The organism is Demequina maris (genome assembly GCF_000971155.1).
Lineage (GTDB): Bacteria > Actinomycetota > Actinomycetes > Actinomycetales > Demequinaceae > Demequina > Demequina maris.
This window is the reverse complement of the sequence record NZ_BBLX01000003.1, coordinates 282,198-336,336: the sequence shown is the minus strand read 5'-3', so window position 1 is coordinate 336,336 and position 54,139 is coordinate 282,198. Positions and strand designations below refer to the sequence as shown.

Here is a 54,139-nt window from a genome sequence, read left to right as displayed (position 1 = left end):
ACCGCCAAGTCGATCGTCGGGTTGCTGCCGCGCGGCTTCCGCGCGACCGGCGCCGTGACGGTGGCCGGGCAGGAGCTGCCCGTGGGCCTGCGGGGGGACGATGCGGCGTGGCGGCGGGCGCGCGGACGTTCCGTGTCGCTGCTGCTCCAGGACCCGTTCACCTCGCTCACGCCGGTGCACCGATGCGGCGACCAGATCGCCTGGACCCTTGAGGCCGCGCACGGCCACCGCATCCCGCGGGCGGCCAAGCGCGCGCAGGTTGAGGAACGGCTCGCGGAGGTCAACCTCCCGGCACGCGTCGCGGACGCGTTCCCGCACGAGCTCTCCGGCGGCATGCGCCAGCGCGTCGCGATCGCGGCGGCGCTGGCCTCCGACCCGCAGCTGCTCATCGCCGACGAGCCCACCACCGCGCTCGACGCGTCCAACCAGGCCGAGATCCTCGACCTGCTGCGCCGCATCCAGCTCGAGCGACGGCTGTCGGTCATCCTCATCTCGCACGACCTGGGCGTCGTGCGCGGCCGCACCGACGACGTGCTCGTGATGCGCGACGGCCAGGTGGTCGAGCGCGGCGCGACCGCCGAGGTGCTCGCCGCTCCGGAGCACCCGTACACGCGGGCGCTCATCGAGGCCGACCCGGTGGTCGCCGCCCGCTCGGGCGCGCGCATCTCCGCAGAGGAGGCCGCGGATGTCGCCGAGGCCGAGGCGCTGCTGGTGTGCGAGGGCGTGACCAAGGCCTTCGGCGTGCGGACGGTGCTCTCCGACGTGGACCTCACGATCGCGCCCGGCGCGATCGTCGGCATCGTCGGCGAGTCCGGGTCCGGCAAGTCCACCCTGGCCCGCTGCATCGCCGGCCTCGAGAGGGAGGATGCGGGGCGCATCGTCCTGTCGGGGGAGGCGCTGGCCCCCGGGCGGGGCTCGCGCACGCCCGACCAGATGCAGATCGTCTTCCAGGACCCGTACTCGTCGCTCAACCCGATGATGAGCATCGGCGCGATCCTCGCGGAGGCGCTCGGGGTGGCCGGGCGCGCCTCGTCCGAGGTGCCGGCGATGCTGGAGATGGTGGGCCTGCCGGCGGAGTTCGCCAAGAAGCGGCCGGCGGAGCTGTCGGGCGGTCAGCGTCAGCGCGTCGCGATCGCGCGGGCGCTCGCGCCGGAGCCGCGGCTGCTGATCTGCGACGAGTCGGTGTCCGCGCTCGACGTGTCGGTCCAGGCGGACATCCTGGCGCTGCTCGCGCGGCTGCGCGACGAGCTGGGCATCGCGATCCTGTTCATCTCGCACGACCTCGCGGTGGTGCGGATGATCGCCGACACCGTGACGGTCATGTGGGACGGCCGCGTGGTCGAGTCCGGGCCGTGCCACGAGGTGCTGGAGCAGCCGGCGCACGAGTACACGAGGCTGCTGGTAGCGGCCGCGATGCGGGAGAACGCCGTGCCCGCCGATGGGAAGGACTGACGTGTCGGGATTCGGGACGCCCGCGGTGGGCGAGGCCCCCGCGGTGTTCGAGGAGTTCGGTGCCGAGCTCGTGGAGGTGCTGGGTGAGGAGCGGGCCGCCTGGTGGCGCAAGCCGCGCTCGCCGTACCGGCCCGCGCTCGCGGTCCGGCGCTCCGAGGGCGGCGAGCCGCTCGCCGCGCTGCTCACCAGCGGCCGACCCGCGACCGCCGCGGTGAAGATCGTGGACCTGTGGTGCGCTGCTACGGCGGCCGGGCTCGCTGCGGCGGAGTCGCTCGTGGACGCGCTGCTCGAGGAGCGGGCGCTCGCGGGCGACGCGGCCGTGAAGTGGGAGGTCGCGCCGGGGGTGTCGCTGCCGCCGTTCGCGATCGCGCGGGGCTTCGCGCCGATGCGCGCGCCGTGGGGCGCCAAGGGCACCGAGCGCTTCGCGGGCTTCGTCACGTGGCTGCGCGAGGTCCCGCACGAGGAGCTCGGCTACTACGCGCAGACCACGCTCTACACGTGCGGCGCGGTCGCCGGGCTGATGGCGGTCGAGGCGCGCGGGGTCGTGGGGTTTGCCGGCTCGGGTGCTGGGGATCGCGATCGTGAGATCGGGTTCTGGCGCGAGGCGACCAACCACCCGGCCTGCGAGCCGATCGGGCTGGCGGTGCGGCTGCGCGAGGAGGTCGGGTCCGTTGCGGGCGGCGACGCGGCGGACGATGCGCCGGTCGAGGTCGCGCTCGACCGCACCGGGCCGGTGCTGCTCGAGGACTACCAGGGCTTCGAGTTCGACTACCGCGCGGAGCTGCAGGCGCACTCGACCGCGCGAGCGGAGGCGCTGGGCGTGCCGATCGCGCGCGAGCGGGTGTCCATGGAGGAGCTCGAGGCGCGGCTTAACGACGGTTGGGTGGCGCTGCTGCTCGTCGACGAGGAGCCGATGCACGGGGTCACGGGCGCGCACTGGATCGTGGCGCACGCGGCCCGCGACGGGATGTTCCTTCTCGAGGACCCGTGGGTCGAGGACCCGGCGGGGGAGTCGTGGGTGGACACGCACGACATGCCCGTCGCCGCCGCCGACCTCGACCGCATGGTGCGGTGGGGCGCGGACGGCTACCGCGGCATCGTCTGGCTGCGCCGGGCGTAGCTAGAGGACGTGGCCGCCGCGCGCCCACTCGGAGGCGTGGCGGGCGCAGAGGATCGCCACGGAGCCGAGGTCGGACGAGGTGCGGTCGTGCACGATCCACAGCGCGTCCGTGCGCACGGCGTGCCCGGCGGGGCCGCACGCAACGCATCGTCCGGTGGCTCGGACGATGTCGGCGAGCGCCAGCACGTCCGCGTAGTTGTCGAGGCTCAGGTGGGTCCGGGTCTCAAGGATGTCGGTCACGGGCGACTCCCGGGTGTGCATCGTTCCTGGTAGTGGTAGTTCCACCGTAGGCAGGGCGATCGCGGGGTCGCGCGGGGCCAACGTCCCGGCTTGTGGACGCATCAACTCGCCGAGACGAAGTGCCCGACGTGGACCCAGTCGGAGGCGTGGTGGGCGCAGAGCAGGGTGAGGCCGCTGGTGTCCTCGCCGGACTGGTCGTGGACCAGCCAGAGGGAGTCCGTGCGGTACGGCAGCGAGTCGGGCCCGCAGGCGTTGCACGTGCCGGTCGCGCGGACGATGCCGGCGAGGGCGAGGAGGTCGGCGTAGTTGTCGAGGCTCAGGTTCTGGCGCTCGGGTGCGTGGATCATGTAGCAGTCCCAGGTCTGTACGTCTTTGTCTTCGTGGGCGCAGAAGACTCTACCGGCTCCCGGGAGTGGGCCGTGGGGCCTTGGTCCCTGGCCTGTCACTCGCAATTCGGGCAGGCGCCAGTGAGCGGCATCTGCATGAAGCAGGTATGGCAGATCTGATGCGCGGGCGCCTCCGCGCCGCGGCGGCCGGGACGCCTGCTCGCCGTCGCATCGTCCCTCCAGGCGGCGAGGTGGACCTCGCAGTAGAGGCGGCTCGAGCCCTTGTCGCTGCCCGTCTGGCGGTACTTGATGAGCGAGAGCGCGTGCGGCGGGAGGGGGTCGGACTCGAGGCCGCAGAGGGTGCAATGCGCGGTGTCGCGGGCGCTGCCGGCGCGCGCGAGGAGCTCGGCGTAGTTGTGCGGGGTGTCGTAGTCGATGAGGTCGCGGACGTCGGTCATGGACGCTCTGCTTTCCTGCGGGGCCCTGAGGGGGGACGGGCCTCTGGGGGCAGCGTAAGTCGGGCGCTGGCCGGGGCGGAAGAGTGGTCGACAGATGTTCATCTGGGGGTGGGCGCGGCGGCGATGCAGCGGCGGCGTGTCGCGCTCCGGCGTGTCGGTGCGGGCGCGGTGGTGCCTACGGGCTGTGTTCAGGATTACTGAAATGTGGCGGTGCGGTCACCGCGCGGGCGCGCGCAGCGTCGGGGGTTCAGGAGGCGAGGGCGATGTGGCCGTTCTCGGCCCAGTCGGCGGCATGGCGGATGCAGAGCAGCGAGGCGCCGCTGAACTCCTCGCCGTTGGCGTCGTGGGCGAGCCACAGGGCCTCGGGCCGGAGCGGGGCGCTGTCGGGGCCGCAGGCGGAGCAGAGGGCCGTGTCGCGGGCGATGCCGCCGAGGGCGAGGAGGTCGGCGTAGTTGTCGAGGCTCAGCTGCGGCTGCTCTGCGGCGGCGATCATCGGGGTCTCAGCTCCGTAGGTTGCTGCCGCGGCGCGGGTGCCGCGGCGATGTGCCCAACCTCGGGGAGAGGGCCGCTATTCCCAAGTCGTGGCAAAGGGAGGTGAAAACGTTGTGATGCGGGCTCGCGGGCATTGGGGGAACTCGGCGCCGAGTGACTTGAGCGGCCGGGCGTCACCCGATCGCCTTAATCCCGTCCCACAAGACCTGGAAGCCCATGCCGAGCGACTCGTGCCAGCGCAGGCCACGGGCCCACCCTCTGCCGATGCCCGCGGCCAGAAGGGTGACGAGCGCAGCGGCCATGGCCGCGATCGCTGGCCACACGAGCCCGCCCGGCAGGTCGACGAACTCGCTCACCACGGCGACGGATCCGGCTGCCACGCCCGCCCCGAGAGCTGCGAGGGTCACGATGCGCCAACGCCGTGCTGCGCGCTCGCGGCCGGGAAGCGGGGGCGGAAGCGTGCGAGCCATGCCTGGAAGGTAGCGCGGCCGCCGAGTGCCCGCCGGGACCGGCGCAGGGGGTGTTGGTCGTGTTGGCGTGTGTCGGCCAAAGCTGAAATGGGCCCTCGGCAACCGCACCTCCGCCGCATCGTCCGGCCTGTCGCACCCCGCACCTAGACTCGTGCGCATGGCTGAGCAGGTGGACGACGGCGCGCTCGCGCACCTCAACCCCGCCCAGCGGGAGGCCGCGCTGACCGAGGCGCGCCACAACCTCATCCTGGCCGGCGCCGGCACAGGCAAGACCACGACGATCGTCGCCCGCATCCGCCACCTCGTCCGCAACGGAACCCCGCCTGACCGGATCCTCGCGATCACCTTCACGCGTCGCGCGGCCGCGGAGATCAGGAGCCGCGTCCAGGGCGACGCCGCCGGCGCATCGTCCACCCCGGGCGTCGCCGCCATGACCTTCCACGGCTGGGCCATGCGCGAGGTGCGGGGCGCGCCGGACGTGTTCGGCTACGAGGGCTGGAGCGTCCTCGACCAGGAGGACCAGCAGCAGGTGATGCGCGGCGTGCTCGGCCGCGGCAAGCGGGTCGAGGGGCTCAAGGCGGCGCAGATCGTCGACGTGCTGTCGTTCGCGCACAACACGCGCCGCACGCTCGCCGACGCCATCCGGGTCAAGTTCCCCGACGACGCCATCGACGCCAAGGCCATCGGCGCCGCCGTGCGCGCCTACGAGCAGCGCAAGCAGGAGCGGCGCTACCTCACGTACGACGACATCCTGCGGGTCTTCGCCGCACGCCTCGCGGACGAGGCGGTGGCGGAGTGGGTGGGCTCGCACTACGACGAGATCCTCATCGACGAGATGCAGGACACCAACCCGCTGCAGTGGATGATCATCGACCCGCTGGTCCCGCACACCCGCTTCTACTGCGTGGGCGACGACGCGCAGTCGATCTACGGCTTCCGCGGCGCCGACTTCGCCTCGATCCACTCGTTCCGCGACCGCGTGCCCGGCGCGCGGGTGCTCAAGCTCGAGGACAACTATCGGTCCACGCAGGAGATCCTCGACCTGTCGAACTGGCTGCTCGAGCAGTCCCCGCTCGGGTACGACAAGAAGCTGCGCGCCGTCCGCGGCAAGGGCGCGAAGCCCGAGCTGCACTCCTTCGAGACGCCGCAGGACGAGGCCGGCTACATCTGCGCGGAGATGCTGCGCGCCCGCCGCGACGAGCTGCCGTGGGCGACCCACCTGATCCTGGTGCGCACCAACTACTCGGGGCGCGCGATCGAGGCGCGGCTGGTCGAGAACGACATCCCCTACGTGTTCTTCGGGGGAGTGAAGCTCCTGGAATCGGCGCACGTCCGGGACGTGCTGTCCGCGCTGCGCGTGGTCGCCAACCCCGACGACGAGGTCGCCTGGATGCGCCTCCTCACGCTCATGCCACGCGTGGGGGACGTGACGGCGGCGCGCGCCTTCGACACGTTCCTGTCGGCGCGCTCGGGCGGCGCGTCCGCCCGGGAGGCCCGCGCATCGGCCCTCGCGGGGATGCCCGCATGGCTGGCGGCCGGGCTCGACGCGATCGAGGAGGCGGCCAAGCGGGTGGACGATGCGGTGGGCAGGGCCGCGGCGATGCTGCAGCCGGTGCTCGCGCACAAGTACCGCAACGAGAACTGGGAGGCGCGCGCCCGCGACCTCGTGCACGTCGAGCGGCTCGCGGCCTCGCGCCGGTCGATCCTCGAGTTCCTCGAGGAGTACATCCTGTCGCCGGTGTTCACCTCGGAGATGGAGCCCGAGTCGCAGCAGGACCATGTCATCGTGTCGACGGTGCACTCGGCGAAGGGCCTCGAGCGGGACTGGGCGTTCGTGGCGGGGGCGTCGGCGGGGTCGTACCCCTCGGCGCGGTCGCTCGGCGACCTCGACGAGGTCGAGGAGGAGCGGCGCGTCCTCTACGTGGCGCTGACCCGCGCGCGCGACCGGCTGGTGGTGACGCGGACCGTGTCGCACACGCCGGTGCGGGCGTGGATGGGGTCCGCCGGCATGGACGTCCTCGAGGACGCCTACTTCCTCAACACGCTGCCCGAGCGGCTGGTCGAGGAGGTGCCGCACGTGGTCGCCCGGCCGGCGCGTCCGGCGCCGCCTCCGGGGCTGTCCGCGCCCACCGAGGTGGACCTGTCGATCGACCTCGGGGACCTCGAGTAGCGGTCCCGGTCAACGGTCCCGGTCGTCACGTGCGACCCTAAGGGGTGAACACCCCCACGCTGATCTCGCTTGAAGCGGCCATGGAGCAGCTCAAGATCGCCGACGAATCCCGGCCACTGGTGCGACAGATCGCCCGCAGAGCAGGGGTGATCGGCTGCGAGGTCAAGTCCAGCTACATCAAGGCGATGCGCGAGGACGGGCTGCACCCGCTGCACATCGGCAAGCGGTCGACAGAGTGGTTCGGGTCGCGGCGCGAGGCGATCGCCGCCTCCGATCTGCCCGACCGGGTCCGCGACAAGACCCACGGCAACGGCATGGTCAACTGGGCCGTCGACTTCCCGGTCACCAAGCGCACGATGAGCCCGGGCGTGCGCAAGAAGATCACGCCCGCGACCGACGCCGAGCAGAAGAGCTACGGCGTGTGCGAGGTCTGCTGGCAGGCACGGACGCCGTCCGGCTCCTGCGGGTGCGACGAGTAGGTCCGCCTCTTCTAGGGTCGGCTCGGGGGAGGAGCGACGATGCCCGATGCGCCGGTGCCGTTCGAGGTGTACGGCGACGGGTCCACGTTCCTGCACGGCACCAAGGCCGCGCTCGCGGTCGGCGACGTGCTCGAGCCCGGCTTCGAGTCCAACTTCCGTCCGGGCGCACCGCCGCGGCACGTGTACGTCACGCAGACCCTGGACGCCGCGACGTGGGGCGCCGAGCTCGCCGTCGGCGAGGGGCGTGGGCGCATCTACGTGGTCGAGCCGCTGGGTGAGCTCGAGGACGACCCGAACGTCACCGACAAGCGCTTCCCCGGCAACCCGACTCGCTCGTACCGGACGTTGTCCGGGATGCGGGTGGTGGGGGAGCTGACGGACTGGGGCGGGCACTCGGCCGAGCAGGTCCGGACGATGCGCGACGGCCTGGCCGCGCTCCAGGCACGCGGCGAGGCGGTCATCGAGGACTGACGGCGGCCCTGCCGGTGTACGCGATCACGAGCCTGAACGCCGCCCACACGACGCCGCCTACGGCCGTCGCGGTCATCGCCAGCGCCATGTCAGGCTGGAAGACCCGCACCGTCGACAGCGGGGCGCCCATGAGGTTCGGGATGAGGAGCAGCAGCACCCACGCCGCGACGCCTGTGGTGAGGAGCGGGAACCACAGGCTGAAGAGCCCCGCGAAGCCCGCGCGCGTCTTCGCGCGGACGGCGTCGCGCTTGGCCCACGCCCAGATCATGGCCGCGAGGTACACGAGCGGAGCGAGCGCCAGGCCGAGGAACAGGGCCTTCTGGGTCCAGCGCGATCCCTCGCCGTCGTAGTCGAGGCCCAGCGCGATCGCGGTGATCCCGTAGCGCAGCTGCGTGGTCTCCCCGAAGCCCACCCCGCTGCCGCCGTTGACCAGGACCACCACCGCATCGTCCCGCGCGGGGACCATCGTGGCCTGCGTCTCGACGCCGGGGACGGAGCCGGTGTGCCCGACCGTGCCGTCGGACGTGTCGACGTACCAGCCGAGGCCGTAGAACGGGGAGGAGGCGCTGGCGGGCCGCATCATCTCGGCCTTGCCCTCGGCGCTCAGGACGTCGTCCTCGCCGTTCATCATGGTCGCGAGGTAGAGCGCCACGTCGTTGGCGCTGGCGACGATGCCGCCCTGGGGTGCGGTGACGCGGTCGGTGGGGCTCTCCGCGAGTGGCCGCTTGGTCCAGAACCACGGCGTGTGCCCGGTGGCGATCTCGGGGTGGACGTCGCCGTCGGCGACGAAGCTGTGGTTCATCCCAACGGGGTCGAGGATGTGCTCGGCCACGTAGGCCTGGAACTCGGTGGCCGCGACCTCCTCGATCAGCCGGCCGAGGATCTGGTAGTTGGTGTTCGAGTACTCCCAGGTGGTGCCAGGCGGGTATGCGGGTGGCTCGTCGGCGAGCGCAGCGACGGCGTTCGCGAGGTCGTCGGCGCCGCCCGTGGAGCTCACGCGCGTGGTGTTGCCCTGCAGCGTCGAGAAGCCGCTGGTGTGGCTCAGCAGCTCGCGCACAGTCGGGGCACCGGCAGGGGTGTCGGCGAGGGCGTCGACGTAGTCGCCCGCGGGGGCGTCCAGATCCACCTCGCCGGCCTCGACGAGCTGCATGACGGCGAGCGCGGTGAAGCTCTTGGAGATCGAGCCGATGACGAACGGCGTGTCGGGGGTGACGGTCGTGTCCGATCCGGCGCGCGTCACGCCGTGGGCGCCTGCCTCGATCACCTCCCCGTCGGTCACCACGGCGTAGGCGATGCCGGGCGCGCCCGAGGAGGGCATCTCCGCGGCGATGTAGTCGTCAATCGAGCCGCTCGGGACGGCGGCGCCGAGCGCGGCCGTGAGGCCCAGGGCCGTGATGGCAAGCAGATGCCGCACGGAGGCACCCCCAGTAGTCGTGCGTGCGGATTTCCCACGACCCTAGCGAGGCACTTTGTGCCTGGCAACGGCGACGTTCCCCGGGCGCCGCGCATCGTCCTCCTGTCCCGTCCTTCATGTCCGCACGTGGTTCCCGCTGCACCGGCGCGTGGCCGGCGATGTCGGCAGCGGCGGAGGTGCGGGCATCTCCTCGGGGGCGAGGCGCCGTCTCCCGCCCAGGATCGCCACGCGGTCCGGGTCGACGGCCGTGGGCGGCCGGAACCACACGACGCCGCTGTGGAGTTCGACCTCCCAGCCTGTGTCGTGCAGGCGGAGGTGGCAGCTGCGACAAAGCAGGACGCCGTCGCAGAGGTCGGTACAACCGCCGTCCCGCCCCCAGTGAGCGATGTGGTGCGTCTCCGCCCAGGAGATCGGAGCGCTGCACCAGGCGCACCCTCCGTCGCGCAGGGAGAGGGCGCGCCGCTGCGCACGGGTGAAGAGGCGCCGCGCGCGTCCCAGGTCCAGCACCTCGGACTCGCCGCCGCACACTGCGGGCAGGATCTCGGCGTCGACGGCCAGCTGGCGCGCGGTCGCTCCGGTGATGGGCACGCCGATCCCGTCGCAGGAGCCGAGTCCCAGCTCGCTGGTCAGCGCATCGCGGTCGATCGTCACCATCAGGGTGGTCTTGACGCCCGAGCCCGGCGCGGCGCAGTCCAGGCCGTGGGAGGCGAGCGCAGCCAGGGCGTCGACGCGGATCTGAGCAGCGTTGCGTTGCTCCGTGACGCCGGCGTCACGCGCGGACCGGAACGCCTCGGTGGTCTGCGCGTCGAGCCACGCGCGCAGGGGAGCGGCGGACAGCGGGTCGAGCCGCGCCGTGAGCGTCACCATCCCCTCGGCGTCCTCTCCCAGCATGAGCGAGCGGCGGGCCCGGATCCGCTTCTCGCGTTCGCGCCATCCCGCGGGGTCGGCGGTAGCGCGCTCGCGCCAGCAGGCCGTGCGCAGGTCGTACAAGGACAGCCGGGCCGCCTTCGCCACGAGCCGCTTCTCGATCTCCCACAGCGTCGCGCGATCCACCACGTCGAGCAGTTCCGCGAGGGTCGCGCGGATGGGGGCGGCGGCGTCGACCGCGATGGTGCCGTTGCCGAGCGCCTCGGCCAGCGATCCGGGAACCGGCGGGCGGGGCTTGGGCCGCGCGGGCTTCGGATTGGGGTCGGGCGGATTCGGATCGTCCTCGCCACCTCCTCCCGAGCCAGAGCCCTCGCCGCCGTTCTCACCCTCGTCCGGGTCGTCGGGATCCTCCGGCTCGTCCGGGTCCATCGCGAGGCCCGCGCCGATGAGGGTGCGCGCCTCCGCCACCGTGCCACCGAGCAGAGTCGCGATGAAGTACTCCGGGCTGCGGTGCCCGGCCTGGCGCGTGATCCCGCCGCGCAATCCCTGTCCGCCCGCGTCGCGCGCAACCGCGGCGGCGATGGGTGCGGCCAGGCGTCGCGCCTCGGACAGCACCTCGCACGCGGCGACGATCGCGGCATGGAGGCCCTCGCCTCGAAGCTCCCTGGTCTCGGCGCCGTCGAGCGCGCGCACGCGGGCTGCTGCCCGGTCGAGTGCGGCGGTCGTGACGTCCATGGAACAAGTTCATCACGAGGGTCTGACAGCGATGTCGGGCATCGTTCCTGGTAGATGTGGAAAAGGGATGCGGAGGTCGGGCTGTGGACATCAGCCAACGGCGGGAGTCGCGCGGCGCCGGACATGCGTCGGGGCCCCCGCTTGCGGCGGAGGCCCCGACTGTCAGGTGTCCGGGATCAGCGGACGGCGTGGGTGCCGAGGAACTCGGCGTCCTTGAAGTGGCCCTTCGCCTTGCCCTTGGCGGTGCCGCTGATCGCCGACGTGGTGTCGGCGAACGTCAGCGTCGCGTGCGCGATCGCGTCCGACATGATGTCGAGAGTGTCGGTGTCGATGTTCGCGATCGTGTCGCATGCGGAGTGGTAGCAGGGGTCGTAGGCCACGCCGGCGGTTCCGCCGTAGAGCTCCGCCTCCTCTTCGGTCTTGATCCCCTCGGCGCCGGAGAACAGGCCGCCTGCCGGGATGCCCGCCTCGATGAAGCCGAGGTAGTCGGAACGCCCGTCGAACGCCGTGGGCTCCGTGTACGCGCCCTGCGACTCGAAGAAGCTGGTGAAGACCTCCTCGACCACGTCCGAGCCGGTCGGGCCGGACTGGCCGTACGCGTCGCCGTCGCCGTCGTAGACGAAGTTCACGGCGTTGGGCGAGCCGACCATGTCGAAGTTGAGGTTCACCGCGATGTCCTTGAGCTCCGACTTCGACAGCTGGGAGACGTAGTACTCGGAGCCGAGCAGGCCGTCCTCCTCGCCGCTCCAGAACGCGAAGCGGACGCGGTTCTCCGGCTCGATGCCGAGCTCCGCCATCTGCAGGGCGGTCTCGAGGATCGTGGCGGTGCCGGAGCCGTTGTCGTTGACGCCGGGGCCCTCGCCGACGGAGTCGAGGTGGCCGCCGACGACAACCGTGCGGTCGGCGCGGCCGGTCGGGGTGTCCGCGATGAGGTTCATCGTGTCGACCTGCTCGGTGAGCATGTCGACGGCGAGGTGCATCTCGAGGCCGTCCGTGCCGGCGAGCGCCATGCCGATGTCGTAAGTGGTGCTGATGACGGGGATGTCCGCGACGGTCTCGCCGAGGGTGCCGTAGAACATGCCAGTGCGGTCGACGCCGCCGTTGCCCTGGTTGAAGATGATGACGCCGGAGGCGCCGTACTCGATCGCGTTCAGGACCTTCTGTTCGAACGAGCAGGCACCGCGCTGGACGAGGGCGATGTTGCCTGCGGTGAAGCCGCCGAAGTCCTCGGGCTCACACCCGCTCGTGGAGGCGGCGGGGTCGCCCAGCGACAGGTCCACCGCGGTGACCGGGGCGTCGGCGGTGCCGTCGCCCTCCATCGGGTAGTAGTCGGTGTCGAGCTCGTAGGTGGCGGAGCCAGGGGCGGTCTCCGCCCACTCCGCGGAGACGAGCGTCTGACGCTCGTAGTTGAACTCCTGGATGGTGGTGAGGTAGCCGGCCGCGTCCAGCAGGTCCTTCATGTAGTAGACCGAGTCCTCGTGGCCCGCAGTTCCCGCCTGGCGGTTGCCTCCGTTGGCGTCGGCGATGTCCTGCAGGGCCTGCAGGTGCGCCATCACGCCGTCGGCGGTGACGGCGTCGCGCAGCGCGGTGGTGTCGGTCGGGGTGGCGGCCTGGGCGCCGGCCGCGATCGCGACGCTGGCGGCGAGGCCGGTGGTGGCGGTGAAGGCGAGGGTTCGCATTCGGATGCCGGATCGTTGGTGCACGGTTACTTCCCTTCGATCGTTGTGAGCGGGACACCGGGTTTGTCCCACTCGCAGTATTCGCGACCTTAGTGAGGGTTTGTCAGGTATTTCAATGGATGAACACACCGTGTGGGATGTTGCACACCGACCCGCCGCGCGCTGCCGCGCTGGTGTATGACAAGGCGGCGGCCGGGGGTGAACCCGGCCGCCGCATCGTCCCTTCGTCAGGGCTTGAGCATGACCTTCCCGGAGCGTCCCGGGGTGAAGTGGGCGCGCACGGCGTCCGCGATCTGGTCGAAGGAGAAGGTCGCTTCGACGGGCAGGGTGATGGTGCCGTCGGACAGGCGGGCGAACAGCTCGCGCATCAGCCGGCCGCGGTCCTCGGCGGGCATGGCGGCGCTGACCTTCGAGCCCCAGAAGCCGCGGATGGTGGCCTGCTTGAAGATGACGTCGCCTGAGCCGATCTCCATGGTCGGCGACGCCATCGCGCCGAACACCACGAGCGTGCCGTTCTCGGCGAGCTGCGACATCACGTCGCCGGCCGCCGGGCCGCCGACCGACTCGACGCCGACCTTGAGCGGCGCGCCGCCGGTGGTCTCGAGGACGCGCTCCTGCCAGCCGTCGGTGTCGGTGGCGACGATGCGCCCGATGCCCTGGGCCTCGAGCTCGCCGATGCCGTCGGTGCGGCGGACCAGACCGACCACGTTGATGCCGCGGGCGGCGGCCAGCTGCGCGACGAGGCGGCCGACGGCGCCGTTGGCGGCGTTCTGGATCATCCAGTCGCCCTCGGCGAGGTCGAGCGAGTCGAGCAGGCTGATGGCGGAGAACGGCATGGCGACCAGCTGGGCGGCGACGTCGTCGGGGATGCCGTCCGGCACGGGGATGAGGGCGGCGTCCTTGGCGACGAACTGCTCGGCCCACACGCCGAACGTGCCGCCCGTGGCGACGCGCGTACCCGGCTGGAGGTTCTCGACGCCCTCGCCGACGGCCTCGACGATGCCGACGGCCTCGGTGCCGGAGCGGGCGGGCATCTCGGGCTTGAAGCCGTAGTTGCCGGTCACGGTCCACAGGTCGTGGTTGTGGATGGGGGAGACGATGAGGCGGACGCGTGCCTCGCCCGGGCCTGGCTCCGGGGTGGGGACGTCCTCGACGGTGAGGATCTCGGCCGGATTGCCGAACGCGTGGTGGATCAGTGCCTTCATGAGGGGGCCTTCCTTGTGGGAGTGAGGCGCGGCGCTCTCTCGCTAGTGGTGGGAGGCGCGCGTGCGGTGCCGAAAGTGGCAACGCGAGGGGCCTCGGCGTTATTTCGCGCCTAAGCGCCAATAACTCACCGCGCCGGGTGCGCAGCGATTCTCCAAAGGGAGCAACTCGTTAATACACCCACGATCGGGGCGGCACGCTCAACTCACTGAGCAGGCGGAAGGAATCCTTCCGAGCCGATGACGTGAACTCCGCATCGTTCACGTACGAGAGCGACTCGCGAGGGATCAAGGTGCTTGGCCTCGTGGGTGACGTACGCTCCACCGACCCGTGCAGCAACGCCCACGTATGCACGGTCTGACGGGTCGAATCCGTCACTGTCGAGACAGGCTTCGCACGCTGCGTTGAGGCGTCCGCTGTGGAAACCAATGCGATGCGCTGACATCAAGTGTGTCAGGATCTTGCGGCCAATCGTGTGTGGGCCCAAGTAGCGTTCGTACTCGCCGAGAATATGGCCTTCGACGTCCACCAACAGATTTGCCTCGTCTTCGCACATCGCGGCAACGGCGCTGAGAATGCTGTGGATGGTTAACATGTCCGCGTCGTCCTGCTCGATAAGCCAGCCGACGTCAATCGCGAAGCCGTCGAACGTCACTCCGCGACCTTTGCAGCCTCGGCGGTGAGCTTCAGCAGGTCCTGCCAGTCCTCCTCGAAGAACCCGTCGGGAACCGCTGACCGGTCGAGGCGTCCACGGCGGTCGATATTCGCTCGGCGCACACTTCCGGCATCGACGAAGTACGTCGTGAGGTACTCGGGGTCGATCGTGGCGTCTGCGACCCTGCGCTGCAGCCGAAGCAGGAAGTGTTCGCTGTGAGTTTCGATCACCAGGCCTATATTGCGCGACCGCGCGAGGTCCAAGAGGACGTCGGCGAAGTTCCCCTGCGCCTCAGGGTGGAGGTGGAGTTCAGGCTGCTCCACGAGCACGGTCGAGCCGGGCTCTGTGGTCACCAACGTAGTGATGATGGGCAGCACCTGCGAAACCCCAAACCCAACGTCCGCGAGGTTCTCCATCCGCCCCGTGCGGACTTCCTTCAGCAAGATTGCGGAGTACCCCGGGGCGAGCTTGTCGATCTTGATGCCGTCGGCCATCTTCAAGAGCTTCAGCGCGGACACGACGTCCCTCGCCGCCTTGCCACCGCCCCGGAGGACGTCGATGGTGTCGCGCGCGCCTGCCACGCCCACCTGGTCGGTGCGATACGCGCGAGACGGTTGGTCCCGTAGGGGCCCAACGTGCACCAGTCGCGTGACTGCGAGCTCAAGCGCGATGCCCAACGAGAACATCGCGTAGTCCCACTGTCGGTCAAGTTGGTCCCCACTGCGCCGCAGGCCCGAGAACCGCAAGGTCTGTGGGAGCAGTTCGCCGTTGACTTTGCGGGCCCGGCCGCCCCCAATGGCGATGCTGTGACGGTCGAGCCCGGTACGCGTCAATGCCACCGCGGCTTCAGCTCGCGGGTCGGCGCGAAAGTTCATTTCCGAGATCACGGTTCGCGAGTTGCGCATGTTCCAGTGGAGCGCCATATCCAGTGCAAACTGTCCGAGGCGTGTCTTGCGATCGAGACCAAAGGCATCGTTCAGGTCCTCGGGAACGCCGATGCCTATGTCCTGGATGTCCAGTTCGGCGGCAATGCCGATATCACGGGAGCGGTCGCCTGCGTGTACGGTCTCGGCGAAGGACCCGAAGTCCACCGCGCTTCCCGAGAATCCGGGCTCGGTGCCGGGCGGCTGCTCGATGAACTGCTTGAGAAGAAGCGGCGCGCGAAGAATCGACGTCTTGCCGGAACTGTTTCGTCCGAACAGCAACGTGATCGGCGCGTACTCGATGCTCCCGGTGTCTTCGAAGGCGCGGAAGTTCTTGAGCTGGACGGACTTCCAGACCTGATCAGCGGCCATCGCGAATTCGCTCCCCAAACTGTGGTTGGTGTCGCCCAACGGTAGCGGAACCAGCACTCACTTAACTTGAACTAGCAACATAACTCGGGGGCTCGACCTAGCCTCCTACGGCGCTGTCCCGCCTGCCCACGGGACTCGCGCCATGCTCCGGCTTCGATCCGATACCGGAGGGCTCTGCGGTGGAGCGCGCCCGGTCCACCCGCACCGACGCGCGGGCTTGGCCCGCGCTGGTGCGGGAGCACCTTCCCCATCACAGCACCAGCAAGCGAGTTGACGGGGCGCGTGGAGCCGCGATGCTGGAGGTCTCAGGTCGATGCCACGCCATGGATGCCTTTCGGGCGAGGCGGTGGCGTGGGGTGACGCGCGCAGCACCTCAGCGCGGCGCGACACCCCTCAGAGCCGCCAGCGCCGGTGGGTACATTGACGAGCCACTGCCAACCGAGTGCCCATGTGCACCGCGGCGGAACTCACTCCTTCAATGGAGCCGTTCCGTGGAAGTCCTCCGGTCGGAATCTCTCGCGAGAATGGTCGAGCTTCGCGTTCGCGGCGCTCGCCAGATCCACGCCAAGCACGTCGCTGAGGCGCAGCAGGTAGGTGAGCACATCGCTCAACTCCTCGCCAACGCGCTGTTGCCGCTCGGGGTCCCTGAAATGTTCCGCCGCCTCGGATGCAGGCACCCACTGGAACAACTCCGCGAGCTCTCCGACCTCGCCTACCAAGGCCAGCACAAGCGACTTCGGGTCGTGGAATTGCTCCCAATCTCGCTCTCGGGCGAACTCTCGGAGCTCGGCGGTCAAGGCTCGTAGGGAATCGTCATTCGCCATGTGTCAGACCCTACGGGCTCGCGCAGCCGTGCCAGCGGAGAAGAAGGGCCGCAGGTGCTCACGAAGTGCCTCGTCGCAGACGTACACGTAGGTGCCGAGCATGCCGCGGGTGAGCAGCACGGAGTAGATGTTCTTCACCATGCCGAGGATGTCGTCGTCCGAATATGAAAGACCGCGCAGGTTGTTGTTCGCGCGACCCTTCTTGTCGAAGTAGTGCGCGCGATCGAATCGGATCCGTTGGGACTTGACGTCGAAGTACATGTCGCGGCCGATAACGACGCCGACGTAGTTGAGGTCGTAGCCCTGCACAGTATGGATGGAGCCGACTTCTTCCACTGAGGTGCGGCTGTTGATCCAGTCGGTGGCTTCACGATTCCAGCAGAGCCGGATTCCGTCGATCTCCATGTCGAAGATCTCGTCGTCCGCCTTGCTGCCTTTCGAATTCCACGGCCAGGCGTAGCCCGCGGCGAGCCGTGCGAGGCCGTGCTCGCGATTGCGCGAAAGGATCGCGTCCCGCATGCTCCCGAGGTCGTCGAAGAATCGGAGGTCGTAGCCTTCGAAGGTTCGCGGCGCTTCAGGTGCGTAGTCGCTCAACATCTCTCGCACGTATCCGATGTAGTCGTCGCCGGCTTTGACGCGCATCTGGGTCATCAACGGGTACCTGCGATCTTCTGCGGCTCCGCGCAGGCCGCGAAGCGCCGACGCTGGCACGTCGATGGGGCGCACGCCCTGGCCCTCGTCTAGCAGGAAGACCTGGTGGCGACTACGGCGCACGATCCAGTCGATCTGAGTGAGGTTCTGCCAGTCCTCGCCCGGCGCGGCGAGACGTTGGCTCGTCTCGCGGTACGCCTTCGTCAATGTCCCCATCGCCTGCGCGCCGTACTGCGTGAGCCTGTGGGTCTCGTCGACAACGAGAAGATCGAAGTCGGCATCCGAGTTCGCGACGTCGTACGGCGTCAGCACCATCGACTTGTGCAGTCCGGGTGTGCGGGCGAACACCTTCTTGATCGATGCGCGAAGCGACTGCTGAGGAACGACCAGGCCAATCCGAGCCCCTTCTAGCAGCGCTCGGCGGTCATGCTCGAAGAATTCAGAGAACACTGATTCGGCGTCGGGATTGTCGTGGTCGTTGCCGTTCTGAATGTCGACCAAGAGCTTGATCAGGTAGATCGCGACGATTGTCTTGCCGGTCCCGGGGCCGCCCTCGACCACCGCGGTACTGTCCTTGCCCGCCGCCCGATCTGCGAGCAGGCCCTGAATGATGTCCTCGACGACGATCTCTTGGTCCTTGTTGAGGGCTTTGAACGGCGAGAGTTTGAACAGGTCGCTGTTGACGATCTCGGGGAGGCGCTTCTCGAAAAGCCCGCTCGCGCGCAGCTGGTCGAAGATGTCGGTGAACACGTCCTGATAGGCGTGGCGGTCGAAGTACTCGGCATTCGTGACGCCGTCGTTTCGATTGAGCACCTGGAAACGACCGTCGCCCGAGAACATCCGGATGAGAAACGACTCGAGGTCGAGGCACACCGACTTGTTGAAGGTGTCATCCACGACGATCCGCACCGAGCGCAGCCCCTGCTTCTCCTTCGCGTCCAGGTGCTGACGCATCCGTGACACAGCATTCAGGGACTCGCCGACGTAGACGTGGCGGTCGTTGTTGAGCGTGTAGACGACGGGCCAGTTTCGGTGGCGCCCCTGGGGATCGGTCCACGCGTCGACCGAGCGTCGCGTGAAGTCGAGGCGTTCGATGCGGGTGCCGGCGCGCGACGAGGCCACCTGCTTCGCGGGATCCATGAACTCAATCTATGGGTTGTAGCGCCTGTCCCAGGTGCTTTGCGGCTGTGGCGGGGCAACCGGGGAGGCAGCGAGGCCTGCCCGCGAGGCCCCTGCATCGTCCTGGCGGAGGACCAAAGTCCCTCGCGCCACCACCTGACGCGCCTAACGTCGCAAGAGGAGGCGTGTCATGGACGACATCCGAATCCTCGAGCCCCAGGGCCTCGACGCACTGATCGCAGAGTTGCGCCAACGCGGCTACCGCGTCGTCGGGCCGACCGTCCGGGGCGATGCGATCGTCACCGGTGACCTCTGCGCGGCTTCGGACCTGCCGCAGGGCGTCGGCGACACGCAGGAAGCAGGCAAGTACAGGCTCCGGAAACGCGACGACGACGCCTACTTCGGTTTCGCCGACCCCGCCCAGTCCACCAAGCCTGTGTTCTTCCCGGCCGAGGAGGTCGTCTGGCGCGGCCGCCGCGAGGAGGGCCACTTCACCGTCGAGCGCGACAGTCCGGAACAGCAACCCGTCGCACTGCTAGGCGTCAGAAGCTGCGACCTCCGCGCCGTCCAGATCCACGACGCCGTCCTCGCCGACCGACCCTTCCACGACGCCCACTACATCGCCCGCCGCGACGGCACCTTCACCGTCGCCGTCGCCTGCGGCGAGCCCGCCGCCACCTGCTTCTGCGCCTCGATGGGCACCGGCCCACGCCCCGCCGCGACCAACCCACAAACAGGAGAGCCCGCCTACGACCTCCTCCTCACCGAGGTCATGGAGCCGGAGCACCGCTTCGTCCTGGAGGTCGGCACCGAGGCCGGCAGGGACGTGGCCGACGCGATCGAGACCGCCCCAGCCAACGAAGAGGCACAGCAGGAGGCGATCGCCGTTACCGACGCAGCCGCCGCCTGCCAGACAAGAAGCATCAACACCGACGCCATCCACGACGTCCTCCAGGCCTCTGCCGAGTCCCCGCGCTGGGACGACGTCGCCTCCCGTTGCCTCGCCTGCACCAACTGCACCCTCGTGTGCCCCACCTGCTTCTGCACCACCATCCAGGACACCAGCGACCTCGCCGGCGACAACGCCGAGCGCCACCGCGTCTGGGACTCCTGCTTCTCCGAGAACTTCAGCTACATCCACGGCGGCCCCCTCCGCGGCGACGTCAAGGCCCGCTACCGCCAATGGATCACCCACAAGCTGTCCAGTTGGGAGGACCAGTTCGGGATGCTCGGCTGCGTCGGCTGCGGCCGCTGCATCGCCTGGTGCCCCGTCGGCATCGACATCACGGAAGAAGCAGCCGCCCTGGGAAGGATGGCGACCGCCGCCGGCCCGGCGCCCGCGTAGACGACGCCACCCGCGCATCGTCCCGCCACAACTACGGGACGATGCGCGACGCACCTACGCCGCGGCGCCCCGGGGCAGCGCCACGCGGCTGACGTCCGTCGCGCCCAGCGACACGACGGTGAGGAGCTCCTCGCGGCCGGGCGGCAGCAGCCGTGCGGTCACCGTGCCATCGGCCGCGGCGTCGAGCGCGTCTTCGACCGCCCGCACCACCGCATCGGTCTCGCCAGGGGACAGCGGCACGCCCAGGTCGTCGAGCAGCGTGACATTCACCCCGCGCGAGCGGGCCCGCGTCGCGGCGGCGACGATCGGCGGCAGCGCCAACCCGTGGCCGCGTACCGAGTCGCGCAACTGGGCCTCGACGCGCATGATCTCGGCGCGCGTCGCATCGTCCAGCGGTTCCCCGGTGGCGAGCACGGTGAGGACGGGCACGACGACCTCGGCGAGCTCGTCGGCGCGCTGGTCCTGGACCTCCCGCGCCGCCGCGACCGCGCCGGCGGCGGCCGCCGCGTCCACCGACCGTCGGGCTAGTGCGTTGATGCGCCACGTCGCCCTCCGCAGCGCCCCGCCGAACAGCGTCGCGATCGCGAGCAGCAGCACCTGCGGGCTCGCCAGCACCAGACCGTCGAGGGCGCCCCGGCCCGCGTACTGGGCCCAGACGATCGTCTCCACGAGCATCGCGATCCCACCCGCCCAGGCGAGCAGGATGCGGCGGCGCAGGATGAGGAACCAGAGCAGCCACGTGTTCGCGCCCAGGTACCAGGTCGCGCGGCCGAGCGCGCCGCTGTCGGGCAGCGCGTAGAGCACCAGGGCGCTCGACGCGACGACGATGCCGAGCACGGCGAACGTGAGGACGCGCGGGAACGGGTCGGGGTGCGGGCGCGTCACGACGAAGCCGCCCACCGTGACGAGCGCGACCGCGAGGTACGCCGGCCACACGTGGTCGAGCCGGTTGGCGGTAGCGGTGACGAACATGACGTTGGAGACGACGTAGACCGCGAGGATCAACTGCGCGCCACGGGTGTGAAGCCCCAGCAGCTCGCTGATGTCGGTGCCGCGCTCCTCGGCCGCGGTCGCCGCCGCGGTCATCGGGCCGCCTCCGCGCGCCACCACAGCTCGACGGTGGTGCCCTGGCCCGGCGCCGACGCCACGCGCGAGCCGCCGCCCGCGAGCGCCTCCATGCGCCCGCGGATGCTCACCTGCAGCCCGAGCCGCCGCGCCGAGACGGCGCGCGGGGCGAAGCCGCGGCCGTCGTCCCGCACCGTCACGCGGACCTCGCCGTCGGCGACGCCGACCGTCAGCACCCGCGTCACGTCGCGGCCGTCGACGTCGCCGTGGATCACGCTGTTGCGCAGCGCCTCGCCGGCGGCCTCCGCCATCGCGGTCACCACCGAGGCGGGGATCCTGTCGGACGCCGTGATGCTCGAGCTCACGAAGATGTCCTCGCTGATGTCGGCCGCCGTCGCGCGCAGCGCGGCCACCAGCTGCTCCGGCGGGTACTCCGACTCGCCGGTCCTCGCCTCGCGGATCGCCGCGATCGAGCCCAGCGCCCGCTGGGCCCGCTCGGGCACCGCCGCAGGAGTGGGGGTGCGCACGGCGGCGAGCAGCACGGAGATGATCTCGTCGTGCACCAGCGCGTTGATGCGGGCCTGCTCCCGCTCGCCGGTGCGGGCCGAGGCCTCGAGCGCCGCGTCCGCGCGGGCGCGCTCCGCCTCCTCGTCCTGCCGGGCCGCCGCCGTGACCACGCCGGCACCGGCGCCCGTGAGGATCAGGGACGTCACCAGCGCGCCGACGCCGTCGAGCGCCGACTGCTCGAGGTCGCCGCCGCTCGCGAGGTACTCGACGACGGCGACGAGCGGACCCTGCGCGATCGGGTACAGCCACACCCACGGCCGGTTCCACGCCACCGCGAGCAGCGTCGCGTGGATCGCCCCGAAGCCCTGCAGCCAGGGCGCGGCGCCGTCGGCGAGCACGTCGGACGTCATCATCGGCACCCACAGCAGCTGGGACAGCACGAAGCCGACGGCCGAGACCGTCACCAGCGCGCGCAGGACGCGGATGCTCACGAGGAAGGCGATGAGGGAGTAGCTCGCGGGGATCGCGATGCCGACCAGCACGGTGAACGCGCCGAACGGCGCGTGCAGCTGGTCCATCTGGTTGAGGAAGCCGTTCGCGCCGCGCGCGAGCAGCGCGGCGAACAGCGCGGTCGCGAGGCCGGTGGCGAAGTACGTGGTGCGCTGCATGCGCTCGAGCGCGCTGCGCGGACCTCGCGTCTCCGCGGCCGTCATCGGCCGTGCCCGCTCGGCTCCATGCATGTCCTCCCGCCGGCGCGCACGGGATCCGGGGTGATGTCGCGCGCGCCGCCCTCCGCCCATGATGCCTGCAAAGCGGCGGTTTCGCGCGGGGGAGAGCGCATTGTCGCGGCGGGCGATGGGCCGCCCCACCTGGACCAAGGTCCCTTCCGCCTCGCCCACAGCGTCCTAGCGTCGCTAGAGGAGGCGTCTCATGACCACCACCGCAACCCGCGCATCGTCGCCCGGCCCGCAGCCCGCGGACCCCATGGTCCCGCGCCGCTACGTCATCACCCACGTGCGCCAGGACACCCGCGACACCTTCACGCTCCTGCTCGACCCCGCCGACGGCACCGCGCCGCTCACCTTCAGGGCCGGCCAGTTCACCATGCTCCACGCGTTCGGCGTCGGCGAGGTGCCCATCTCCATCTCGGGCGACCCCGCCCACCCGGCACCGCTTGAGCACACCATCCGCAACGTCGGCGCCGTCACCCGCGCCCTCGTCGAGGCCGCGCCCGGCACCGAGATCGGCGTGCGCGGCCCCTTCGGCACGTCCTGGGATGTGGACGATGCGGCGGGCCACGACGTCGTCTTCGTCACCGGCGGCATCGGCCTGGCCCCGCTGCGCCCCGCCATCCTCGACGTCCTCCGCCACCGCGACGCCTACGGCAAGGTGCTCCTGCTGTACGGCTCCAGGACGCCCGACGACATCCTCTACGGCCACGAGATGCACCGGTGGGCCGACCTCAACGGCGTCAACCTGCAGATGACGGTCGACAACGCGCCCTACGGATACAAGGGCAAGGTCGGCTTCGTGACGGAGCTGGTGGCACGGGCCGGATTCGACCCCCGCAACGCCTTCGCCTTCGTGTGCGGGCCCGAGGTCATGATGCGGTCCGCGGCAAGCGCGCTCAACGCCCGCGGTGTCCCCAAGCCCAAGGTCCGCCTGTCGATGGAGCGCAGCATGAAGTGCGGCGTCGGCCTGTGCGGCCACTGCCAGCTGCGCGAACTGTTCGTCTGCCTCGACGGGCCCGTGCTCGACTTCGCGCGCCTCGAGCCGCTCATGAACGTCCGGGAGCTCTGAGCGCGCCCGAAGCGCAGGGGAGTGACCGCTGTCCGTCGCGGCGGATAGGGTCGAAGACCTGCCCCCGACGCGAAGGAGACCCGCTGCGCATGCGGTACGCACTCGACAACCGCCTGGTCGTGGGCGTCGCCTCGTCCGCGCTGTTCGACCTCGCCGAGTCCGACGCCTACTTCCGCGAGCACGGCGAGACCGCGTACCGGCACTACCAGGACGAGCGCATCGACGCGACGCTCGAGCCCGGCGCCGCCTTCCCCTTCGTCCAGCGCCTCCTCGCGCTCAACGACCTGCGCGCCGACGACCCCCTGGTCGAGATCATCGTCCTCTCGCAGAACGACCCCAGCACCGGCCTGCGCGTGATGCGCTCCATCGAGGCGCACGGCCTCACCATGACCCGCGCCGTCTTCACGCAGGGCCAGGCGCCGTACGCGTACATCGGCGCCCTCGAGATGTCGCTCTTCCTCTCGGGTAACCGCGAGGACGTGGACGATGCGATCGCCGCGGGCTTCCCCGCGGGTCACGTCCTCCCGTCGGCGGCCGCGTACGACCCCGCCGACCCGGGCCTGCGCATCGCCTTCGACTTCGACGGCGTCCTCGCAGACGACGGCTCCGAGCGCATCTTCAAGACCGGCGGCATCGACGCCTTCCGCGACCACGAGGTCGACCGCCGCGACCACGCCCTCCGCCCGGGCCTCCTGCAGCCGCTCCTCAAGGACCTCAACCGCATCCAGGCCCTCGAGCGTGCTCGCAAGGACTCCGACCCGGCCTACGAGGAGCGGCTCCGCATCGCCCTCGTCACCGCCCGCGCGGCCCCGGCCCACGAGCGTGCCGTGCGCTCGCTGCGCGACTGGGGCGTCGAGGTCAACGACGCCTTCTTCCTCGGGGGCGTCGCGAAGTCCCAGGTGCTCGAGGTGATGAAGCCGCACATCTTCTTCGACGACCAGGCCACCCACCTCGAGGACGCCACCGACTTCATCATGGGCGTCCACGTGCCCTACGGCGTCGCCAACGAGATCGTCGAGACGGCGCCTTCCGACGCGCCCGCCCAGGAACCGGCCGGGTAGCAGGCCCCACCCGGACCAAGGTCCCTTTCACGCCTCGGATAGCGGCCTAGCGTCGCTAGAGGAGGCGTGTCATGGACGACATCCGATTCCTCGCACCGCCCGCTCGTCGGAGGGGGTGCTGACATGGTCGAGCACGCCCACACGCATGAGCACCCGCACGATGCCGCGGTCGCCACCGATCCCACCCCGCCGGACGCCCGCCCCAAGCTCGCGGTGTGGAAGTTCGCGTCCTGCGACGGCTGCCAGCTGAGCATCCTCAACTGCGAGGACGAGCTCCTGCAGATCGCCGAGTCCATCCACATCGCGTACTTCCCCGAGGCCACCCGCGCGATCGTCGCCGGTCCCTACGACCTGAGCCTCGTCGAGGGGTCGATCACCACCCCCGAGGACGTCAAGCGCATCCACGAGATCCGCGCGCAGTCCGGCACCGTCGTGACCATCGGCGCGTGCGCGACCGCTGGTGGCATCCAGGCGCTGCGCAACTGGGCCGACGTCGACGAGTTCCGCTCGATCGTCTACGCCCACCCCGAGTACCTCTCCACGCTCGACACGTCCACGCCGATCGCGAGCCACATCGACGTCGACTACGAGCTGCGCGGCTGCCCGGTCGACAAGACCCAGCTGGTCGAGGTGCTCGCCGCCTTCCTCAACGGCCGCAAGCCCCGCATCCCGACCTACTCGGTGTGCGTCGAGTGCAAGCTCAAGGGCAACGTCTGCGTCCCCGTCGCCACCGGTACGCCCTGCCTCGGGCCCGTGACGCAGGCCGGCTGCGGCGCGCTCTGCCCGTCCTACGGCCGCGGCTGCTACGGCTGCTTCGGTCCGCAGGACTCCGCGAACACCGAGGCCATGACCCGCCAGCTCGCCGAGCTCGGGATGTCCAACGCCGACATCGTCCGCGTCTACCGCACCTTCAACGCCGGCTCACCGGAGTTCGCCGCCGCGAGCGACCAGGCGGCCGCCGCATCGTCCACCGGAGGCCCGTCATGACCCACCAGCTCAAGGACGGCGGCCAGGTGATGCAGGTCGGCATGCTCGCGCGCGTCGAGGGCGAGGGCGGCATGCACATCGAGTTCAAGGACGGGAAGGTCGAGTCCGTCCAGCTCAACATCTTCGAGCCGCCGCGCTTCTACGAGGGCTTCCTGCGCGGCCGCAAGTTCACCGAGCCGCCGGACATCACCGCACGTATCTGCGGCATCTGCCCGGTCGCCTACCAGTCCGCCTCCACCGAGGCGATGGAGACCATCTGCGGCGTCACCACCACGCCGGAGATCCAGCTGATGCGCCGCCTGCTCTACTGCGGCGAGTGGATCGAGTCCCACGCGCTCCACATCTTCATGCTCCACGCGCCCGACTTCCTGGGCTACGAGTCCGTCCTCGAGATGGCCAAGGACCACGCCGACGTGGTCCAGATGGCGCTGCGCCTCAAGAAGGCCGGCAACGACCTCATGACCGCCGTGGGCGGCCGCGCGATCCACCCCGTCAACGTCAAGGTCGGAGGCTTCTACCGGATGCCCACGGTCGCCGAGCTGCAGCGCCTCCGCCCCGCCCTGGAGCAGGGGAGGGACGATGCGCTGGCCGCCGTCGCCCTGGTCGCGACCTTCGACTTCCCTGACATGGAGCAGGACTACAACTACGTCTCCCTGCGCCACCCCGACTGGTACCCGCTCGAGCGCGGCACCGAGGTCGTCGCGACCAGCGGCGTGCGCTTCCCGGTCACCGAGATCGCCGACCACGTCAAGGAGTTCCACGTCGCCCACTCGAACGCCCTCCACGCATCGTTCGACGGCAAGCCCTACTTCGTGGGCCCGCTCGCGCGCTACAGCCTCAACTTCGACCAGCTGAGCCCCACCACGCAGGAGGCCGCGCTCAAGGCCGGCCTGGGTGAGACCTGCCGCAACCCGTTCAAGTCGATCATCGTGCGCACCGTCGAGCTCGCGTACGCGTTCGAGGAGGCGCTGCGCATCGTCGACGCATGGCGGGACGGGCACGCGCCGTCGGTGCCGGTCGCGCCGGTCGCGGGCGAGGGCATCGGCGCCTCGGAGGCGCCGCGCGGCCTCATCTGGCACCGCTACCGCATCGACGCGGACGGCGTCATCGAGGACGCGCAGATCGTGCCGCCCACCTCGCAGAACCAGGCCAGCATCGAGGCGGACCTGCGCAAGGCGGCCGAGCAGTGGATCGACCTCGACGACCACATGCTCACGCACCGCTGCGAGGAGGCCATCCGCAACTACGACCCGTGCATCTCGTGCGCCACCCACTTCCTCGACCTGCGGGTGAAGCGGTCATGACCGGCGGACGGGTGCTCGTGGTCGGCCTCGGCAGCCCCGACCGGGGGGACGATGCGGTGGGCGCCGCCGTCGCGGCGCGCCTGGGCGAGCTCGCGATGGCCGACGTCGACGTCGTCACCCGCGAGGACCCCACGCAGCTGGTGCAGCTGTGGGCGGGGCACGATGCGGCGCTCGTCATCGACGCGGTCGCGTCCGGCAATCCGCCGGGCCGGCTCCACATCCGCGAGGTGGGGGACAGCGGGGAGCCGCTCCCTACCAGCGCGTTCATGGCCGCGGGCCGCGGCGGCAGCCACGCCTTCGGGCTGGCCGGCGCCGTCGAGCTGGCCCGCACGCTGGGCACGTTGCCCACCCATGTGACGGTTGTCGGGGTCGAGGCGAAGAGCTTCGACTTCGGCCCGATGTCCCCGGAAGTCCAGGAGAGCCTCGACGCCGCGGTCGCGACGGCCGCCGCCGAGCTCATCGCGCTGAGAGAGGAAGTGCAGTCATGTGCCTAGGAACCATCGCCAAGGTCATCGAGGTGCACCACGACGGTCGCGCCGTGGTCGAGGATCACGGCCAGCGCCAGCTGGTCCTCGAGATGACGGTGTCGGACGACGACATCACGCCCGGCGACTGGGTGGTGGTCCAATCCGGGTTCGCGCTCGAGCGGATCTCGGAGAAGGAGGCGCTCGAGGCGCTGCGCATCCGTGACTCGGAACCGGAGGCGACGACATGATCTCCACACGCTCGCAGGGCGTCGCGCTCGCCGGCGCGACCGCCCTGATCTCGGGCGTCGCCGTGTACGTGAACTCCAACGGCGTGGCCGCGTACGGCGACGCGACCGCCTACACGACCGCGAAGAACGCGATGGCGGCGATGCTGATCCTCGCGGCGTTCCTCGCGGCCCGGTCCGCCGGGGCGCGGCTTACCCGCCCCGCGCGGGCTCGCCAATGGTGGGGTCTCGCGTTCGTCGCGATCTTCGGCGGCGCGATCCCGTTCGTGCTCTTCTTCCAGGGCCTCGCGTCGACCGCGTCGACGCAGGCCGCGTTCGTGCATAAGACGCTGATCGTGTGGGTCGCGCTGCTCGCGGTCGTGGCCCTCAAGGAACGGCTCTCGTGGTGGCACCTCGGGGCGATCGGCCTGCTGCTCCTCGCCCAGTGGGGCCTCGCGGGGGACGTGGGCCTGGTCGCGGACCAGGGGACGATGCTCGTCGCGGCGGCCACGCTCATGTGGGCCGTCGAGGTCGTGGTGTCGAAGCGTCTGCTGGGGTCGATGACCCCGTGGACGCTGTCGCTCACGCGCATGGTCGGCGGTTCGGTCGCGCTGCTCGCCTGGTCAGGCGCGACCTCAAGCCTCGGGAACGTGATCCCGAGCACCGCCGGCCAGTGGGTGTGGGTCGTCGTCACCGGCGTCCTGCTCGCCGGCTATGTCCTCACGTGGCACCAGGCGCTCGCGCGGGCGCAGGCGGTCGACGTCACCGCCGTGCTTGTGCTCGGCGCGGTCGTCACCGCGGCGCTCGCGGGCGCCCTCGATGGCGCCGCGCTGGCCGCGCAGCTGCCCTGGCTGCTGCTGCTCGCCGCGGGCGGGCTCATCTTCCTCATCCCCGCACGGAGGCGCGCCGCCACATGAGTGCCCGGCTCTCGCATCGTCCACCGTTGCCCGCCGACGGTGCGGTGCTGTTCGGCCGCTACGCTTTCCCGCCCAACGACCTGGGCTACTGCGGGCCCGACCGTGCCGGCGAGCTGCTCGAGCGCGTCGATGCCGGCGCGTCCGGCCGCGCGCTCGAGGAGGTGGCGCGCGGCTTCGAGGGGGCGTGGCCGTACCTCGAGCTCATCGGCGAGTGCCTGGGGCGGTCGCCGCTCGACCCGGTCGTGGTCGAGGCGTACTGGCTCGGCGGCGCCGTGCTGGGACGATGCGGCGGCACGGCGTTCGCGAACTCTCTCGAGACGCGCTTCCGGTCCCGGCTGACGCGCCAGGAGTTCGAGCGGATGGCCGAGGGGGTCGCGACGGGCGGCACGCCGCATCACAGTTTCCACGTGTTCGGGGTCTACCCGTGGGTGGGGCTCATGCGCGGCGGGCAGGTCGAGGCGCCGCTCGAGGTGCTCGACCGGTGCCGGATCCGCTGGGGGCGGGTGGTGTCGGTGACCGGCGACACCGCCGTGGTCGAGGGCCGGCACCTCCAGTGGGACGGCAGGTTCCTGCGTCTGGGCCCGGTGACGACCGAGAAGGCGCGCTTCCGGCGCGAGGGGCAGTCCCTCGCGCGGGCGTTCGAGGCGGGCGACTGGGTGTCGCTGCACTGGGACTGGGTGTGCGACCGCCTCGACACGGTCCGCCGGGACCGCGTGCGCGCGTCCACCCTCATCGAGCTTGCGGCGGTCAACCGCTGCGCCGTTCCCGCACCCGCGGTGGTGCTGGCCTGAAAGGGGTACATCATGCACATCCAGAGCGGGGTGCTCGACCCCGGAGTCCTGATCGTCACGGGAGCGGCCGCCGTGGGCGCCGTCACCTACGCGGGCGTCGCGCTGCGGCGCGGTGAGCGGAGTTGGGGGCTGGCCGCGGCCGGCGCCGGCGCGGTGCTCGTCGCGCACCTGCTCGACGTGCCGCTCGGCATCGGCGGCACGCTGACCGCCCACGTCATCGGCGGCACGCTGCTCGCCATCGCGGTGGGCCCATGGCTGGGGCTGCTGACCATGGCCGGGGTGCTCGGCTTCGAGGCGCTGGTGCTCGGGGACGGCGGCGTGTCCGCGCTCGGGGCGAACGTGCTCGTGATGGGCGTCGCGGGCGTGCTCGTCGGCTGGTTGGTCTATCGCGGTGTCCTGCGTGCGGTCGCACGATGGCGCGGCGAGCTGCCGGGGGACCGGTGGATCGTGCTCGCGTCGGGCGTGGCCGCGTGGGTGAGCGTCGTCGCATCGTCCCTGGTGCTGTGGGGCGTGTACGCGGCGGGGGCGCCGGCGCAGCTGGCGGCGCGCGCGTGGAGCGTGTCGATCCCGCACCACCTCGCGTGGGCGGTGCTCGAGGCGGCGGCGACCGCCGCGATCGTGGCGGTGGGCCTGGCCGTGGCCGGGCACCGGGCCCGGGCGCTCGCGCACGCCGACACCATGGGCGTGGGCCACCGGCACGTGCGGGTCGTCGACGGGGAGCTCGAGGCGCTGGGGTAGGCCCGCGGCGAGGGGGCGTGGTGTGGCGGCGCGTGCGGAGCGGTGGCGTCGTGCGGCGTGTCGCCCGGGGCGCGACACCCTCTCTGGCGTGTTTCACGTATGCGTGAAATGGGGGCCCGACAGCGCGGCGCGCCACGCTGCGCCGATGCGCCCCGGCACAGCTGTTTCACGCCTACGTGAAACACCGGAACGGACCCACCTCGCCCCGCGCCGCCGCGCCGCCCGGAGGCCGCGCTCGGCGCCGCATCGTCCCTGCTCCAGGTCCGTTGCCCGGGCTCGGCGGGGATGAGATAATAGAGGTAGCGAAGGGCAGTAGCTCCGAGCAGCAAACCCGGCAGCCTCCCGGATGGTTGGTCAGCCGGGTTTCGCGCTGTCCGGGCACGTTCAGGCGGCGTTCAGGCCGCGTGGTGCAGGCGGCGCCCCTCCGGCTCCGCGACCACCTCGTGATGCACGACGAGCGGCGACAGCGCCTCGCGGAACGCCCCGCCCTTGGTCCAGAGCCAGGCGGCGAAGTCCGCGATCCACAGCAGCGGTTCGGCGGGCCCGGCCTCGTGCCGGTAGCGCATGCGGTGGATCTCGCCGGTACGCATGAGCATCGCGATGGTCTGCCGGTCCCGGTACTCGACCGGGGCGTCCTGCTCGAGGGTCCAGTGCGTCACGCCGTGGTCCGACGCCCAGCGCGCGAGCGCGTCGACGCAGGCCTCGCGCGCCACGAACTCGGGATGCGTCTTCGCGTGCTCGACGATCACGATGTCCACGCTGCCGGCCAACCGCAGCAGCCGCCGCAGCGCCCGATCACGCGCCTCCGGCTTCTCCTTCGAGGTGTGCCAGCGCCGCGCGGTACCCACGCGCCAGTCGAGGACCTCGCGGCGGACGCGGTGCAGGTCCTCGCCGTCGACCACGGCGCCCGCGAAGCGGAAGCCGTCGACCTTCGACTCGTCGCTGTAGAGATGCCTGTCCATGACCCGTCACCATCAACCCCTCACCTCGAGTCTCGCAGGAAAGCCGTGGCGCGGCACCGGTTGACGGCGATGGCCGCCGGGAAGATCCTGGCCCTCGACCCCGAGGAGACCGCATGACCGTGCCCTGGCTGCCCGCCGGCTTCGCCCACCCGCTTCACGTACGGGTAGCGGAGGACATCCACGTGCGCCCCATCGGCCCCGACGACCTCGAGATCGACATGCCCGCCGTCATGGGCAACCAGGCTGCGCTGTGGGCGAAGTACGGCGAGGTCTGGGGCTGGCCGCCCGTCGACATGAGCGCCGAGGCCGACCGCGACGACCTCGCCCGCCACGCCCGCGAGATGGTCGCCCACGAGTCGTTCAACTACGCGATCCTCCCGGCCGACGAGGGCCGTTTGCTCGGCTGCATCTACGTCGATCCCGCGGAGCCTGGCGACGACCTCGAGGAGCCGGCGGCGGACGTCTCGTGGTGGGTGGTCGCCGACGCTCCCGCCGGGGTGGACGAGGCGGTGCGCGCCTTCGTTCCCGCCTGGCTGGACGAGGCGTGGCCGTTCGCGACGGTCCGGTACCCGTTCGGCGAGCTCGGCTGAGAGGTCAGTCGACCTCGCCGACCCTCACCTCGACCCGGCTCGAGCCGTCCGCCGCCTTGGTGACCTCGAGCCGAGCCGGGATCGCGTCGTGCATCGCCTCGACGTGCGAGATCAGCCCCACGGTGCGGCCCGAGTCGCGCAGGTCGTTGAGCGTCGACATCGCGACCTCGAGCGTGTCGCCGTCGAGCGAGCCGAAGCCCTCGTCGATGAACAGCGTCGACAGCTCGATGCCGCCCGCTTCCGCCGTCACGGTCTCCGCGAGCCCGAGCGCCAGGGACAGCGACGCGAGGAACGTCTCGCCGCCGGACAGCGAACGGGTCGAGCGCGCCTGGCCCGTGTGTGCGTCCGCGATGCGCAGCGCGAGGCCGGTCTCCTTGCCGCGGTACTGCGCCGAGTCGTCGTGCTCCAGCTGGTACTGCCCGCTCGACATGGTCCGCAGGCGCGTGTTCGCCGCCGCGACGATCCGCTCCAGCTTCGACGCCAGCACGAAGGACTCGAGCCGCAGCCGTCGCTCGTTCGGCGCCTTGCCCTCGAGCGCGTCCGCGAGGGTCGCGACCACGTCGCGCTCCGCACGCGCGCCCGCGGTTGACTCGCCCAGCTCCCGGTACTGCCGCGCGAGCGCGTCCAGGTCCCGCGCCCGTCCCGCGGCCGTGGTGGCGGCCTCGATCGCGGCGTCGCGCGCGCTCGCGGCCTCGGCGGCCGCCGACGCGAGGGACTCGAGGTCCGCGGGCTCGGGCGGCAGCTCGCGGTCGGTGAGCTCGGCAACGATGGCGCGGGCCGCGGCGAGGTCGCTGCGGTGGCTCTCGGCCTGCGCCTCGAGCCTCGCGAGCTCGCCGGGCTCGAGCCCGGCCTCGCGGGCCGCGTCGTGGCTCTCGAGCCCGGACGAGGCGAGCGCGTCCTCGAGCGCCGCCGTCGCCTTCGCGTGAGCGGCCCCTGCGTCTTCGGCCGCGCCGGTCGCCGCGATCAGGCGTGCGACCAGGGCCTTCGCGGACGCGAGGGCGTCGGCGTACGCGGCCACGGTGGCGTAGTCGTCGGGACGATGCGCGGCGAGCTCCCGTGCGGACGCCAGCTCGGTCGCGGCGCGGGTGACGGCCTCCTGGGCGGTCGTGAGGGCGTGGGTCTGCGCGTCGAGCTGCTGGGTGAGGGCGGCCTCGCGTGCGGCGAGGGCCTCGAGCTCGCGGGTGAGGCGGTCGCGCTCGGCCGCCGCCGCGTCGGCGGCGGCGTGCGCCGTGCGCGCGTGCTCCAGGGCGGCGGCCGCCGCCTCCGCATCCCCCTCGCCGGCCCTCTCCCGCGCGCCGGCGAGGTCGCGGTCGGCCTCGGCGCGGGTGTCGCGCGCGCCCGCGAGGACGCGGTCCGCGGCCTGGAGCGCCTCGTAGGCGGCGTCGACGGCCTCGTCGGTGACGTGGTCGTCGGACGGCTGCGCAGGGGAGGGATGGTCGGTCGCGCCGCAGACGGGGCAGGGCGCTCCGTCCTCGAGCTCGGTCGCGAGGTGCGCCGCCTGCGAGCGGAGCCGGCGCTGGACCAGGTCCGCGTGCACGGCGGCCGCGGCCGCGTGGCTCTCGGCCGCTCCCGCCTCTGCGGCGCGCGCCCGGTCGAGGGCGCCGGAGAGGGTGTCGACGAGCCCGTGGGCCTCCACCGCCGCCCGCGCGCGCTCGACCGCGCCGGCGAGGTCCTCGACGCGGGCGGCCGCGGTGCCGGCCGCCTCGACCGCCTCGCGCAGCTCCCGCTCCCGCTCGGGAAGCGCGGCGAGGGCCGCGCGGGTCTCCTCGGCCGCCTCGGTCGCCGTCGCGACTCCCTCGGTGGCCCGGGTGTGGGCCGCCCCGAGCGAGGGGATCGAGCGCTCGGCGGCGAGCGCGCCCGACAGCGCGCCGATCTCGCCCGCGAGCTCCGACTCCCGAGCCCGCAGCTCCGCCTCGCCCGCGGCGCCGAGGTCGCCAAGCGGCCACGCGAGCCCGGCCACCGCATCGGCGGCGGCCACCTCACGCGCCCGCGCGAGCGCCTCCGTCGCGTCGGCCTCGGTGCGCGCGGCACGCTCGGCCTCGCGCATCGGTCCCAGCACGGGCACCGCCCGGCGCGCCGCGGCGACCCGCGCCTCGCGCGCGGACTGCTCGTCGGCATCGGCCTCGAGCTCCGTCACGGTCGCCTCGGCCCGGGCGAGCCGTTCGCGGGTGCGCTCGACCTCGCGCGCCTCGCTCAGCGCGGCGGCGGTCGCGTCGGCGGCGATGGTCGCATCCGCCCGGGCCGCGGTGGCCAGGGTCACGGCCTGCGTGGTCTCCGCCGACGCATCGTCCCAGAAGCCGTCGCGCTCGGCGACCGCCGGCACGTCCAGGCCGACGAGCGCCGCGGCGCGCTCGACCAGCCCCGCGAGCTCGGCGTCGGCGGCATCCACGGCGGCCTGCTTGGTCTTCGCGATCTCGCGGAGGTGCTGCTCGAGGTCCTCGAAGCGGCGCGTGCCGAACAGCGAGCGCAGCACGGTGCGCCGCTCGGAGGTGTCGGCCTTGAGGAACTCGGCGAACCGGCCCTGTGCCAGGAGGATCACCTGGAGGAACTGGTCGCCGGTGAGCGGCACGGTCGCGCCGACGTGCTCGCCGACCTCGCGCGGCATGGCGGCGAGGATCTCCCAGTCGGCGCCGCGGCGGACGTAGAGCTTCGCCTCGGCGCCCTTGGTCGTGGTGCCGGTGCCGCGCTTCTTCGCGCGCTCGTAGGCGGGGGAGCGCCACACCCGGTACTGCTGGGTCCCGAGCTCGTAGTCGAGGGTCACCGAGGTCTGGTCGTCCTCGCCGCAGAAGTGGCTGCGCAGCACCGGCTCGGCCTTCTCGTAGCGCGGCACCTTGTCGTACAGCGCGAAGCAGATCGCGTCGAGGATGGTCGACTTGCCCGCGCCCGTCCTACCGGTGATGGCGAACAGGCCCTCGGTCTCGAAGGCGGTGAAGTCGATCTCCTGGCGGTCCAGGTACGGGCCGAAGCCCTCGAGCTCGAGGCGGAGGATCCTCACCGGGTCGCCTCCTTGGCCTCGAGCGCGCCGAGCGCGTCCGCGACCAGGCCCTTCTCTGCCTCGCTGAGCGCGGCGCCGTTGCGGACGTAGCCGAGGAACTCGTCGACGATCTCGAGGTCGCTGCGGCCCTCGACCCGCTCGGCGTAGGTGGCCTCGCCGTGATCGTGGCGAGTGGCGGGACGATGCGTGAGCGTCACCGCGTGCGGGTAGCGCGTCTGCAGCGCGCGCATGGCGTCGCGGGGGAGCTGGTCGTCGGTGAGGACCACGTCGACCCACGCGTCCTCCGCCTCCGGATGCGCGCCGGGGGCCAGCAGGTCCTCGAGCGTGCCCGTGAGGCGGACGGCGGCGCGTGGGGCGGGCAGGTCGAGCCACGTGACCTCCGGCTCCGTGCCCGGCAAGCCGAGGTCGACGATCCACGCGCCCTTGGAGCCCGAGATCTCGCCGAACGAGAACCGCAGCGGTGCGCCCGAGTAGCGGACCCGCGGCGCGAGGGTCGCGTGGGAGTGGATGTGGCCGAGCGCCACGTAGTCGGGCCCGTCGAACGTGTCGATCCCCACGATGTTGAGGCCGCCGCGCGAGATGTCGCGCTCCTCCGCCCGGCCCGACTCCTCGGTGGTGTCGGAGACGCCCGAGGCGAAGCAGTGCGAGGCGACCACGTATCGGGCCGGGCCGTCGGCGCCGCCCCTCGCCGCCGCATCGTCCCTGATCAGGCCCATGGCGAAGGCGAGTGCGTCCTGGTGCGTGGCACCGGTGAAGCCGGGGAAGGCGGCGCGCAGGAACTCGGGGTGGATGTACGGGATGCCGTAGAGGAGGACGTCGCCGTGCGCGTCGGCGAGCGTCACCGGGGTCGCGAGGTCCTGCAGACGCGTACGGAGGTGGACGCCGCCGAACGCGGCAAAGTCGGCCATGTGGCCCAGGCGCGCGGGGCCGTCGTGGTTGCCCGACGTGAGCAGCACCTGCGCGCCGGCCTCGCGGATCGCGGCGAGCGCGCGGTTGAGCATGGTGAAGGCGTCGGCCTTGGGGGTCGAGCTGTCGAAGACGTCGCCGGCGACGACCACGGCGTCGATGCCATGGGTCCGCACCGCGTCCGCGATCGCGGCGAGCACGGTCGCGAGGTGCTCGTCGGTGGAGTGGCCGTGGAACGTGCGGCCGATGTGCCAGTCGGACGTGTGGAGCAGGCGCATGCCGCGAGGGTATCGGGGAGGGCCGACAGGTGAGCGCGCCGCGTGGGGACGATGCGCGTCAGGCGGCGGGTCGCTCCGCGGCGGCGTCGCCGGGCCGTGGCAGCACGGTCGGGGCCCCGACGGGCCCCGCGGCGGTCGGCGCGGCCGTGTTGAGCAGCAGCGCGCGCATCGTGCGGAACAGCACCATGAGCGGGATGGTCGACAGCGCGCCCAGCACCGCGCCCACCACGGCCGCCTGCCAGCCGAAGCCGCCGCTGTCCGCGGTGAAGATGCTGCCCGCGATCGCGCCGGCCGCGAGGGTCCAGCCCACGAACCAGATCCACATCCACGCGTCCTCGTCGCCGAGGTCCAGCTGGATATCGTCCTTCAGTGCCTGCATGCTTCGACCCTAGTGACGGGGTCCGACACGCGCCTGCCCCCACTTGTGGGGATAGCAGGGAGGTCGACCGTTCCTCCTAGGCGGAGGCGTCGCGGATGAAGCCGGCGACGGCGGACTCGACCTCGGTGGGATGCGTGAGCGCCATCGAGTGGTCGGCATTCGCGAGCGACACGTGGGACACGTCCGTGAACCACGTGCGGATGGCCTCGATCTCCTCCTCGAACCAGTGCGCGCTCGCGGTGCCGCTGACCAGCAGCACGGGCGCCGTCACCTTGGCCGCGTCGGCCTCCGTGAAGTCCCACGACAGCAGCGCGGGGATGTCCGCGGCGAAGAAGGTCTCCGCGTCCGCGTCCACCTGCGCGACCGCGCCGGGGAGCATCCGCTCGACGTCGAGCCGCCAGTGCGGGTCCATGAGACGCGACAGGAAGCGGTCCGCGGCGCGCGGGGCGCCGAGGTGCTCGTACTCCGCGATGAGCCGGGTGTTGGCGACCCGGAACGCGGCGGCGGAGGCCGACTGCACGGGCGGCGGCTCGATCGCGATCACGCGCTCGACCCGCTCGGGGTGGTCCGCGGCCGCCTGCAGCGCCACGGCCCCCGAGTACGACACCCCCACGACGACGGCACACGCGATCTCGAGCTCGTCGAGCAGCGCGATGAGGTCGCTCGCATCGAGCCGGATCGACCCCGCGCCCGCGACCGTGCCGGCCGTGCCGTAGCCGCGACGCCGGTACGCGAGCACCGTCCGGCCCAGGTCGCTCGCGAGGAGACGCGCGACGGGAAGGAGCTCGTCGGCGGTCAGCGCAGTCCCGATCAACACCACCGGAGGCTTGTCGGACGCCGGCCCCGACTCCCACAGGTCGAGCTGCGCCCCGCCGACGTCGATCGCGCGCCAGCGTCCCTGCTCGACCAGGCTGCTCATACCTGGCGCGGCACGTTCCCGGTCCGCTTCATGAAGGAGCACATGAACTTGTGGCCGCCGTCGGCCGTGGGGCCGAACATGCAGGGGCAACCGCCGTCGATCACGGTCATGCCGTGCTCGCGGCCCCAGGCCGCCGCCGCATCGTCCACGCTGCCCTGGCCGGGACCGCGGTGCATCCAGACGTCCTTGATGCCGAGCGACTCCGCCTCCTTGACGGTGTCGAGCGCGCGCTCGGGACGGGTGCCGATGACGACGGCCTCGACGCCGCCTGGCACCGCCGCGAGGCTCGCGTAGGCGGGGTCGCCCTCGAGGGTCTCGGCGTTGGGGTTGATCGCGAAGGTCTCGTAGCCGCGCTCGCGAAGGCGCTGGTAGACGACGTTCGAGCCGTGCGAGCCGGGCGTGCGCGACACGCCCGTGACGGCGATCCGCTTGTGGGCGAGGAAGGCGTCGGCGGCGTCCTTGATGGCAGTCATGATCCGCTCCCTTGGAGCTCGGAGTGGGGACCCTGCCTTCCATGGTCACGCGCCGGACGATGCACGGCAAACGGAGGGCTGCCCCCACAAGTGGTGGCTTGAGGCCCAGGGGCGTCCCGGGAAGGCTCGACCGTGGATGAGATGTGATCCAGGGGGCGTACGAGATGGACAAGAATCACAGGTCGATGGCCGCGGTCAACGGCTTCGCGGTGCTCGCGATCGCCGTGGTGAGCTGGTTCGTGTGGCTGTTCCGCGACCTGCCGCATGCCGGGGCCGGGCTGCCGCAGCTCGTCATCGCGCTCGGCGTGATCCTGCCGCTGTGGGCCGCCTTCGCCGCGCGCGCCCACCACGACCAGCGCAACCGCCGCACCCGACGTCGCTGAGCTCCCCGCAGGAGTCGACGATCTCCTCAGACCGTCGCTGACCTCCCCGCAGCGCGCCCGAGGTGGGGGGCGGCGAGGGGTCGCGACGAGGGTGGGGGACGGGTCACCTATTGCGCAGGTGGCTGACACCTGCGCACGATGGCGGCATGGCCCCGCGCCGCAGCTCTGGGGGCCGGGACGCGCGCCCGGCCTGGTCCGACCTGCGCGATCACCCCACGACGGACGTGCTAATCATCGGCGGCGGCATCAACGGGGTCGCGACGTTCCGCGACCTCGCGCTCCAGGGCGTCGACGTCACGCTCATCGACCGGGGCGACATCGCGGCCGCCACCAGCGCCGCCAGCAGCCGCATGATCCACGGCGGCCTGCGCTACCTCGAGAACGGCGAGTTCCGCCTGGTTCGCGAGGCGGTCGCCGAGCGCAACGCGCTGCTCGCGAACGCGCCTCACCACGTCATGCCGCTGCCCACCACCGTGCCGATCCACACGATCTGGTCTGGCCTCGCGACCGCGCCGCTGCGCTTCCTGGTCGGGCGCGGGCCCGCCCGGCGCGCGCCGCGCGGGTCGATGCTGATCAAGGCGGGCCTGACGCTCTACGACGACTACTCGCACGCCGGCCGCGCCGCCGACGGCACGGGTGTGCCCCGCCACACCTTCGCCGGCCGGACGCGGTCGCTCGAGGAGCTGCCCGACCTCGACCCGACCATCCGCTGCACCGCGACCTACTACGACGCCACCGTCCGGGCGCCCGAGCGCCTCGCGCTCGAGATGGCCCTCGACGCGCTCGCCGCCCACCCCGGCGCCCGGCTGGCGACCTACGTCGAGGCGACCGGCGCATCGTCCACCGGGGTCGACGTCCGCGACGTGGTCACCGGCGAGACCGCGCGGCTGGAGGCGCGGGTCGTGGTGAACGCGTCGGGGCCGTGGACCGACCTCACCAACGCGACGTTGGGCGAGGAGACCGCGTTCATGGGCGGCACCAAGGGCAGCCACATCGTCGTCGACAACCCCGCGCTGCACGCCGCCTGCCGCGGCCGGGAGGTGTTCTTCGAGAACGACGACGGCCGCATCGTCCTCATTCACCCTCAGCACGGCCGCGTCATCCTCGGCACCACGGACCTGCCGGCGGACCCGCGCGAGCCGGCCGAGTGCACCGACGCGGAGGTCGCCTACTTCATCGAGCTCGCCGCGCGCGTGTTCCCGGGCATCCCGGTGACGCGGGCGCAGATCGTGCACCGCTTCGCCGGCATCCGCCCCCTGCCGCGCGCGACCGGCACGGACCCGGGGCGCATCCCGCGCGACTACCGGGTCGAGTCGTCGACCCTGCCGGGCGGCGACGTGCCGCTGCTGAGCGTCGTGGGCGGCAAGTGGACCACGCATCGTGCCCTGGGGGAGCGGGTCGCCGACGACGTGCTCGGGCTGCTCGGCCGCGAGCGGCGGGTGTCGACGCGCGGGCTGCCCATCGGCGGCGGCCGCGACTACCCGCACCCGGACGACCGGGGCGACTGGATCGCGGTCCACCTCCCCGGGGACGATGCGCGGGCGGGGGTGCTGCTCGACCGCTACGGCACGCGCGCGGAGGAGGTCGCGGCGATCGAGCGGCGCGGGCGGTCGCGCTGGGACGAGGGCCGGCACCTGCGGCACGCGCCCGCCTACACGCGGGCGGAGATCGCGTGGATCGCGCGCGCCGAGCACGTGGTGCGGCTCACGGACGTGGTCGAGCGCCGCACGCAGCTCACGTTCCGCGGCGAGGTCACGCCGCCGCTGCTCGAGGAGATCGCGCGGATCGTGGGACGCGAGCTCGGCTGGAGCCGGCGGCGCCGCGCCGAGGAGGTCGAGCGGATCCTGGCCGCGCGCGAGGCGGCGCGGGTCGCTCAGGCCTCGCCGACGTCGGTGACGCCCTCGTAGAGCCCGATCGCGTTGCCGTCGGGGTCGGCGAGGACCGCCCACCAGCTGGTGTCGGTGATCTCGGACTTCGGCATCAGGACCGTGGCGCCGTGCTGGGCGGCCAGCGCCAGCGTGTCGTCGATCGAGTCGACCTCCACGTAGGAGCGGGGCTGCTCGAAGCCCTCGGAGCGCGGCGCGAGGCCGCCGCCGCTCACCTGGTTCGGCGCCGTCCACATCGGATAGTCCTCGAAGCCGGGCGGCGCCGCGATCTGCCAGCCGAACAGCGTCCCGTAGAAGCCCTTCGCCGCCTCGAGGTCGGATACCGGGATGTCGATGTGGGTGATGTCTCCGTGCGCCATGGTGCTCCCTTCCCTCGTCGAGTGTCAGACGGGTCGCGCGGCATGGCAACCGCTGCGGCGACAATCACGTACCCATGAGGCGCACGGATGCGCGGAAAGCGACCAGGGGCTACCCATTGCGCAGGTCATCGACGGGGTGCTGGGTTAGCGTGAGGCGCATGTCGTATGTGATGGCGATCGACCAGGGGACCACGTCGACGCGCGCGATCGTGTTCGACCACGCGGGCCGGATCGTGGCGCAGGCGCAGCTCGAGCACCGGCAGCACCTGCCGCGCGCCGGCTGGGTCGAGCACGACCCGCAGGAGATCTGGGAGAACACGCGGCTGGTGATCGGCCAGGCGCTCGCGAAGGCCGACATCACCCGCCTCGACATCGAGGCGCTCGGCATCACGAACCAGCGCGAGACCGTGATGATCTGGGACCGCGCCACGGGCGAGCCCGTCTACCCCGCGATCGTGTGGCAGGACACCCGCACGCAGCCGATGATCGACGCGCTCGCGGCCGAGGGCGGCGTCGACCGCTTCCGCGAGGCCACGGGGCTGCCGCTCGCGACGTACTTCAGCGCCACCAAGATCGCGTGGATCCTCGACAACGTCCCCGGCGCGCGCGATGCGGCCGAATCGGGCGAGCTCGCGTTCGGCACCCCGGACACGTGGCTGATGTGGCACCTCACCGGCGGCGTCGACGGCGGCATCCACGTCACCGACGTCACCAACGCCTCCCGCACGCTGCTCATGGACCTGCACACCCTCGACTGGTCGGACGACCTGCTCGCCGCCTTCGGCGTCCCGCGCGCGATGCTGCCCGAGATCCGCAGCTCCTCGGAGGTCTACGGCGTCGTCGGCGGCCGCTCGTTGCTGCGCGAGGTCCCGATCGCGGGCATCCTCGGCGACCAGCAGGCCGCGACGTTCGGGCAGGCGGCCTTCCACGAGGGCGAGACCAAGGGCACGTACGGCACCGGCACCTTCCTACTGGTCAACACCGGCCTCGAGGCGATCATGAGCGACCACGGGCTGATCACCACCGTCGCCTACCGGCTCGGCGACGCGCCCGCGCATTACGCGCTCGAGGGGTCCATCGCGATCACCGGAGCGCTCGTGCAGTGGCTGCGCGACAACTTCGGGACCATCAAGGACGCGACCGAGATCGAGCCGCTCGCGGCGAGCGTGCCCGACAACGGCGGCGCGTACTTCGTGCCCGCGTTCTCCGGGCTGTTCGCGCCGTACTGGCGGCCCGACGCGCGCGGCGCCGTCCTGGGCCTCACGCAGTACGTCACGAAGGCGCACCTCGCGCGCGCCGTGCTCGAGGCGACCGCGTACCAGACGCGCGACGTCGTCGAGGCGGGCGAGGCCGACGCGGGCGTGGGGCTCACCGCGCTCAACGTCGACGGCGGCATGACCTCCAACGAGCTGCTCATGCAGTTCCTCGCGGACGTCCTCGGCGCGGACGTCATCCGGCCCGAGGTGGTCGAGACCACCGCGCTCGGGGCGGCGTACGCCGCCGGCCTCGCGGTCGGGTACTGGAAGGACCTCGACGAGCTGCGCGACAACTGGCACGAGGACCGCCGCTGGCATCCGACCATGCCGCGCGCCGAGGCGGACCGGCTCTACCGCAACTGGAAGAAGGCGGTCGCGCGTTCCCTCGACTGGCTCGACGAGGACGCCGACGGGTAGGCGCTCAGCCGCGCTTGGGCTGCGGCTGGAAGCGCGCGCCCGCGTCCTGGCCGGGGTTGCCCGCGACGATGCGCCCCGCGGGGACGTCCTTCATCACGACGGCGCCGGGGGAGACCAGGCATGAGCGCCCGAGCGTCACGCCGCCCGTGACGATGCAGCGGGAGGTCACCCAGGCGCCGGGCTCGATCACCACGGGCCGGGTGATGAGCGCCATGTTGCGCCGATGCGCGTGGCTGCCGGTGGTGATGAAGGTCTCCTGGGAGATCACGACATCGTGACCGATGACGACGCGGTCCTGGTTGTGGAACCAGACGCCCTCGCCGATCCAGCAGTCGTCGCCCACCTCGAGGTTCCACGGGAACTTCACGCGGGTGCGCTGGCGGAAGATCACGCCGTCACCGATGGTCGCGCCGAACGCGCGCAGCGCCGCCACGCGGATCCGCGAGGACGGCTGGATGGCGTTGGTGACCAGCAGCCACTCGACCAGCATCCAGGCGGCGATGACCAGGGGTGATCGTCCCCATGCGGCACGCTCGCCCGGCGCCTCGCGCAACGGGATGACGGGCGTCTCGTCGTCCTTGTCGGTCACGTGCGGCCCCCTCCGCTCGGCGTGCGCCCGGCCGGCGCATCGTCCTCCCTGCATCATGCCGTGACCCGTGCCCGCGGCGAAACCGGGACCGCCGCGAGAGTTCACGCGCTGTTAACCGTTCTTGACCCAACGGAACGGGCGTTGGGTGCGTCTTTACCCATGATTGGAATATTCGTCACCCGCTTCCGGTTGCGCGAAGTGACCAATCGCGATCCCATGGATTTGGGGGTAAACCATGACAGTTCCACACATTTCGGTCGGATCCTGGGGTCCGCGCCGCACCGGCGACTTCCGGGTCCACTGGCCCGCCCGTGGTGCCCGCGCGCAGACCGTCGCCGCGCCCCGCGCGGTCGGAGCGACCGGCATCGCGTGGATCGACGTGGCCATCCAGCTCCTGCTCGGCGCGGCGCTCGTCTACGGCCTCTACTGGGTCGTGACGTTCGGCATCTTCCACAAGGGCATCGACGTCTTCACCGACTGGTACGTCGGGGACGTGATCCCCACCTTCGCGATCGGCACCGGTCCCGTGATGGGCGGCATGGAGTTCAGCGAGGGGTTCTTCGCCCCGCACCCGGAGGTGCCCACGGGCCTCCAGTGGAACGCACCGTCGCTGCTGTCGTACGAGCAGCGGTTCGAGCGCTGAGCCCTCGCCCGCCGCGCGCGCTCCGGCGCTAGCGTGGTGCCACGCGAGGAAGGACCATCGATGTTCACCGGACTCACCCCCGAGCTGTGCGCCCACGCCTGGGAGCTCGTCACCCCTGCGATCGAGAGGGCGGCGGCGACGGGCACGATCCGCGGCGCGGTCGGCGACCTGGTCGTCATGGATCCCGCGCGACCGGGCGCCATCCTGTGGACCGGCAGCATCGGCGACACCGAGGCGAAGACCTACGGCTACGCGGTCGCGAAGGCGAAGGTGGCCGAGCGCACCGGCCTCGACACGTCGCGGGTCCGCATGGACCAGCCCCACCTCTACACGACCGGCGACATCGTGTACCCGGGCGGCGTGGTCCGCCACGGCATGGTGGTCGCCTTCTCCGGCGTCGAGGGCGAGGCCGACGAGATGATCGCGGAATGGTTCATCGCGGCGGTGCGCGGCATCGCGCGTCTCGCGTTCGTGTCGGACCAGGGCCCGGACGCGACCGGCACCCGCTACCTCGGGGAGTAGACGGCGCCCGCGCCGCGTTCACCACGCCATGAGCACCCCCGACACCCCCGCGATCCGCGCGCTCGCGGCCACCGGCATCGAGTACGACGTCACCGTCCACGGCCCCGTGCGCTCGCTCGAGGAGGCCGCCGAGGTCCGCGGCCTCGAGCCGCGTCAGATCCTCAAGACCCTCGTGGTGCGGCGTGCCGAGGGCGAGTACCTCATGGTCCTCGTGCCCGGCGACCGCGAGATCAGCTGGCCCAAGCTGCGCACGCTGCTCGGCGTCAACCGGCTGTCGATGCCTGACAAGGACGTCGCGCGCGAGGTGACCGGCTACGAGCGCGGCACCATCACCCCGTTCGGCGCCACCCCCGACCCGGCGACCGGACGGCCGTGGCCCGTGATCGCGGACGCCCTCATCGTCTCCCGGGAGGGGCCCGTGTCGATCGGCGCGGGCGCGCACGGCGTGGCCGCGACGCTCGACACGCAGCAGCTCGTCGAGGTGCTCGACGCCCGGATCGCCGACGTCACCGAGGCCCTCACACCCCGCTGAGCCTGAGGTTGGGTACTCTGGCGCACGTGTACGAGAGGCCCGAGCTGCCAGAGCTGGTCTTCACCGACCCCGAAGGCAACGCGATCCCGTACGGCCACCGCTGGGGCGCCGACGGGCCGCCCAAGCGCACCTACTCCCTGACGCGGCACCCGGAGCGCTTCGCCCCGCTCGCCGACGTCGCCGACGCGCTCATCGAGCACCTCGAGCGCACGTACGACGTCGACGTCCGCTACACCGAGGGCCTGCCCGAGGACGCGCCGGACACGGTGCGCAGCGCCGAGCAGGGCCAGGTGCGCATCGCCCGGGCCGCGACCCTGCTGCCGCGTCACGACGGCTGCGCGCCGCTCGTGATCGCGGAGACGACGTTCCCCAGCATCGTCGTCGCGATGGGAGCCGCCGGCGAGGCCCGCGCGCCCGCGTGCGGCTGCGACGCATGCGACGAGTCCCTCGAGGACAGCGCCGAGCTGCTCGAGCGGCTCGTGTTCTCCGTGGTCGAGGGCCGCTTCCAGGAGCGCTACTCGTGGACCGACGGCATCGAGATCACCATGGGCGACCTCGGCGGCGCGAGCTACAGCCGCGAGCCTCGCCACGTCGCCGACAAGGAGCGCGTCGACGCGCTCAAGCAGAGCCAGCGCGAGCGGCACGGCCGCCGCTGGATGCCGTGGCCCCCGCGCCGGGACGATGCGGACGGCACCTGGGAGCCCGAGCCGGAGCCGATGCGCCGGTGGACCCGCGAGGAGGGCGAGGCCGCCATCGAGGCCGCGCTCGAGCGGGTCAAGAAGATGCTGCGCAGCGCCTGACGCGCCGCTCGGCCCCCGGGCCGGTCAGGCCATCTGACGCGAGCGCTGGTGCTCGTCGAGCTCCGCGAGCCACGCGCTGGTGCGCTCCTCGAAGCGGTCCGCCGCGTCGGCGTCGTACTCGAGCGTGGAGTGGTCCATGAACAGGTGGCCCTTGCCCGCGTAGCGGAAGATGCGTGCGTGAGGCGCGTGGTAGAGCAGCGCGTCGATCTCCTGCGGCACCACCCACTCGTCCGGGTCCGCCACGTGGATCTGCAGCGCGACCTCGTGCCGCCACACCCCGCCGAGCGCCGCGGGCGGCAGCGCGCCGGCCACCAGCAGGCATGCCCGGAATCGGCGCCGATCCTGCGCCAGCAGCTGCGCCTGCATGGCGCCGAGCGAGTAGCCGATCACCACGTCCGCGCCGCGGTGACGACGGGCCGCGCTGTGCGCGGCCTCCTGGAGCGCATCGTGCCCGATGCCCTGGGCGAACGAGACGCCCTCGTCGGTGTCGGTGAACGTGCGGCCCGCGTAGCAGTCGGGGCAGTGGACCGTGTGGCCGTCCGCGCGCAGGCGCTCGGCGAAGGCAAGGAGCCCTTCGGTGAGCCCTAGTGCGTGGTGGAACAGGAGAATCTCGGCCATGCCTCAGTCTCTCGCCGTGGGCCCCGGCGCGCGACCCGAGCCGGTCGCGCCGCTCGCCGCGGCGGCCCGCAAGGTGGTTGGCTGGGGGCTGAACACTCGGCGCGGTGCCAGGGAGGTCGTGGATGGACGAGGTCCTGCTCATCGGGGTGATCGCGGTCGTCGCGATCGTGGCCGTGCACTCGATCGCGCCGCGCGTGGGCGTCGCCGCCCCGCTGCTGCTCGTGCTGCTCGGCGTAGGCGTGAGCTTCGTCCCCGGCATGCCCGAGATCGAGGTCGAGTCCGAGTTCATCCTGCTGGGCATCATCCCGCCGCTGCTGTACTCCGCCGCCGTGGCGCTGCCCGCGACGGAGTTCCGGCGGGACTTCCGCTCCATCAGCGGCCTGTCGATCGTGCTGGTCCTCGTGAGCGCGGGCCTCATGGGCTTGTTCTTCATGCAGGTGATCCCGGGGATCGGCTTCGCGCTGGGTGCGGCGCTCGGCGCGGTGGTGAGCCCTACGGACGCGGTCGCGGTGCAGATCATCCGCAAGATGGGCGTGAGCCCGCGCATCGTCACGGTGCTCGAGGCCGAGTCGATGTTCAACGACGCTACCGCCCTCGTGACGCTGCGCACCGCGGTCGCGGCGGCGGGCGCCAGCATGACGTTCGGCGAGGCGACCTGGGACTTCGCGTCCGCCGTGATCATCGCGGTCGCGGTGGGCCTGGTGATGGGGGAGCTGAGCGTGAGGCTGCGCCGGCTCGTGCCCGGCGCCGCCAACAGCACCGCCATCTCGTTCGTGGCGCCGTTCGCCGCCGCGGTGCCCGCGGAGCTGCTCGGCGCCTCGGGCCTCGTCGCCGCCGTCGTGGCGGGCCTGGTCGCGGGGTACCGCGCGCCCAGGTACCTGCGCCCCGCGGACCGCATCTCCGAACGCACCAACTGGCGCACCGCCGAGCTGCTGCTCGAGGGCGTGGTGTTCCTGCTGCTCGGCCTCGAGCTCACCACCCTCGTCACCGACGTCGAGGAGACGCACGGGTCCGTGTGGAACGCCGTCGGCATCGGGATCGCGGCGCTCGCCCTGGTGCTCGCCATCCGCATCGCGTACATCGCCCCCGTGGTGATGGCGGCGGCGCGCCGCGCGCGCCGGGTGAGGGCGCGGCACGAGCGCGTCGAGGGCCTCGGGCAGCAGGCCGAGTCGCATCCGGACCCGGCGCATCGGGAGGCGGCGGCCCGCCGCGTCGAGCAGCACTCCGCGTACGCCGACTACCTCGAGAACCGCCCGCTCGGGTGGCGCGAGGGCGGCGTGCTCGTGTGGGCGGGCATGCGCGGCGCGATCACCGTCGCGGCGGCCCAGTCGCTGCCCGCGGACACGCCGCTGCGCTCGACGCTCGTGCTCATCGCGTTCGTCGTGGCCGTCGGCTCGCTCATGATGCAGGGCTCGACGCTGCCGTGGCTGACGAAGCGCCTCGGGATCGCGGGGGAGTCCGTCCACGACGAGCGCGAGCGCGAGGAGCTGCGCGACCTCCTGTCGGGCGTGGCCGACACGATCCTCGCCGACGACGCGCTGCGTGCCCACGACGGCGGCGCCTTCCACCCCGAGGTGCTCGCGGCGGTACGCCGCGCGGTGAGCCATGCGCGCGCGGAGGACGACGAGACCGTCGGCCACGGCGCGCAGTTCCTCGAGCTGCGGCTCGCGATCATCGAGGCGCAGCGCGAGCGGATCCTCGAGGTACGAGGCATGGGGACGTACGGCTCGGAGACGCTCGGCGACGCGATGCGGATCCTCGACGCCGAGCAGATCTCGCTGCAGCTGCGCGCCGAGCACCCCGACGGCGACGACTGACCCGGCCGGCTCCCGAGCCGCGGCCGGACCTACAGCCCCACCACCGCGACCTCGGTCGAGGTCGGCTCGGCGGAGCCGCCCATGGGCTCCTCCGTCACCGCGATCGCGGTGACGCCGTCCATGTCCATGTGGACCATCGTCATGAAGGTGCCGTCCGAGTCGGGCATGAACGTCGGGCCGGCCTCCTTGGAGCCGTCGTCCATCACCAGCCACAACTGGTACGCCATGCCGTCCTTGGGGTGGGGGCAGTCGTCGCCCATCGCCACGACGGACGACATCTTCTCGCTCACCACGAGGTGCGCGGTGCCGAGCCCGAGATCCATGGACTTCGCGTCCGGCGCGCTCGTCACCATCATCACGTCCTTCTCGAGGGCCAGCTGGTCCTCGCGGTCCGCCATGAGGGTCGAGCCGACGAGGCCGCCGACCGCGAGCACCGAGGCCACCGCCGCCGCGACCGCGAGACGCGGCCACAGGTGGCGCTCCCGGCGCGCGTGGCGCTCCTGCGCGAGCGGCACGGGGCCCCCAGCGTCCCGTGCGGCCGGCGCATCGTCCTCGGTCAGGGGCGGCAGCTGCGCGGTGCGCCCGATCTCGTCGAGCACGCTCGCCCGCAGCGACGCCGGGGGCGTGACCGCCTCCGCCTCGCCGAGGGTCGCGGCGGCCTCGCGCAGTCCGACGAGCTCCGCGCTGCAGTCCTCGCACGCGGACAGGTGGGCCTCGAAGTCGGCGCGCTCGTCGGGCGTGACCGCGTCGACGGCATAGGCGCCGATGAGGGCGTGCACGTTGTCGTTCATCGCGCCGCCTCCCAGGTGTCGCGCAGCCGGATCATCGCGTCGCGGATGCGGGCCTTCGCGGTGCCCAGGGGGATCCCGAGCGACTCCGCCAGCTGCTTGTTCGTGTAGCCCTTGTAGTACGTGAGCTCGAGCGCCTCGCGCTGGAGCGGGGTGAGGGTCTCGAGGCCCTTGCGGACCCGCGCGGCGCGCCACTGCGCGTCCATCGCCTCGACCACCTCCTCGGGATGCTCGAGCTGCTCGGCCGCGGCGACCGCGTGGCGCGGGCCGTGGTTCATGAGGCGGTCGGCGTGCGACTGCTCGGAGCGGACCCGGTCCACCGCGCGACGATGCGTGATGGTCAGCACCCACGCGCGCGCCGAGCCGTGCTCGGGGCGGTAGCGGGCCGCCGCGCGCCACACCTCGACGAGCGCCTCCTGCGCCACGTCCTCGGCGAGCTGCGGGTCCCGGACGATGCGGAGGGCCAGCCCGTGCACCGTGCCGGCCAGGGCGTCGTAGACGCGCTCGAAGGCGGCCTGGTCGCCCCGGCCGGTCCGCACGAGGAGGTCGGCGAGCACGTCCGCGTCGCCGCGGGCGTCCCTGTGCCGGTCCGGGTGCGCGCCGTCGCGGTCCGCGGGCACCGCCCGCAGCCGCCGCTCGCTCCCGTTCGCGCTCAACTCGCCCTCCGCATCGTCCGGCCCGAAGGCGTCAGCCCTCGTCCTCCATCATCTCGTCGCTCTCCATGGTGGAGTCGTCGTGCGACTCGTCCATCATCTCGTCGTCGGACTCCATGGTGGAGTCGTCCTCCATCATCTCGTCGTCGGACATCATCGACTCGGACTCCATGGGGGTCGACTCCATGGTCTCCTCCATCATCGAGTCGTCCGAGCTCGACGAGGCGGGCTCCGTGTCGCCGCACGCGGCGAGCGTGGTGCCGGCCAGCAGGATGAGCCCCGGAACGGCGAGCGTGCGCATTCGGTTCATGATTCCTCCCTGTGCCGGGCTTCTCGGGGATGTCGTGCCCGACGGTTGGTGTTCGGGGCTGCGGGGGCGGTGGATGGGTGCGGCGCCGGTCCGCGGCTCCCTGCGATGCGCCCCGCTGATCACTGGGGGCCCATCTTCGGCCAGAGATGGGCCCCCAGTGATCAGCGGGGCGCGGAGGGCGGGCGGAGAGACGTGGCCGCCCGCGGCTCACCCGAAGGTGAACGCGTACGCCTCGACGCCCTCGGAGAAGTCGAGGTGGATCGTGTCCGTGGTCGGGTCGCCGACGTAGAGGTCGTACAGGTCGGGGGTCCCGGTCACCTTGACGACCTCGCGGTACGACGGGTCGTTCTCGAGCGTCACGGTCACCGTGCCCTCGCCGGCGAGCACGAGGTGCACGTCGGCCGCGTAGAAGCGCATCTCGAGCGACGCATCGGCGCCGGCGGTGATGTTCTCGTCGCCCACGGTCCACGTGCCCGACAGCGACACCTCGTCCGTGGCCGGGACCGGGCCCGTGCCGAAGTCGTACGCCTCGTCGCGCGGGTAGTCGCCGTTCGCCTTCGCGTAGCCGCGCCCGTAGCCCAGGTAGGTCTCGGGGCTGCGGCCCACCGTGTGGCCGCCCGTGTCGACGTTCACGGTGTCCTGCGGGGGAGTGTCGAGCAGCTGCTGGATGAGCGTCTCGGTCTCGTCGTACGCGCCCTCGCCGTAGTGCACCTGGCGCACCACGCCGTTCTGGTCGATCAGGTAGTGCGCCGGCCAGAAGCGCTGGTCCCACTCGCGCCACGTCTGGTACTCGTTGTCGATCGCGATCGGGTACTGGATCCCGTAGCGGTCCGCGGCGGAGGCCACGTTGTCGACCACCTTCTCGAAGGCGAACTCCGGCGTATGGACGCCGATGATCGTGAGGCCGTCGTCGCGGTAGCGGTCGTCCCACGCGGTCAGGTACGGGAACGTGCGCTGGCAGTTGATGCAGGAGTAGGTCCAGAAGTCGATGAGCACCACCTGGCCGCGCAGCTCCTCGAGGTCGAGCGCCTGGCCGTCGTCGGTGTTGAGCCACGCGTCGATGCCCGGCAGGTCGCGCGCCTCGCCGCAGTTGTGGAGCGTGCCGCCGTCGTCGGCGCACTGGTCGAAGCTCAGCTGGTCGCCGGTCACCGACGTGTCCATGTCCTCGCGGCCGGCGAGGGTGTCGAGCTCGTCGCGGACGGTGTTGTTGTCCTCGATCGAGTTCTGCACGCTCGCGAGCCAGCCGGGCACCGCGCGCTGCAGCGGCTCCGCGACGTTCGTCGCGATGACGAGCGCCGTCGCGAGGAGCACCGCGCCCGAGATGGAGCGGATGAGCTGAAGGCGCTCGCGGACGGCCTTGATGCGCGCGAAGATCGCCTGCCCCGCGAAGCCGAACCCCAGCAGCGGGATCGCGATGCCCGCGGAGAACGCCAGCGTCAGCGCGACGAGGCCCCAGCTCACGCCGTTGGTCGCGGCGAGCACCGTGATCGACGCGAGGATCGGGCCGGCGCACGGCACGAACACGAGCCCAAGCGCGAGGCCCATGACGAAGCCGTTGCCGTTGCGGTCCATCTGGATCGGGCGGATGCGCTCGAAGGGCCGCTGCAACAGCTCGCCCACCTGCGGGATCATCAGCCCGAGGCCGACGATCGCGAGCACGATGATGCCGATCCACCGCAGCAGGTCGTCGGGCAGCCCCAGGCTCGCGAGCAGGATGCCTCCGAGCAGGGTGAACACGGCGAAGCTGGTCACCAGGCCGGCGACCACGACGAGCGGGCGGCGTCGGCTGCTCGCCCCGTCCTGGATGGCGCTGGTGAGGATCGCGGGAAGCACGGGCAGGACGCAGGGGCTGATCGCGGTGATGATTCCGGAGACCAGTCCGACGATGATGAGCGTGATCATGACCCGGGTTCGGAGCGACGATGCGACGGGATGGGGCGCGCTGCCACCGCACCGACGCTATCAGCCGCCTAACCTGGCCACATGACCGTCGCATTCGTCCTGGGAGGCGGCGGCGTGCGCGGCGCCACCGAGGTCGGGATGCTGCGCGCGCTGCTCGAGGCGGGCATCGTGCCGCAGCTGGTCGTGGGCACCTCGATCGGCGCGATCAACGGCGCCGCCGTCGCGCAGGACCCGCACCTCGACGTGGTCGCCAAGCTCGAGCACACGTGGGCGTCGCCCACCGCCGGCGCCATCTACGGCGAGTCCTGGTACCGCCAGGCCCGCCGCCTCGCGAAGCACCGCACCCACCTCAACGACCCCGACGCGCTGCGCGGCCTCATCGAGGACGTGATCGGCCACGAGACCCGGTTCGAGGACCTCGCGGTGCCGCTCGCCGTATGCGCCGCGTCCATCGAGCGCGCGTCGGAGCACTGGTTCGACTCCGGGCCCGTGGTCCCCGCCGTGATGGCCTCCGCGTCCGTGCCGGCGGCGCTGCCACCCACCGAGATCGACGGCGAGCACTTCATCGACGGCGGCATCGTCAACTCGATCCCCGTGGGGGAGGCGGTCGCGCGCGGGGCCACCACGATCTACGTGCTGCAGGTGGGCCGGATCGAGGAGCCGCTGCACCCGCCCCGCACGCCCTCCGACGTGGGCCGCATCGCGTTCGAGATCTCGCGCCGCCACCGCTTCCAGCGGGAGCGCGCTGCCGTCCCTCCGCACGTCGAGCTCCACGTGCTGCCCTACGGCGGACGCCAGCCCGGGGACGAGCGGCTCGGCGCGTACCGCCGGCTCGACCGCACGCACGCGCGGATCGAGGCCGCGCGCGACGCGACCGCCGCGTACCTGGCCGGCGTGGGGGAGGGTGCGTGACCGGCGCATCGTCCCCCGCGGGCGCGCGCCCGAGGTCGCCGCGCCGCACGCGCTGGTGGCGCCTGCCGCCGCGCTGGGTGCGTCGCGCGGTGCTCGCGCCGCTGATCGTCGCGGTCGCGTTCGTGTGGCTGCCGCTCGCGGCGTGGCTGCTGGTCGCCGTCGCCGCGGCGGTGAGCTTCGCGCTGCCCGGACGCCTGCGGCTCACGCGCATCGTGTGGCTGGCGGGCTTCTACCTGCTGTGGGACGCGGCCTGCGTCGTCGCGCTCACCGGCCTGTGGGTGTGGCACGGCTTCGGCACGAGGATCCACTCCGAGGCCTCGCAGCGGAACCACCTGGCGCTCGCCCGCGCGATGCTCAAGGCGCTGTTCGCGCAGGGGCGGTGGACGCTGCGCCTCGAGATCGACCTGGAGGACGCGAACCTCGACGAGATCGCCCCGGGCAGCCCGCTCATCGTCGTATGTCGTCACGCCGGGCCCGGCGACTCGTTCATCCTGGTGGACGCGCTGCTCAACCGGTTCGGCCGGGCGCCCGCGATCGTGCTCAAGGACACGCTGCAGTGGGACCCCGCGATCGACATCCTGCTGCACCGGATCCCGTCGCAGTTCCTCACGCCGCGGCGCCATCGGGCGGTGGGCGCGCCCGGCGGGACCGAGGCGATTGCCGCGCTCGCGCGCGAGCTGGGCGATGAGGGCGCGCTGCTGATCTTCCCCGAGGGCGCCAACGCGACGCCCAAGCGGCGCGAGCGACGGATCGCGGCGCTGCGCGAGCAGGGGCACGATGCGCTCGCCGACCGGGCCGAGGGCATGCCGCACGTCATGCCGCCGCACCCGGGAGGCGTGCTCGCGGCGATGGACGCGCGGCCGGATGCGCGCGTGGTGGTGGTCGGGCACACGGGCCTCGAGCGGCTCTCGACCGTCGCGGACGTGTGGCGCGAGCTCCCGGTCGACAAGCGCATCGTCATCAAGGGCTGGACCGCCGATCCGGCGTCCGTGCCCGACGGCCGGGAGGCGCGCGAGACGTGGCTCTACGAGTGGTGGGAGACGGTCGACCGGTGGATCGACGCCCACCAACCGGACACCTCAGACGCCGCCGAGGCGCGCGAGCCGCACGTCGCGCGCAAGCGGGCCGGGTAGCCTGGCCCGATGTCGACGTCACTGCGCACCCGTCTGCTGGGGCTCGCCCTCGTGGGGCTGCAGGGGCTGATCTTCCTGGCAGTGGCACTGACGGCGCTGCTCGACGGGCCCGGTCTCGAGGGATCGCTGTGGCTGGGGAGCACGCTGGTGCTGCTCGGGCTGCTGGGCATGTTCTGGTCGGGCAAGGACCTGGGCCGGGCGCTCACGCCCATGCCGACCCCCAACGGCGCCGGCCTCGCCGCCGGCGGCATCTACGGGTATGTGCGGCATCCGATGTACGCGGCGATCATCGTGATCGGCTTCGGCCTGGCGATCGGGTCGGGAAAGCTGTGGACGCTCGTGTCCGCGGTCGTGATGCTCGTGTTCTTCGACCTCAAGACGCGCGTCGAGGAGGGGTACCTGGTGCGGACCTATCCCGGGTACTCGGACTATGCCGCGCGCACCGGCAAGTTCCTGCCCGGGGTGGGGAAGCGGCGGGTCCGGTAGGCGGGTCGCGGGCCGCGCCTCGGCGTGTCGCGAGGGGCGCGAGGTTATCTCTGGCGCGTTTCACGCATACGTGAAATGGGGCGCTACCCGTCCCCAGGTTGAGATCTGGGCCTTCTGCCAGGGCGTTTCGTCCGTTACCTTCGATTCATGCGGTTCATCCCAGGGGGGCGGGTGGCGCGCCGCGCGGTCGCGGCGACGATGCTCGCGGGCGTGTGCGTCGGCGTCGCCGCGTGCACGGGGGAGCCGGCGCCGATCGTCACGGAGTCGCCGACGGGCGGCACGGTCGTCGTGCCAACGGAGGCGGCCGCGTCCACCCCGAGCGCGGCGCCCACGGCGCTGACGGACGACGAGCTGCTCGCGATGATGCCCGAGGGATCCGAGCGGGCCGACGTGTACGGCGCGATGATGACCGCGACGTTCTTCCTCGAGCAGTACGCGCCGATGTTCCACACCGGGGACACGCGCGTCTGGGAGGCGCTGTCCGCGGAGGGCTGCGACTATTGCGCCGACGCGCTCGCGAATGCCGAGCGTGTGCGCGACGAGGGATGGACCGCGCGCGGTGGCGAGATCACGGTCGACGCCGGTCAGACTCAAGCCGCGCTGACGAGCGACTCCGAGGCGTCGGTGTTGCTCGCTGCCGAGTTGGAGGCGGGCCGTCTGCTTGATTCCAGTGGCGGAGTGCAGAGTTCGAGCCGGGCCGGCGCCGCGGCCTATGGCGTCCGGCTCGGTTTCACTGGCGGTCATTGGCAAGTGATTGGCGTTGCGAGTGAGGACTCGTGAGATCGCGGCGGCTGGCTGCGCTGACGGTGCTCACCGCCTTGCACCTTGCGCCCGGAGTTCCGGACGATGCGTTCGACGGTAGGGCTGGCGAGGAGGAATTCGAAGTCGATGGCGTGCGGGGTGAGATTGAAGGCGGCCCGGGCACCACCCAGGTCGCCTCGACCCCACGCGAGTACCTGCGCGCGATCGCCTGCACCGGCTCCACGCCGATGACCTCCGAGGACCAGGTCTGCTCGCCGCTCGCGTCCGGCGACGCCCTCGACTGCCCCGGCGGCATGACGCCCATCCCGCCGCTGTGGATGCGCGAGCAGCTCGACGACGGCACCTGGTCCGCCTGGACCGCCGTCGCCTGGTACTCGTGTCCCTCCGAGGACGACCTCTTCGCCCTCATCGAGCGCGAGTGGACCGAGCTTCGCCCCGACCCGTCCGAGATGTCCCTGCAGCCGGACACCGGCGTCGTCTACGCCACCGTCCCGACCATCGCGATCGCCGACGACGGCCCCCGCCTCCACTCCGCGATCCTGC

Annotated in this window: 57 protein-coding genes (2 of these 57 only partly in view); 29 read left to right on the top strand and 28 right to left on the bottom strand. The window is 71.8% G+C overall.

Going from position 1 to position 54,139, the window contains the following annotated elements; genetic code table 11:
* Both AOM02_RS05580 and AOM02_RS05575 read left to right on the top strand, forming a co-directional pair.
* A protein-coding gene (locus AOM02_RS05580) for a dipeptide ABC transporter ATP-binding protein (RefSeq protein ID WP_062297490.1) crosses the window boundary here: on the top strand, positions 1 to 1,452 show its 3' portion. 129 nt of this gene lie to the left of the window's left edge; 1,452 of the gene's 1,581 nt are visible here — the last part of the coding sequence; its start codon lies off the left edge, out of view; the stop codon is at positions 1,450 to 1,452.
* 1 nt (position 1,453) lies between these two features.
* Positions 1,454 to 2,572, top strand: coding sequence for a peptidase C39 family protein (locus AOM02_RS05575; protein ID WP_062297488.1), 1,119 nt, complete (start codon positions 1,454 to 1,456; stop codon positions 2,570 to 2,572).
* Here AOM02_RS05575 and AOM02_RS05570 read toward each other — a convergent pair whose 3' ends face one another.
* The 5 genes from AOM02_RS05570 to AOM02_RS14265 form a co-directional block, all read right to left on the bottom strand.
* Positions 2,573 to 2,812, bottom strand: a complete 240-nt coding sequence (locus AOM02_RS05570; protein ID WP_156156097.1) for a hypothetical protein — start codon at positions 2,810 to 2,812, stop codon at positions 2,573 to 2,575.
* A gap of 101 nt (positions 2,813 to 2,913) precedes the next feature.
* Entirely contained in the window at positions 2,914 to 3,159 is a 246-nt protein-coding gene (locus AOM02_RS05565; protein WP_062297485.1) for a hypothetical protein, read from the bottom strand.
* A 95-nt stretch (positions 3,160 to 3,254) separates the two neighbouring features.
* A complete protein-coding gene (locus AOM02_RS05560) occupies positions 3,255 to 3,596 on the bottom strand; it encodes a hypothetical protein (protein WP_062297484.1) in 342 nt (113 codons plus the stop codon).
* Positions 3,597 to 3,843: 247 nt separating this feature from the next.
* Complete coding sequence (locus tag AOM02_RS05555) at positions 3,844 to 4,089, bottom strand: hypothetical protein (RefSeq protein WP_062297481.1); 246 nt, start codon at positions 4,087 to 4,089, stop codon at positions 3,844 to 3,846.
* Positions 4,090 to 4,261: 172 nt separating this feature from the next.
* The gene (locus AOM02_RS14265; RefSeq protein ID WP_156156096.1) at positions 4,262 to 4,558 is read right to left on the bottom strand and encodes a hypothetical protein; all 297 of its coding nucleotides are present in this window, start codon (positions 4,556 to 4,558) and stop codon (positions 4,262 to 4,264) included.
* A gap of 157 nt (positions 4,559 to 4,715) precedes the next feature.
* On the opposite strand from AOM02_RS14265, the gene AOM02_RS05545 reads away from it, so the two are divergent.
* From AOM02_RS05545 to arr, 3 genes are read left to right on the top strand one after another with little or no spacing between them, the layout of a single operon-like run.
* Positions 4,716 to 6,728, top strand: coding sequence for an ATP-dependent helicase (locus AOM02_RS05545; protein WP_062297475.1), 2,013 nt, complete (start codon positions 4,716 to 4,718; stop codon positions 6,726 to 6,728).
* Between the two features lie 44 nt (positions 6,729 to 6,772).
* The gene (locus AOM02_RS05540; RefSeq protein ID WP_169746600.1) at positions 6,773 to 7,207 is read left to right on the top strand and encodes a hypothetical protein; all 435 of its coding nucleotides are present in this window, start codon (positions 6,773 to 6,775) and stop codon (positions 7,205 to 7,207) included.
* 39 nt (positions 7,208 to 7,246) lie between these two features.
* Positions 7,247 to 7,678, top strand: a complete 432-nt coding sequence (arr, locus tag AOM02_RS05535) for an NAD(+)--rifampin ADP-ribosyltransferase (RefSeq protein ID WP_062297470.1) — start codon at positions 7,247 to 7,249, stop codon at positions 7,676 to 7,678.
* Here the strand turns inward: arr and AOM02_RS05530 are convergent.
* The 8 genes from AOM02_RS05530 to AOM02_RS05495 all read right to left on the bottom strand — a co-directional run bounded on the left by AOM02_RS05530 (position 7,665) and on the right by AOM02_RS05495 (position 18,141).
* On the bottom strand, positions 7,665 to 9,092 hold the full coding sequence (locus tag AOM02_RS05530) for a serine hydrolase domain-containing protein (protein WP_082104896.1): 1,428 nt from the start codon (positions 9,090 to 9,092) through the stop codon (positions 7,665 to 7,667). The two genes, arr and AOM02_RS05530, sit on opposite strands and share 14 nt — an antisense overlap.
* Before the next feature lie 114 nt (positions 9,093 to 9,206).
* The gene (locus AOM02_RS05525; protein WP_062297467.1) at positions 9,207 to 10,694 is read right to left on the bottom strand and encodes an HNH endonuclease signature motif containing protein; all 1,488 of its coding nucleotides are present in this window, start codon (positions 10,692 to 10,694) and stop codon (positions 9,207 to 9,209) included.
* 176 nt (positions 10,695 to 10,870) lie between these two features.
* Positions 10,871 to 12,373 carry a M20/M25/M40 family metallo-hydrolase gene (locus tag AOM02_RS05520; RefSeq protein WP_082104895.1) on the bottom strand — a complete coding sequence of 501 codons (1,503 nt, stop codon included), beginning with the start codon at positions 12,371 to 12,373 and terminating at the stop codon, positions 10,871 to 10,873.
* A 227-nt stretch (positions 12,374 to 12,600) separates the two neighbouring features.
* Complete coding sequence (locus AOM02_RS05515) at positions 12,601 to 13,578, bottom strand: zinc-binding dehydrogenase (RefSeq protein WP_062297463.1); 978 nt, start codon at positions 13,576 to 13,578, stop codon at positions 12,601 to 12,603.
* A gap of 203 nt (positions 13,579 to 13,781) precedes the next feature.
* On the bottom strand, positions 13,782 to 14,231 hold the full coding sequence (locus AOM02_RS05510) for a hypothetical protein (protein ID WP_062297460.1): 450 nt from the start codon (positions 14,229 to 14,231) through the stop codon (positions 13,782 to 13,784).
* Positions 14,228 to 15,526 (bottom strand): AAA family ATPase, encoded by a 1,299-nt coding sequence (locus AOM02_RS05505; RefSeq protein WP_062297458.1) that lies wholly within the window; start codon positions 15,524 to 15,526, stop codon positions 14,228 to 14,230. The genes AOM02_RS05510 and AOM02_RS05505 overlap by 4 nt, the downstream gene beginning before the upstream one ends.
* Before the next feature lie 467 nt (positions 15,527 to 15,993).
* Positions 15,994 to 16,350 (bottom strand): nucleotide pyrophosphohydrolase, encoded by a 357-nt coding sequence (locus tag AOM02_RS05500; protein WP_062297455.1) that lies wholly within the window; start codon positions 16,348 to 16,350, stop codon positions 15,994 to 15,996.
* 3 nt (positions 16,351 to 16,353) lie between these two features.
* On the bottom strand, positions 16,354 to 18,141 hold the full coding sequence (locus AOM02_RS05495) for a DUF2075 domain-containing protein (protein ID WP_062297452.1): 1,788 nt from the start codon (positions 18,139 to 18,141) through the stop codon (positions 16,354 to 16,356).
* Between the two features lie 169 nt (positions 18,142 to 18,310).
* On the opposite strand from AOM02_RS05495, the gene AOM02_RS05490 reads away from it, so the two are divergent.
* Positions 18,311 to 19,465 carry a 4Fe-4S dicluster domain-containing protein gene (locus AOM02_RS05490; RefSeq protein WP_062297450.1) on the top strand — a complete coding sequence of 385 codons (1,155 nt, stop codon included), beginning with the start codon at positions 18,311 to 18,313 and terminating at the stop codon, positions 19,463 to 19,465.
* Between the two features lie 54 nt (positions 19,466 to 19,519).
* Here the strand turns inward: AOM02_RS05490 and AOM02_RS05485 are convergent, their stop codons facing one another.
* Together AOM02_RS05485 and AOM02_RS05480 are read right to left on the bottom strand one after the other, a co-directional pair.
* Entirely contained in the window at positions 19,520 to 20,551 is a 1,032-nt protein-coding gene (locus AOM02_RS05485) for a DUF8320 family protein (RefSeq protein ID WP_156156094.1), read from the bottom strand.
* Positions 20,548 to 21,777 (bottom strand): sensor histidine kinase, encoded by a 1,230-nt coding sequence (locus AOM02_RS05480; RefSeq protein WP_169746599.1) that lies wholly within the window; start codon positions 21,775 to 21,777, stop codon positions 20,548 to 20,550. Before AOM02_RS05480 ends, AOM02_RS05485 begins: the two co-directional genes overlap by 4 nt.
* A 190-nt stretch (positions 21,778 to 21,967) precedes the next feature.
* Here AOM02_RS05480 and AOM02_RS05475 point away from each other — a divergent pair, with 190 nt between their 5' ends.
* The 9 genes from AOM02_RS05475 (at position 21,968) to AOM02_RS05435 (ending at position 29,326) form a co-directional block, all read left to right on the top strand.
* Positions 21,968 to 22,837, top strand: coding sequence for an FAD/NAD(P)-binding protein (locus AOM02_RS05475; RefSeq protein ID WP_062297442.1), 870 nt, complete (start codon positions 21,968 to 21,970; stop codon positions 22,835 to 22,837).
* Positions 22,838 to 22,926: 89 nt separating this feature from the next.
* Positions 22,927 to 23,898, top strand: a complete 972-nt coding sequence (locus AOM02_RS05470; protein ID WP_062297439.1) for a 5'-nucleotidase — start codon at positions 22,927 to 22,929, stop codon at positions 23,896 to 23,898.
* Positions 23,899 to 24,021: 123 nt separating this feature from the next.
* Positions 24,022 to 24,885, top strand: coding sequence for an NADH-quinone oxidoreductase subunit B family protein (locus tag AOM02_RS05465; protein ID WP_082104894.1), 864 nt, complete (start codon positions 24,022 to 24,024; stop codon positions 24,883 to 24,885).
* Positions 24,882 to 26,189 carry a Ni/Fe hydrogenase subunit alpha gene (locus tag AOM02_RS05460; RefSeq protein ID WP_062297437.1) on the top strand — a complete coding sequence of 436 codons (1,308 nt, stop codon included), beginning with the start codon at positions 24,882 to 24,884 and terminating at the stop codon, positions 26,187 to 26,189. The genes AOM02_RS05465 and AOM02_RS05460 overlap by 4 nt, the downstream gene beginning before the upstream one ends.
* Positions 26,186 to 26,683 carry a hydrogenase maturation protease gene (locus AOM02_RS05455; protein WP_062297435.1) on the top strand — a complete coding sequence of 166 codons (498 nt, stop codon included), beginning with the start codon at positions 26,186 to 26,188 and terminating at the stop codon, positions 26,681 to 26,683. Before AOM02_RS05460 ends, AOM02_RS05455 begins: the two co-directional genes overlap by 4 nt.
* Positions 26,674 to 26,904, top strand: coding sequence for a HypC/HybG/HupF family hydrogenase formation chaperone (locus AOM02_RS05450; protein WP_062297434.1), 231 nt, complete (start codon positions 26,674 to 26,676; stop codon positions 26,902 to 26,904). The genes AOM02_RS05455 and AOM02_RS05450 overlap by 10 nt, the downstream gene beginning before the upstream one ends.
* A complete protein-coding gene (locus AOM02_RS05445; RefSeq protein ID WP_062297432.1) occupies positions 26,901 to 27,797 on the top strand; it encodes an EamA family transporter in 897 nt (298 codons plus the stop codon). Before AOM02_RS05450 ends, AOM02_RS05445 begins: the two co-directional genes overlap by 4 nt.
* Positions 27,794 to 28,588 carry a DUF6390 family protein gene (locus AOM02_RS05440; protein WP_082104893.1) on the top strand — a complete coding sequence of 265 codons (795 nt, stop codon included), beginning with the start codon at positions 27,794 to 27,796 and terminating at the stop codon, positions 28,586 to 28,588. The genes AOM02_RS05445 and AOM02_RS05440 overlap by 4 nt, the downstream gene beginning before the upstream one ends.
* Before the next feature lie 12 nt (positions 28,589 to 28,600).
* On the top strand, positions 28,601 to 29,326 hold the full coding sequence (locus AOM02_RS05435; RefSeq protein WP_062297427.1) for an energy-coupling factor ABC transporter permease: 726 nt from the start codon (positions 28,601 to 28,603) through the stop codon (positions 29,324 to 29,326).
* Positions 29,327 to 29,721: 395 nt separating this feature from the next.
* On the opposite strand, the gene AOM02_RS05430 is transcribed toward AOM02_RS05435, so the two are convergent.
* Entirely contained in the window at positions 29,722 to 30,288 is a 567-nt protein-coding gene (locus AOM02_RS05430; RefSeq protein WP_062297425.1) for a hypothetical protein, read from the bottom strand.
* 113 nt (positions 30,289 to 30,401) lie between these two features.
* Here AOM02_RS05430 and AOM02_RS05425 point away from each other — a divergent pair, with 113 nt between their 5' ends.
* Positions 30,402 to 30,878, top strand: coding sequence for a GNAT family N-acetyltransferase (locus AOM02_RS05425; protein ID WP_082104892.1), 477 nt, complete (start codon positions 30,402 to 30,404; stop codon positions 30,876 to 30,878).
* 4 nt (positions 30,879 to 30,882) lie between these two features.
* On the opposite strand, the gene AOM02_RS14690 is transcribed toward AOM02_RS05425, so the two are convergent.
* The 5 genes from AOM02_RS14690 to AOM02_RS05400 all read right to left on the bottom strand — a co-directional run bounded on the left by AOM02_RS14690 (position 30,883) and on the right by AOM02_RS05400 (position 36,828).
* Complete coding sequence (locus AOM02_RS14690; RefSeq protein WP_062297422.1) at positions 30,883 to 33,873, bottom strand: AAA family ATPase; 2,991 nt, start codon at positions 33,871 to 33,873, stop codon at positions 30,883 to 30,885.
* Positions 33,870 to 35,057 carry an exonuclease SbcCD subunit D gene (locus tag AOM02_RS05415; RefSeq protein ID WP_062297420.1) on the bottom strand — a complete coding sequence of 396 codons (1,188 nt, stop codon included), beginning with the start codon at positions 35,055 to 35,057 and terminating at the stop codon, positions 33,870 to 33,872. Before AOM02_RS05415 ends, AOM02_RS14690 begins: the two co-directional genes overlap by 4 nt.
* Before the next feature lie 58 nt (positions 35,058 to 35,115).
* The gene (locus AOM02_RS05410; RefSeq protein WP_062297418.1) at positions 35,116 to 35,436 is read right to left on the bottom strand and encodes a hypothetical protein; all 321 of its coding nucleotides are present in this window, start codon (positions 35,434 to 35,436) and stop codon (positions 35,116 to 35,118) included.
* A gap of 76 nt (positions 35,437 to 35,512) precedes the next feature.
* Positions 35,513 to 36,355, bottom strand: a complete 843-nt coding sequence (locus AOM02_RS05405; RefSeq protein WP_062297416.1) for an alpha/beta fold hydrolase — start codon at positions 36,353 to 36,355, stop codon at positions 35,513 to 35,515.
* Entirely contained in the window at positions 36,352 to 36,828 is a 477-nt protein-coding gene (locus AOM02_RS05400; RefSeq protein WP_062297413.1) for a CoA-binding protein, read from the bottom strand. The genes AOM02_RS05405 and AOM02_RS05400 overlap by 4 nt, the downstream gene beginning before the upstream one ends.
* A gap of 164 nt (positions 36,829 to 36,992) precedes the next feature.
* Between AOM02_RS05400 and AOM02_RS05395 the strand changes: the two genes are divergently transcribed.
* The gene (locus AOM02_RS05395; RefSeq protein WP_156156092.1) at positions 36,993 to 37,211 is read left to right on the top strand and encodes a hypothetical protein; all 219 of its coding nucleotides are present in this window, start codon (positions 36,993 to 36,995) and stop codon (positions 37,209 to 37,211) included.
* Between the two features lie 146 nt (positions 37,212 to 37,357).
* A complete protein-coding gene (locus AOM02_RS05390; protein WP_062297407.1) occupies positions 37,358 to 39,118 on the top strand; it encodes a glycerol-3-phosphate dehydrogenase/oxidase in 1,761 nt (586 codons plus the stop codon).
* On the opposite strand, the gene AOM02_RS05385 is transcribed toward AOM02_RS05390, so the two are convergent.
* Positions 39,085 to 39,456 carry a VOC family protein gene (locus AOM02_RS05385; RefSeq protein ID WP_062297405.1) on the bottom strand — a complete coding sequence of 124 codons (372 nt, stop codon included), beginning with the start codon at positions 39,454 to 39,456 and terminating at the stop codon, positions 39,085 to 39,087. The two genes, AOM02_RS05390 and AOM02_RS05385, sit on opposite strands and share 34 nt — an antisense overlap.
* A gap of 158 nt (positions 39,457 to 39,614) precedes the next feature.
* On the opposite strand from AOM02_RS05385, the gene glpK reads away from it, so the two are divergent.
* The gene (gene glpK / locus AOM02_RS05380) at positions 39,615 to 41,129 is read left to right on the top strand and encodes a glycerol kinase GlpK (protein WP_062297403.1); all 1,515 of its coding nucleotides are present in this window, start codon (positions 39,615 to 39,617) and stop codon (positions 41,127 to 41,129) included.
* Positions 41,130 to 41,133: 4 nt separating this feature from the next.
* On the opposite strand, the gene AOM02_RS05375 is transcribed toward glpK, so the two are convergent.
* Positions 41,134 to 41,718 (bottom strand): LbetaH domain-containing protein, encoded by a 585-nt coding sequence (locus AOM02_RS05375; RefSeq protein ID WP_062297401.1) that lies wholly within the window; start codon positions 41,716 to 41,718, stop codon positions 41,134 to 41,136.
* 235 nt (positions 41,719 to 41,953) lie between these two features.
* On the opposite strand from AOM02_RS05375, the gene AOM02_RS05370 reads away from it, so the two are divergent.
* The 4 genes from AOM02_RS05370 to AOM02_RS05355 are packed head-to-tail and all read left to right on the top strand — an operon-like array spanning position 41,954 to position 44,215.
* Complete coding sequence (locus AOM02_RS05370; protein WP_062297398.1) at positions 41,954 to 42,361, top strand: hypothetical protein; 408 nt, start codon at positions 41,954 to 41,956, stop codon at positions 42,359 to 42,361.
* A 60-nt stretch (positions 42,362 to 42,421) separates the two neighbouring features.
* Positions 42,422 to 42,883, top strand: coding sequence for a hypothetical protein (locus AOM02_RS05365; protein ID WP_062297396.1), 462 nt, complete (start codon positions 42,422 to 42,424; stop codon positions 42,881 to 42,883).
* Positions 42,884 to 42,911: 28 nt separating this feature from the next.
* Entirely contained in the window at positions 42,912 to 43,415 is a 504-nt protein-coding gene (locus tag AOM02_RS05360; protein ID WP_062297394.1) for an aminoacyl-tRNA deacylase, read from the top strand.
* Between the two features lie 26 nt (positions 43,416 to 43,441).
* Positions 43,442 to 44,215: a DUF6226 family protein gene (locus AOM02_RS05355; RefSeq protein WP_062297392.1), complete on the top strand. Its 774-nt coding sequence runs from the start codon at positions 43,442 to 43,444 to the stop codon at positions 44,213 to 44,215.
* 24 nt (positions 44,216 to 44,239) lie between these two features.
* Here the strand turns inward: AOM02_RS05355 and AOM02_RS05350 are convergent, their stop codons facing one another.
* Positions 44,240 to 44,833, bottom strand: a complete 594-nt coding sequence (locus AOM02_RS05350; RefSeq protein WP_062297390.1) for a dienelactone hydrolase family protein — start codon at positions 44,831 to 44,833, stop codon at positions 44,240 to 44,242.
* 122 nt (positions 44,834 to 44,955) lie between these two features.
* Here AOM02_RS05350 and AOM02_RS05345 point away from each other — a divergent pair, with 122 nt between their 5' ends.
* Positions 44,956 to 46,650 (top strand): cation:proton antiporter, encoded by a 1,695-nt coding sequence (locus tag AOM02_RS05345; protein WP_062297387.1) that lies wholly within the window; start codon positions 44,956 to 44,958, stop codon positions 46,648 to 46,650.
* A gap of 29 nt (positions 46,651 to 46,679) precedes the next feature.
* Here AOM02_RS05345 and AOM02_RS05340 read toward each other — a convergent pair whose 3' ends face one another.
* The 4 genes from AOM02_RS05340 to AOM02_RS05325 all read right to left on the bottom strand — a co-directional run bounded on the left by AOM02_RS05340 (position 46,680) and on the right by AOM02_RS05325 (position 50,303).
* Complete coding sequence (locus tag AOM02_RS05340; RefSeq protein ID WP_062297385.1) at positions 46,680 to 47,441, bottom strand: anti-sigma factor; 762 nt, start codon at positions 47,439 to 47,441, stop codon at positions 46,680 to 46,682.
* The gene (locus AOM02_RS05335; RefSeq protein WP_228373779.1) at positions 47,438 to 48,094 is read right to left on the bottom strand and encodes a sigma-70 family RNA polymerase sigma factor; all 657 of its coding nucleotides are present in this window, start codon (positions 48,092 to 48,094) and stop codon (positions 47,438 to 47,440) included. The genes AOM02_RS05340 and AOM02_RS05335 overlap by 4 nt, the downstream gene beginning before the upstream one ends.
* 31 nt (positions 48,095 to 48,125) lie before the next feature.
* Complete coding sequence (locus AOM02_RS05330; RefSeq protein ID WP_156156091.1) at positions 48,126 to 48,401, bottom strand: hypothetical protein; 276 nt, start codon at positions 48,399 to 48,401, stop codon at positions 48,126 to 48,128.
* Positions 48,402 to 48,608: 207 nt separating this feature from the next.
* Positions 48,609 to 50,303: a cytochrome c biogenesis protein DipZ gene (locus AOM02_RS05325; RefSeq protein ID WP_062297379.1), complete on the bottom strand. Its 1,695-nt coding sequence runs from the start codon at positions 50,301 to 50,303 to the stop codon at positions 48,609 to 48,611.
* Positions 50,304 to 50,384: 81 nt separating this feature from the next.
* On the opposite strand from AOM02_RS05325, the gene AOM02_RS05320 reads away from it, so the two are divergent.
* The 5 genes from AOM02_RS05320 to AOM02_RS05300 all read left to right on the top strand — a co-directional run.
* Entirely contained in the window at positions 50,385 to 51,215 is an 831-nt protein-coding gene (locus AOM02_RS05320; protein ID WP_062297376.1) for a patatin-like phospholipase family protein, read from the top strand.
* Positions 51,212 to 52,348: a 1-acyl-sn-glycerol-3-phosphate acyltransferase gene (locus AOM02_RS05315; protein WP_228373778.1), complete on the top strand. Its 1,137-nt coding sequence runs from the start codon at positions 51,212 to 51,214 to the stop codon at positions 52,346 to 52,348. Before AOM02_RS05320 ends, AOM02_RS05315 begins: the two co-directional genes overlap by 4 nt.
* 9 nt (positions 52,349 to 52,357) lie before the next feature.
* Positions 52,358 to 52,834 (top strand): methyltransferase family protein, encoded by a 477-nt coding sequence (locus tag AOM02_RS05310; RefSeq protein WP_062297374.1) that lies wholly within the window; start codon positions 52,358 to 52,360, stop codon positions 52,832 to 52,834.
* Between the two features lie 147 nt (positions 52,835 to 52,981).
* The gene (locus tag AOM02_RS05305) at positions 52,982 to 53,614 is read left to right on the top strand and encodes a DUF6318 family protein (RefSeq protein WP_062297372.1); all 633 of its coding nucleotides are present in this window, start codon (positions 52,982 to 52,984) and stop codon (positions 53,612 to 53,614) included.
* A gap of 113 nt (positions 53,615 to 53,727) precedes the next feature.
* On the top strand, positions 53,728 to 54,139 hold the 5' portion of the coding sequence (locus tag AOM02_RS05300) for a hypothetical protein (RefSeq protein ID WP_062297369.1). The gene runs 299 nt beyond the window's last position; the window shows 412 of its 711 coding nt (coding positions 1-412); the start codon lies at positions 53,728 to 53,730; its stop codon lies off the right edge, out of view.

Bases quoted from the DNA above. Each gene is read 5' to 3' on its own strand.
- AOM02_RS05565 (WP_062297485.1), bottom strand. From the start codon at position 3,159: ATGATCCACGCACCCGAGCGCCAGAACCTGAGCCTCGACAACTACGCC.
- AOM02_RS05560 (WP_062297484.1), bottom strand. From the start codon at position 3,596: ATGACCGACGTCCGCGACCTCATCGACTACGACACCCCGCACAACTAC.
- AOM02_RS05555 (WP_062297481.1), bottom strand. From the start codon at position 4,089: ATGATCGCCGCCGCAGAGCAGCCGCAGCTGAGCCTCGACAACTACGCC.
- AOM02_RS14265 (WP_156156096.1), bottom strand. From the start codon at position 4,558: ATGGCTCGCACGCTTCCGCCCCCGCTTCCCGGCCGCGAGCGCGCAGCA.
- AOM02_RS05545 (WP_062297475.1), top strand. From the start codon at position 4,716: ATGGCTGAGCAGGTGGACGACGGCGCGCTCGCGCACCTCAACCCCGCC.
- arr (WP_062297470.1), top strand. From the start codon at position 7,247: ATGCCCGATGCGCCGGTGCCGTTCGAGGTGTACGGCGACGGGTCCACG.
- AOM02_RS05525 (WP_062297467.1), bottom strand. From the start codon at position 10,694: ATGGACGTCACGACCGCCGCACTCGACCGGGCAGCAGCCCGCGTGCGC.
- AOM02_RS05520 (WP_082104895.1), bottom strand. From the start codon at position 12,373: ATGCGAACCCTCGCCTTCACCGCCACCACCGGCCTCGCCGCCAGCGTC.
- AOM02_RS05515 (WP_062297463.1), bottom strand. From the start codon at position 13,578: ATGAAGGCACTGATCCACCACGCGTTCGGCAATCCGGCCGAGATCCTC.
- AOM02_RS05505 (WP_062297458.1), bottom strand. From the start codon at position 15,526: ATGGCCGCTGATCAGGTCTGGAAGTCCGTCCAGCTCAAGAACTTCCGC.
- AOM02_RS05500 (WP_062297455.1), bottom strand. From the start codon at position 16,350: ATGGCGAATGACGATTCCCTACGAGCCTTGACCGCCGAGCTCCGAGAG.
- AOM02_RS05495 (WP_062297452.1), bottom strand. From the start codon at position 18,141: ATGGATCCCGCGAAGCAGGTGGCCTCGTCGCGCGCCGGCACCCGCATC.
- AOM02_RS05490 (WP_062297450.1), top strand. From the start codon at position 18,311: ATGGACGACATCCGAATCCTCGAGCCCCAGGGCCTCGACGCACTGATC.
- AOM02_RS05485 (WP_156156094.1), bottom strand. From the start codon at position 20,551: ATGACCGCGGCGGCGACCGCGGCCGAGGAGCGCGGCACCGACATCAGC.
- AOM02_RS05480 (WP_169746599.1), bottom strand. From the start codon at position 21,777: ATGCATGGAGCCGAGCGGGCACGGCCGATGACGGCCGCGGAGACGCGA.
- AOM02_RS05475 (WP_062297442.1), top strand. From the start codon at position 21,968: ATGACCACCACCGCAACCCGCGCATCGTCGCCCGGCCCGCAGCCCGCG.
- AOM02_RS05470 (WP_062297439.1), top strand. From the start codon at position 22,927: ATGCGGTACGCACTCGACAACCGCCTGGTCGTGGGCGTCGCCTCGTCC.
- AOM02_RS05465 (WP_082104894.1), top strand. From the start codon at position 24,022: ATGGTCGAGCACGCCCACACGCATGAGCACCCGCACGATGCCGCGGTC.
- AOM02_RS05460 (WP_062297437.1), top strand. From the start codon at position 24,882: ATGACCCACCAGCTCAAGGACGGCGGCCAGGTGATGCAGGTCGGCATG.
- AOM02_RS05455 (WP_062297435.1), top strand. From the start codon at position 26,186: ATGACCGGCGGACGGGTGCTCGTGGTCGGCCTCGGCAGCCCCGACCGG.
- AOM02_RS05450 (WP_062297434.1), top strand. From the start codon at position 26,674: ATGTGCCTAGGAACCATCGCCAAGGTCATCGAGGTGCACCACGACGGT.
- AOM02_RS05445 (WP_062297432.1), top strand. From the start codon at position 26,901: ATGATCTCCACACGCTCGCAGGGCGTCGCGCTCGCCGGCGCGACCGCC.
- AOM02_RS05440 (WP_082104893.1), top strand. From the start codon at position 27,794: ATGAGTGCCCGGCTCTCGCATCGTCCACCGTTGCCCGCCGACGGTGCG.
- AOM02_RS05435 (WP_062297427.1), top strand. From the start codon at position 28,601: ATGCACATCCAGAGCGGGGTGCTCGACCCCGGAGTCCTGATCGTCACG.
- AOM02_RS05430 (WP_062297425.1), bottom strand. From the start codon at position 30,288: ATGGACAGGCATCTCTACAGCGACGAGTCGAAGGTCGACGGCTTCCGC.
- AOM02_RS05425 (WP_082104892.1), top strand. From the start codon at position 30,402: ATGACCGTGCCCTGGCTGCCCGCCGGCTTCGCCCACCCGCTTCACGTA.
- AOM02_RS05415 (WP_062297420.1), bottom strand. From the start codon at position 35,057: ATGCGCCTGCTCCACACGTCCGACTGGCACATCGGCCGCACGTTCCAC.
- AOM02_RS05410 (WP_062297418.1), bottom strand. From the start codon at position 35,436: ATGCAGGCACTGAAGGACGATATCCAGCTGGACCTCGGCGACGAGGAC.
- AOM02_RS05405 (WP_062297416.1), bottom strand. From the start codon at position 36,355: ATGAGCAGCCTGGTCGAGCAGGGACGCTGGCGCGCGATCGACGTCGGC.
- AOM02_RS05400 (WP_062297413.1), bottom strand. From the start codon at position 36,828: ATGACTGCCATCAAGGACGCCGCCGACGCCTTCCTCGCCCACAAGCGG.
- AOM02_RS05395 (WP_156156092.1), top strand. From the start codon at position 36,993: ATGGACAAGAATCACAGGTCGATGGCCGCGGTCAACGGCTTCGCGGTG.
- AOM02_RS05390 (WP_062297407.1), top strand. From the start codon at position 37,358: ATGGCCCCGCGCCGCAGCTCTGGGGGCCGGGACGCGCGCCCGGCCTGG.
- AOM02_RS05385 (WP_062297405.1), bottom strand. From the start codon at position 39,456: ATGGCGCACGGAGACATCACCCACATCGACATCCCGGTATCCGACCTC.
- glpK (WP_062297403.1), top strand. From the start codon at position 39,615: ATGTCGTATGTGATGGCGATCGACCAGGGGACCACGTCGACGCGCGCG.
- AOM02_RS05370 (WP_062297398.1), top strand. From the start codon at position 41,954: ATGACAGTTCCACACATTTCGGTCGGATCCTGGGGTCCGCGCCGCACC.
- AOM02_RS05365 (WP_062297396.1), top strand. From the start codon at position 42,422: ATGTTCACCGGACTCACCCCCGAGCTGTGCGCCCACGCCTGGGAGCTC.
- AOM02_RS05360 (WP_062297394.1), top strand. From the start codon at position 42,912: ATGAGCACCCCCGACACCCCCGCGATCCGCGCGCTCGCGGCCACCGGC.
- AOM02_RS05350 (WP_062297390.1), bottom strand. From the start codon at position 44,833: ATGGCCGAGATTCTCCTGTTCCACCACGCACTAGGGCTCACCGAAGGG.
- AOM02_RS05345 (WP_062297387.1), top strand. From the start codon at position 44,956: ATGGACGAGGTCCTGCTCATCGGGGTGATCGCGGTCGTCGCGATCGTG.
- AOM02_RS05340 (WP_062297385.1), bottom strand. From the start codon at position 47,441: ATGAACGACAACGTGCACGCCCTCATCGGCGCCTATGCCGTCGACGCG.
- AOM02_RS05330 (WP_156156091.1), bottom strand. From the start codon at position 48,401: ATGAACCGAATGCGCACGCTCGCCGTTCCGGGGCTCATCCTGCTGGCC.
- AOM02_RS05325 (WP_062297379.1), bottom strand. From the start codon at position 50,303: ATGATCACGCTCATCATCGTCGGACTGGTCTCCGGAATCATCACCGCG.
- AOM02_RS05320 (WP_062297376.1), top strand. From the start codon at position 50,385: ATGACCGTCGCATTCGTCCTGGGAGGCGGCGGCGTGCGCGGCGCCACC.
- AOM02_RS05310 (WP_062297374.1), top strand. From the start codon at position 52,358: ATGTCGACGTCACTGCGCACCCGTCTGCTGGGGCTCGCCCTCGTGGGG.
- AOM02_RS05305 (WP_062297372.1), top strand. From the start codon at position 52,982: ATGCGGTTCATCCCAGGGGGGCGGGTGGCGCGCCGCGCGGTCGCGGCG.